This is a genomic window from Brevibacillus sp. FW306-2-1A-C05A (genome assembly GCF_058781555.1).
Genome location: NZ_JBYSWV010000004.1, coordinates 1 through 57,671 on the forward strand (window position 1 = coordinate 1; position 57,671 = coordinate 57,671).

Annotated in this window: 51 protein-coding genes and 3 riboswitches (1 of these 54 running past the window's edge); of the genes, 36 read left to right on the forward strand and 15 right to left on the reverse strand. The window is 55.1% G+C overall.

All coding sequences use genetic code 11. The features are described 5' to 3' along the window. Positions 1–172: 172 nt before the first annotated feature. A riboswitch (purine riboswitch) is annotated at positions 173–272 on the forward strand. Between the two features lie 131 nt (positions 273–403). Beyond that, positions 404–1,837, forward strand: coding sequence for an NAD(P)/FAD-dependent oxidoreductase (locus AC3WJN_RS05050; RefSeq protein ID WP_007777327.1), 1,434 nt, complete (start codon positions 404–406; stop codon positions 1,835–1,837). 101 nt (positions 1,838–1,938) lie between these two features. Here AC3WJN_RS05050 and AC3WJN_RS05055 read toward each other — a convergent pair whose 3' ends face one another. Next, positions 1,939–2,355: a MarR family winged helix-turn-helix transcriptional regulator gene (locus tag AC3WJN_RS05055; protein WP_005827560.1), complete on the reverse strand. Its 417-nt coding sequence runs from the start codon at positions 2,353–2,355 to the stop codon at positions 1,939–1,941. Between the two features lie 201 nt (positions 2,356–2,556). Further along, a complete protein-coding gene (locus AC3WJN_RS05060; protein WP_007777323.1) occupies positions 2,557–3,180 on the reverse strand; it encodes a DUF3298 and DUF4163 domain-containing protein in 624 nt (207 codons plus the stop codon). Between the two features lie 163 nt (positions 3,181–3,343). Between AC3WJN_RS05060 and AC3WJN_RS05065 the strand changes: the two genes are divergently transcribed. The 7 genes from AC3WJN_RS05065 to AC3WJN_RS05095 all read left to right on the forward strand — a co-directional run bounded on the left by AC3WJN_RS05065 (position 3,344) and on the right by AC3WJN_RS05095 (position 11,292). After that, on the forward strand, positions 3,344–4,819 hold the full coding sequence (locus tag AC3WJN_RS05065) for a methyl-accepting chemotaxis protein (RefSeq protein WP_005827563.1): 1,476 nt from the start codon (positions 3,344–3,346) through the stop codon (positions 4,817–4,819). Between the two features lie 99 nt (positions 4,820–4,918). Then, positions 4,919–5,040: riboswitch (SAM riboswitch) on the forward strand. A gap of 194 nt (positions 5,041–5,234) precedes the next feature. Continuing rightward, complete coding sequence (locus AC3WJN_RS05070; protein ID WP_005827564.1) at positions 5,235–6,263, forward strand: BMP family lipoprotein; 1,029 nt, start codon at positions 5,235–5,237, stop codon at positions 6,261–6,263. Positions 6,264–6,384: 121 nt separating this feature from the next. Next, a complete protein-coding gene (locus tag AC3WJN_RS05075; protein ID WP_007777320.1) occupies positions 6,385–7,914 on the forward strand; it encodes an ABC transporter ATP-binding protein in 1,530 nt (509 codons plus the stop codon). Beyond that, positions 7,889–8,959, forward strand: coding sequence for an ABC transporter permease (locus AC3WJN_RS05080; RefSeq protein WP_007777317.1), 1,071 nt, complete (start codon positions 7,889–7,891; stop codon positions 8,957–8,959). The genes AC3WJN_RS05075 and AC3WJN_RS05080 overlap by 26 nt, the downstream gene beginning before the upstream one ends. Continuing rightward, the gene (locus tag AC3WJN_RS05085) at positions 8,946–9,860 is read left to right on the forward strand and encodes an ABC transporter permease (protein ID WP_007777315.1); all 915 of its coding nucleotides are present in this window, start codon (positions 8,946–8,948) and stop codon (positions 9,858–9,860) included. The genes AC3WJN_RS05080 and AC3WJN_RS05085 overlap by 14 nt, the downstream gene beginning before the upstream one ends. A gap of 42 nt (positions 9,861–9,902) precedes the next feature. Further along, on the forward strand, positions 9,903–10,565 hold the full coding sequence (locus AC3WJN_RS05090; RefSeq protein WP_005827568.1) for a sulfite oxidase-like oxidoreductase: 663 nt from the start codon (positions 9,903–9,905) through the stop codon (positions 10,563–10,565). 1 nt (position 10,566) lies between these two features. Beyond that, positions 10,567–11,292: a nucleoside phosphorylase gene (locus AC3WJN_RS05095; RefSeq protein WP_007777312.1), complete on the forward strand. Its 726-nt coding sequence runs from the start codon at positions 10,567–10,569 to the stop codon at positions 11,290–11,292. A 62-nt stretch (positions 11,293–11,354) separates the two neighbouring features. Here AC3WJN_RS05095 and AC3WJN_RS05100 read toward each other — a convergent pair whose 3' ends face one another. From AC3WJN_RS05100 to AC3WJN_RS05110, 3 genes are read right to left on the reverse strand one after another with little or no spacing between them, the layout of a single operon-like run. Next, a complete protein-coding gene (locus AC3WJN_RS05100; RefSeq protein ID WP_005827573.1) occupies positions 11,355–11,681 on the reverse strand; it encodes an ArsR/SmtB family transcription factor in 327 nt (108 codons plus the stop codon). Between the two features lie 24 nt (positions 11,682–11,705). Beyond that, positions 11,706–13,460, reverse strand: a complete 1,755-nt coding sequence (locus AC3WJN_RS05105; protein ID WP_005827575.1) for a SulP family inorganic anion transporter — start codon at positions 13,458–13,460, stop codon at positions 11,706–11,708. A gap of 56 nt (positions 13,461–13,516) precedes the next feature. After that, a complete protein-coding gene (locus AC3WJN_RS05110) occupies positions 13,517–13,657 on the reverse strand; it encodes a hypothetical protein (protein ID WP_155808538.1) in 141 nt (46 codons plus the stop codon). Positions 13,658–13,759: 102 nt separating this feature from the next. On the opposite strand from AC3WJN_RS05110, the gene AC3WJN_RS05115 reads away from it, so the two are divergent. From AC3WJN_RS05115 to AC3WJN_RS05145, 7 genes are read left to right on the forward strand one after another with little or no spacing between them, the layout of a single operon-like run. Next, positions 13,760–14,359 (forward strand): glycerol-3-phosphate responsive antiterminator, encoded by a 600-nt coding sequence (locus AC3WJN_RS05115; RefSeq protein ID WP_005827577.1) that lies wholly within the window; start codon positions 13,760–13,762, stop codon positions 14,357–14,359. Next, on the forward strand, positions 14,337–14,999 hold the full coding sequence (locus tag AC3WJN_RS05120; RefSeq protein ID WP_007777304.1) for an HAD family hydrolase: 663 nt from the start codon (positions 14,337–14,339) through the stop codon (positions 14,997–14,999). Before AC3WJN_RS05115 ends, AC3WJN_RS05120 begins: the two co-directional genes overlap by 23 nt. 4 nt (positions 15,000–15,003) lie before the next feature. After that, a complete protein-coding gene (locus AC3WJN_RS05125) occupies positions 15,004–16,071 on the forward strand; it encodes an ABC transporter ATP-binding protein (protein ID WP_005827580.1) in 1,068 nt (355 codons plus the stop codon). Next, positions 16,071–17,027 carry a carbohydrate ABC transporter permease gene (locus AC3WJN_RS05130; protein WP_007777301.1) on the forward strand — a complete coding sequence of 319 codons (957 nt, stop codon included), beginning with the start codon at positions 16,071–16,073 and terminating at the stop codon, positions 17,025–17,027. Before AC3WJN_RS05125 ends, AC3WJN_RS05130 begins: the two co-directional genes overlap by 1 nt. Positions 17,028–17,054: 27 nt before the next feature. Further along, complete coding sequence (locus AC3WJN_RS05135) at positions 17,055–17,882, forward strand: carbohydrate ABC transporter permease (protein ID WP_005827584.1); 828 nt, start codon at positions 17,055–17,057, stop codon at positions 17,880–17,882. Positions 17,883–17,911: 29 nt separating this feature from the next. Continuing rightward, the gene (locus AC3WJN_RS05140; protein WP_005827586.1) at positions 17,912–19,246 is read left to right on the forward strand and encodes an ABC transporter substrate-binding protein; all 1,335 of its coding nucleotides are present in this window, start codon (positions 17,912–17,914) and stop codon (positions 19,244–19,246) included. A 31-nt stretch (positions 19,247–19,277) separates the two neighbouring features. After that, positions 19,278–19,997, forward strand: coding sequence for a glycerophosphodiester phosphodiesterase (locus AC3WJN_RS05145; RefSeq protein WP_007777298.1), 720 nt, complete (start codon positions 19,278–19,280; stop codon positions 19,995–19,997). A gap of 62 nt (positions 19,998–20,059) precedes the next feature. Here AC3WJN_RS05145 and AC3WJN_RS05150 read toward each other — a convergent pair whose 3' ends face one another. Both AC3WJN_RS05150 and ggt read right to left on the reverse strand, forming a co-directional pair. Beyond that, positions 20,060–22,048: a methyl-accepting chemotaxis protein gene (locus tag AC3WJN_RS05150; RefSeq protein ID WP_007777295.1), complete on the reverse strand. Its 1,989-nt coding sequence runs from the start codon at positions 22,046–22,048 to the stop codon at positions 20,060–20,062. A gap of 119 nt (positions 22,049–22,167) precedes the next feature. Further along, positions 22,168–23,886, reverse strand: coding sequence for a gamma-glutamyltransferase (gene ggt / locus AC3WJN_RS05155; RefSeq protein ID WP_007777292.1), 1,719 nt, complete (start codon positions 23,884–23,886; stop codon positions 22,168–22,170). A 185-nt stretch (positions 23,887–24,071) separates the two neighbouring features. Beyond that, positions 24,072–24,160: riboswitch (cyclic di-GMP riboswitch) on the reverse strand. Positions 24,161–24,382: 222 nt separating this feature from the next. On the opposite strand from ggt, the gene AC3WJN_RS05160 reads away from it, so the two are divergent. From AC3WJN_RS05160 to AC3WJN_RS05175, 4 genes are all read left to right on the forward strand, one after another. Continuing rightward, positions 24,383–25,000 (forward strand): SET domain-containing protein, encoded by a 618-nt coding sequence (locus AC3WJN_RS05160; protein WP_005830323.1) that lies wholly within the window; start codon positions 24,383–24,385, stop codon positions 24,998–25,000. A gap of 84 nt (positions 25,001–25,084) precedes the next feature. After that, positions 25,085–26,752 (forward strand): glutamine--tRNA ligase/YqeY domain fusion protein, encoded by a 1,668-nt coding sequence (locus AC3WJN_RS05165; protein ID WP_035316699.1) that lies wholly within the window; start codon positions 25,085–25,087, stop codon positions 26,750–26,752. A gap of 147 nt (positions 26,753–26,899) precedes the next feature. Continuing rightward, complete coding sequence (locus AC3WJN_RS05170) at positions 26,900–28,234, forward strand: APC family permease (protein WP_005830319.1); 1,335 nt, start codon at positions 26,900–26,902, stop codon at positions 28,232–28,234. A gap of 43 nt (positions 28,235–28,277) precedes the next feature. Further along, entirely contained in the window at positions 28,278–28,571 is a 294-nt protein-coding gene (locus tag AC3WJN_RS05175; protein WP_005830317.1) for an alpha/beta fold hydrolase, read from the forward strand. 105 nt (positions 28,572–28,676) lie between these two features. Here AC3WJN_RS05175 and AC3WJN_RS05180 read toward each other — a convergent pair whose 3' ends face one another. Further along, positions 28,677–29,372 (reverse strand): hypothetical protein, encoded by a 696-nt coding sequence (locus AC3WJN_RS05180; protein WP_283858397.1) that lies wholly within the window; start codon positions 29,370–29,372, stop codon positions 28,677–28,679. Positions 29,373–29,527: 155 nt separating this feature from the next. Between AC3WJN_RS05180 and AC3WJN_RS05185 the strand changes: the two genes are divergently transcribed. From AC3WJN_RS05185 to AC3WJN_RS05200, 4 genes are all read left to right on the forward strand, one after another. Further along, on the forward strand, positions 29,528–30,271 hold the full coding sequence (locus AC3WJN_RS05185; RefSeq protein WP_007777280.1) for a gluconate 2-dehydrogenase subunit 3 family protein: 744 nt from the start codon (positions 29,528–29,530) through the stop codon (positions 30,269–30,271). A gap of 19 nt (positions 30,272–30,290) precedes the next feature. Next, the gene (locus AC3WJN_RS05190; RefSeq protein ID WP_005830310.1) at positions 30,291–32,006 is read left to right on the forward strand and encodes a GMC family oxidoreductase; all 1,716 of its coding nucleotides are present in this window, start codon (positions 30,291–30,293) and stop codon (positions 32,004–32,006) included. Between the two features lie 229 nt (positions 32,007–32,235). Next, entirely contained in the window at positions 32,236–33,447 is a 1,212-nt protein-coding gene (locus tag AC3WJN_RS05195; protein ID WP_492329227.1) for a trans-sulfuration enzyme family protein, read from the forward strand. A gap of 28 nt (positions 33,448–33,475) precedes the next feature. Then, positions 33,476–34,930, forward strand: a complete 1,455-nt coding sequence (locus AC3WJN_RS05200; RefSeq protein WP_005830307.1) for a sigma-54 interaction domain-containing protein — start codon at positions 33,476–33,478, stop codon at positions 34,928–34,930. A gap of 74 nt (positions 34,931–35,004) precedes the next feature. Here AC3WJN_RS05200 and AC3WJN_RS05205 read toward each other — a convergent pair whose 3' ends face one another. Further along, on the reverse strand, positions 35,005–35,334 hold the full coding sequence (locus AC3WJN_RS05205) for an antibiotic biosynthesis monooxygenase family protein (protein ID WP_005830305.1): 330 nt from the start codon (positions 35,332–35,334) through the stop codon (positions 35,005–35,007). 159 nt (positions 35,335–35,493) lie between these two features. Further along, on the reverse strand, positions 35,494–36,009 hold the full coding sequence (locus AC3WJN_RS05210) for a stalk domain-containing protein (protein WP_007777268.1): 516 nt from the start codon (positions 36,007–36,009) through the stop codon (positions 35,494–35,496). Between the two features lie 225 nt (positions 36,010–36,234). On the opposite strand from AC3WJN_RS05210, the gene AC3WJN_RS05215 reads away from it, so the two are divergent. Continuing rightward, on the forward strand, positions 36,235–36,921 hold the full coding sequence (locus AC3WJN_RS05215) for a uracil-DNA glycosylase (RefSeq protein ID WP_007777264.1): 687 nt from the start codon (positions 36,235–36,237) through the stop codon (positions 36,919–36,921). Positions 36,922–36,984: 63 nt separating this feature from the next. On the opposite strand, the gene AC3WJN_RS05220 is transcribed toward AC3WJN_RS05215, so the two are convergent. Then, entirely contained in the window at positions 36,985–37,626 is a 642-nt protein-coding gene (locus tag AC3WJN_RS05220; protein ID WP_007777260.1) for a thiamine diphosphokinase, read from the reverse strand. Between the two features lie 14 nt (positions 37,627–37,640). Continuing rightward, the gene (locus tag AC3WJN_RS05225) at positions 37,641–38,066 is read right to left on the reverse strand and encodes a 2Fe-2S iron-sulfur cluster-binding protein (RefSeq protein WP_007777259.1); all 426 of its coding nucleotides are present in this window, start codon (positions 38,064–38,066) and stop codon (positions 37,641–37,643) included. Between the two features lie 146 nt (positions 38,067–38,212). Here AC3WJN_RS05225 and AC3WJN_RS05230 point away from each other — a divergent pair, with 146 nt between their 5' ends. Further along, positions 38,213–39,121, forward strand: a complete 909-nt coding sequence (locus AC3WJN_RS05230; RefSeq protein ID WP_007777254.1) for a GNAT family N-acetyltransferase — start codon at positions 38,213–38,215, stop codon at positions 39,119–39,121. Positions 39,122–39,138: 17 nt separating this feature from the next. On the opposite strand, the gene AC3WJN_RS05235 is transcribed toward AC3WJN_RS05230, so the two are convergent. Continuing rightward, positions 39,139–39,948, reverse strand: coding sequence for an Fpg/Nei family DNA glycosylase (locus tag AC3WJN_RS05235; RefSeq protein WP_007777251.1), 810 nt, complete (start codon positions 39,946–39,948; stop codon positions 39,139–39,141). Between the two features lie 200 nt (positions 39,949–40,148). Here AC3WJN_RS05235 and AC3WJN_RS05240 point away from each other — a divergent pair, with 200 nt between their 5' ends. Both AC3WJN_RS05240 and AC3WJN_RS05245 read left to right on the forward strand, forming a co-directional pair. After that, positions 40,149–41,306 (forward strand): THUMP domain-containing class I SAM-dependent RNA methyltransferase, encoded by a 1,158-nt coding sequence (locus tag AC3WJN_RS05240; RefSeq protein WP_007777248.1) that lies wholly within the window; start codon positions 40,149–40,151, stop codon positions 41,304–41,306. A 36-nt stretch (positions 41,307–41,342) separates the two neighbouring features. Next, a complete protein-coding gene (locus AC3WJN_RS05245; protein WP_007777245.1) occupies positions 41,343–44,039 on the forward strand; it encodes a DUF4855 domain-containing protein in 2,697 nt (898 codons plus the stop codon). A gap of 153 nt (positions 44,040–44,192) precedes the next feature. Here the strand turns inward: AC3WJN_RS05245 and AC3WJN_RS05250 are convergent, their stop codons facing one another. Together AC3WJN_RS05250 and AC3WJN_RS05255 are read right to left on the reverse strand one after the other, a co-directional pair. Next, complete coding sequence (locus AC3WJN_RS05250; protein WP_005830291.1) at positions 44,193–44,369, reverse strand: hypothetical protein; 177 nt, start codon at positions 44,367–44,369, stop codon at positions 44,193–44,195. 87 nt (positions 44,370–44,456) lie between these two features. Further along, the gene (locus AC3WJN_RS05255) at positions 44,457–45,695 is read right to left on the reverse strand and encodes an MDR family MFS transporter (RefSeq protein WP_005830290.1); all 1,239 of its coding nucleotides are present in this window, start codon (positions 45,693–45,695) and stop codon (positions 44,457–44,459) included. 700 nt (positions 45,696–46,395) lie between these two features. On the opposite strand from AC3WJN_RS05255, the gene AC3WJN_RS05260 reads away from it, so the two are divergent. The 9 genes from AC3WJN_RS05260 to AC3WJN_RS05300 all read left to right on the forward strand — a co-directional run. Continuing rightward, a complete protein-coding gene (locus tag AC3WJN_RS05260; RefSeq protein WP_005830287.1) occupies positions 46,396–47,508 on the forward strand; it encodes an aminopeptidase in 1,113 nt (370 codons plus the stop codon). A gap of 195 nt (positions 47,509–47,703) precedes the next feature. Next, positions 47,704–48,639 carry an RluA family pseudouridine synthase gene (locus tag AC3WJN_RS05265; protein WP_005830285.1) on the forward strand — a complete coding sequence of 312 codons (936 nt, stop codon included), beginning with the start codon at positions 47,704–47,706 and terminating at the stop codon, positions 48,637–48,639. A 221-nt stretch (positions 48,640–48,860) separates the two neighbouring features. Continuing rightward, the gene (locus AC3WJN_RS05270; RefSeq protein WP_007786144.1) at positions 48,861–49,484 is read left to right on the forward strand and encodes a YhbD family protein; all 624 of its coding nucleotides are present in this window, start codon (positions 48,861–48,863) and stop codon (positions 49,482–49,484) included. 18 nt (positions 49,485–49,502) lie between these two features. After that, on the forward strand, positions 49,503–50,228 hold the full coding sequence (locus AC3WJN_RS05275) for a polymer-forming cytoskeletal protein (protein ID WP_007786142.1): 726 nt from the start codon (positions 49,503–49,505) through the stop codon (positions 50,226–50,228). A gap of 329 nt (positions 50,229–50,557) precedes the next feature. After that, positions 50,558–51,184 (forward strand): TetR/AcrR family transcriptional regulator, encoded by a 627-nt coding sequence (locus tag AC3WJN_RS05280; protein ID WP_005830281.1) that lies wholly within the window; start codon positions 50,558–50,560, stop codon positions 51,182–51,184. Between the two features lie 42 nt (positions 51,185–51,226). After that, positions 51,227–52,459, forward strand: a complete 1,233-nt coding sequence (locus tag AC3WJN_RS05285; RefSeq protein ID WP_005830279.1) for an efflux RND transporter periplasmic adaptor subunit — start codon at positions 51,227–51,229, stop codon at positions 52,457–52,459. Further along, positions 52,456–55,566, forward strand: a complete 3,111-nt coding sequence (locus AC3WJN_RS05290; protein WP_007786138.1) for an efflux RND transporter permease subunit — start codon at positions 52,456–52,458, stop codon at positions 55,564–55,566. Before AC3WJN_RS05285 ends, AC3WJN_RS05290 begins: the two co-directional genes overlap by 4 nt. A gap of 590 nt (positions 55,567–56,156) precedes the next feature. After that, on the forward strand, positions 56,157–57,452 hold the full coding sequence (locus tag AC3WJN_RS05295) for an HD domain-containing protein (RefSeq protein WP_005830276.1): 1,296 nt from the start codon (positions 56,157–56,159) through the stop codon (positions 57,450–57,452). Further along, positions 57,445–57,671: the 5' portion of a YwgA family protein gene (locus AC3WJN_RS05300; RefSeq protein ID WP_005830274.1), read on the forward strand. It continues 298 nt past the right edge of the window; 227 of the gene's 525 nt are visible here — the first part of the coding sequence; the start codon lies at positions 57,445–57,447; its stop codon lies off the right edge, out of view. The genes AC3WJN_RS05295 and AC3WJN_RS05300 overlap by 8 nt, the downstream gene beginning before the upstream one ends.

The window sequence follows — 57,671 nt, forward strand, 5'->3', positions numbered from 1 at the left end:
AAGAAAGTGTTTGGGTTGGAAGACCGCCTACGAATCATTCATGGAGGCAGTGTCGCACTTGGCTTGACAATCCGTCATTAAAAAATGTAAACACGAATAAATGGGCTGAAGAATATTGACTTGATTCAGCTTATACGCTACTATACATATTGTTGTTGGCTACAAGACTGGCTTGATGAATACATGACAAATTCGTATATCCTCAAAGATATGGTTTGAGGGTCTCTACAGGGAACCGTAAATTCCCGGCTACGAATGAGGATGTTTTTTGACATACCTTATTCGTCGGCCGGGAATTTTTTGCGTTGTCGTCTGTTGCCGCGGGCAGGGATAGACAGCACAAGAGCCATCTATGCTTGGTGAAAGCCTAGTATTCCAACATGCTTACGGGGAGGAACTGGAAGTGAAGAAATACGATGCGATTGTGGTAGGAGCAGGACCAGCCGGAATTTTTACATGTTATGAGCTGACGCGAAAAGCGCCGAATGCCAAGGTGCTTCTCATTGATAAAGGGCACGACATTTACAGCAGACGCTGTCCGATCCTGGAAGAAAAAATCAAGCTCTGTCCGCCGCCTGCCGGGAAAAAGGACTATGCGGGCTGTCTGCCGGCCTGTTCGATTACCAGCGGTTTTGGTGGAGCAGGCGCTTACAGTGACGGCAAATTCAACATCACGACGGAGTTCGGCGGCTGGATGACGGATTACCTCAGTCCTTCCACTGTGCTTGGTCTAATCAAATACGTCGACGAAATCAACCTGGAGCACGGCGCGACCCGCACGATTACCGATCCGACGACAGAGACGATCAAAAGCATCGAGCAGCGCGGGTACGCGGCAGGGCTCAAGCTGCTGCGCGCACAGGTGCGCCATTTGGGCACAGAGCAAAACCTGGAGATTTTGCAGTCGATTTTTGAATATTTGAAGGAACGGATCGACATGATGTTCAAGACCGAGGTCGAGGACATTTTGACGGTCAAGGAAGACGGCGGCCATCGCGTGAGAGGCGTCGTCCTGAAAAACGGGGGAGAGTACGAGAGTGACTTTGTCGTGATCGGACCTGGCCGGGACGGCTCGGCTTGGCTGACCAACATCCTGAAAAAGCGCCGCCTGAAAATGTACAACAACCAGGTGGACGTCGGGGTGCGCGTAGAGACGTCCGATGTCGTCATGCGCGAAATCAACGAGCATTTGTACGAGGGCAAGTTTATTTTCAAAACATCCGTCGGCACGCGGGTCCGCACGTTTTGCAGCAATCCGTCCGGGCACGTCGTCGTGGAAAACCACAGCGGGGTCATGGCGGCAAACGGGCATTCCTACAAAGACCCGGCGCTCGGCTCGACCAATACGAACTTCGCGCTGCTCGTTTCGCATACGTTCACGGAACCTTTTGACAAGCCGAACGAGTACGCGCGCGAGATATGCAAACGCGCCAACGATTTGTCCAACGGCGGCGTGATCGTGCAAAAGTACGGCGATATTTTGCGGGCGCGCCGCTCTACGGAAGCGCGGATCAAGGAAGGCTTCCTCGAGCCGACCTTGAAGGAAGCCGTGCCGGGCGATCTCGGACTGGTGCTGCCTTACAATACGATGAAAAGCCTCATTGAAATGGTGGAAGCGCTGGACAAGGTCACGCCGGGAATTGCCTCGGAGCACACGCTGTTTTACGGCGTCGAAGCGAAATTTTACTCGGCGCGTCCCAAGCTGACAGAGGAGTTTGAGACGGAAATCAAAGGACTGTTCTGCGGGGGCGACGGGGCAGGGATCACGCGCGGACTGGCGCAGGCGGGTGCGGCAGGCGTCTGGATGGCGCGCAGCATGGTCAAACGGATGATGTAAACAGCAACCCGCAACAGGGAAAAGGGCTTCTGCTTGAGCACGGCTGCTTAGCCGCTCAGGAGTAGAAGCCCTTTTGTCGTGTCGTCGTATCAAAAACAAGCCTACGCTTGCGTATTCAAATTTTCCGTCATCTTTTTCAGCACCCGGTTGAAGACGGCAAGCTCGTTCTCGTCCAGATCGCGCAAGGCAACCGCTTCCAAATCGCGCGCCGCTTGCAGCCACTGGGGAAAACGCTCGATTGCCGCAGGCGAGAGCGACACGTACCGTTCCCGCTTGTCGTCGCCTTCTGAGCGGATGATCCAGCCCATCTCTTCCAGCCGGGTCAATGTCCGGGTAATCGTCGGGGCTTCGACATTCAGGTAGTTGCTCAGTTGCACCTGCGTCAAAGAGTTGCGGTAGTGCAGGCAAAGAATAATGCTCCATTGCGAGCTATATAATCCCATCGGGGACATGATTCCATTCAATGTTTTACTGAAGACTCTGGCAGCTTGGCCGATCTTGTGACCGTAATGTTGCATGATATCAGACCTCCAGGAAAAGCTGGTTCGAAAGACGAAGCGCTTGATTGCTTAAGTAAATATGTACAAATAACATAGTAGCAGTTCAGGACATATAAGTAAATGTTTATTCGAGTGGAAAAGAAGGCGTTTTTCTGACAAAAATAAAGCCGATGCCGTTTCAAGGGCATCAGCTCGGGGAAGAAGGTAAAAGGAGGGCTGTTAATCGGCAGCCAAAATGCCAAGCGGCCCGTTTTCGTCAATGATGGGCTCCAACTCGTAGATGGAGATGGGAAACATCGGGAAGCCGACATAGTACGGGGTGATTTCGTACAGTTGGAAGTAAATGACCAATGATTTGTCGGCAACGTAAAAATCTTGATCGGGCTTGATCGTGGTAAAACCGTTCAGCGTCGGGATTTGCCGCGCCTCGATCTGGCGTTTGATGTTCGCGGACAGGACGTTGACGTAGTCGCTGCCCGGCTTGAACAGCTCGCGCAGCGTATAGAGCTTGCCTGTATGGATGTTTGCCGTCACCGACCCGAGGAAGGTCATGCCGTGGGCCATTTGCGGAGTGTACGCGTAATTGCTCATGGTGACGCTGAAAATGCCGCGCTCGTTCGTTTTGATTTCGTAGCTTCCTTGCATTTGGGTATTTCCCGGTACTTGTACCCGTTGCTGTTCGTGAATCAATCCTTGGACCGTTTGCAAAATGGCGCGGTTGATGTCTTTTTCTGCTTGCTGATTGGCTAGCCCTGCCAGTTGCGGGTAATAAATCATGGTATTCGGACGTTGGATCGTCCGCGTCAGCACGGTGGCTGGCAAAAGATTGCGTTGTTCTTCCACGGTTCTTAGTTCCTTTCCAGATGTCTTAAAATAAGGGGTATGATAGTAGCCTATTCGTCACTGGTTTTGGCTGTTCTCACTTTTTTCACAAATTAGTCAATCTGAGCGCGATATAATGGAAAAAGAATCCGATACATAAGTAGCAGGGAAAAGGGGGGCAACTATGATTCAATTGGTTCGCAACACATTAACGGACAAAGAAGGCTTTATGATTTTTATCCTATGGAACCATCTGTGGATGGCGGGACTCATTGCCTATCAAGTCGACGCTAATTTCTGGAAAGTGACTTCCCTCGGATTGCTGGTCACCCTTATTGTTTCGCCTTTTTACTTCATCAAAAGAGACAGCCATGTCATTCGTTATCTGGTAGCGATCGGACTTATGTTTTACGCGATTTCGTTCGATCATTTCACGACGTATCCAGAAGTTACGTTTCTCGCTTTTGTGGTCATGGGTTTTCTCGCGGCTTACCTGGATTGGAAGCTCGTAGTGACAGCCGGAATTGCGCAAATCATCGTGACGCTGGTCGGATTTTACACAGGATCGTACGAGATTTTCAGCGGCGATTTCACCGAGCTGAATCTGGTGCTACGCATCATGGCGATTCTGATGATGATGGGAGCGGTGACGTACCTCTGTCTGGCGGGACAAGCGTCCTTGCAGAAGGCAAACATCGCCCGCCAGGAAGCGGAAGAAAAAGAGCGTCGCCTGGGAGAGATGCTCGTCCATATCCAACAGATGACCGAGCAGATCGACCGTACGACAGAGCACGTACACGAGCATGCCGAAGGAACGAAACGCAATACGGATGAAATGATGATCGCCTTCAAGGAAGTGGCGACGGGCATGGAGTCGCAGGCGAACTCGACAGTGAAGATCGAGGAAGAGGTGCAGTCGATCGACCAGGAGATCGTGGCGGTCACCACGCAGACGAACGCGATGAAAAGCGAGTCCGACCAGAACAACCGCCGCCTGAAAGAAAGCGTCGACATGATGAAAGAGCTGTCGCAGCAAATGGAACAGATCGTTTCTGCCGTCAACGTGGCAGCGTCGACGATTCACCAGCTCAACCGCCAGGCCAATCGGGTCGAGGAAATCGTAGGAGCCATCAACCAGATTGCGACGCAAACGAACCTGCTTGCGCTCAACGCCGCCATCGAGTCGGCGCGTGCAGGCGAGCACGGCCGCGGCTTCGCCGTGGTGGCAGACGAGGTGCGCAAGCTGGCGGAGCAGAGCGCAACCGCTACACAGGAAATTACCGAGATTCTCAAATCGCTCCATCAGGAAAGCGAGAACGCTGTACAGCAGATCAGCAACGGGGAAGCTTCGGTGGCAAAAGGCCAGGAGCTGGCTGTGAAAACAGTGGCGTCGATCGAGGCGGTGCGCTCCGGCATGATGGCCTTCCTGCAGGCAGCGGAGCAGGTCGGCTCCAGCATGAACCGGGTAAAAATGCGCTCGGGCGAAGTGGCGATGGAAATGTCGACCATTACCGCTGTCACCGAGCAGTCGGTCGCCAATCTGGAGGAGCTTTTCGCCACAGCGGAAAACCAGCATCAAAAGGTGCGGGAAATTACCGAAGAGCTGGGGGAACTGAACAATCTGTCGCATCGGCTGCAGGAAACGTTTCACAGACAATAGGCGCCAAAGTGTAAAATTGGCGAGAACAGTCTGAAAAAACAATTGCTTTTTCAGTTTGTTCTGCTAGAATGAATGCATTGTAACTTGATAGTTTTTATCTCCTTATCGAGAGCGGCGGAGGGACTGGCCCGATGAAGCCCGGCAACCACTGGACATGCGTGACATGGACAGAAAGGTGCCAATTCCTGCAAAACCTGTACCGGGGTTTTGACAGATGAGGAAGAGGACGGCTTCGGACGCAAACTCTTCCTTCGGGAAGAGTTTTTTTGTTGTCAGGAGGGGTAATACACGAACGATAAAATATTTTTATTGCAAAATATTCGTGTTTAGTATTGATTTTTTCGGAAAAAAGCCGTACATTACGTAGTAGGATACAGAAAAAACGTAGAACGTTCGGATGGGAGCGGAAGACACCATGAAGAAGTTGTTGTTAGCATTCACCACTTTTGCTGTTTTGGCTGCGGGCTGTTCGGCTGGCGGAAATGCGCCTGCTGACAAGCCAAAAGAAGAAGCGGCAGGGCAAGAAGGCGCGGCGAAGAAGCGCATTGCGCTGATTTTGCCGGAAAAAATCGGGGTAAACCCGTTCTTCCAGCAAATGGACGAAGGCGCGAAAAAAGCAGGACAGGAATTTGGCGCAGAAGTAAAAAGCATCGAGTCTACTGACCACGGCGCCATCGAAGAAAATTTGCGCGTTGCGGTAGCGGAAAACTACGATCTGATTATCACTTCTTCTTTTGAAGCGGAAGACGCGCTGAAAAAAGTGGCAGCCGAAAATCCTGACCGCAACTTCGCGATTATTGATACCGTAGTAGATTTGCCAAACGTGCGCAGCGTTACCTTCCGCGAGCAGGAAGCGGCTTACCTGATGGGCGCTGCGGCAGGTCTTGCCACGAAGACAAACAAGGTCGGCATGGTTGTCGCCATGGATATTCCGCTGTTGAAAAAATGGACAGGCGGCTTCCAGGAAGGCTTGAAAGCAACCAATCCAAACGCGGAGTTCCTGGTGAACTACGTAGGAAGCTTCTCTGACCCGGCAAAAGCGAAGGAGCTGGCGCTGCTGCAAGCATCCAAAGGCGCCGACTTCATCAACGGAGCGGCAGCAGTAGGCGACCTCGGCGTGTTCGAGGCCGCGAAGGAAAAAGGCTTCTATACATCGGGACAGGACGTTGACCGCACCACGATCGACCCTGAGCACATCGTGTTGTCCCAGCTCAAAGGGACAGATGCCGCTGCGTATGAAACCGTGAAGTCGTTCGTAGAAGGCTCGTTCAAGCCGGGTGTCGTCACTTACGGCTTGAAAGAAAAAGGCGTAGGCGTAACGTATGTGACGCACGAGAGCCAGACGCCTCTGAACGCTTTTATTGGCCAGGAAGTCGTGGACAAAGTAAAAGCGATCAGCGAGGAGATCATCGCTGGTACCCGCAAAGTGCCAGACTCGTTTTAACAGCTAGCGCACAGTGCATGATTGTGACCGACTACAACTGTGTAGTCGGTCTTCCTTATATGCAAGGCAAGGAGCAGAGGCAAGGAAGAGAAAGGCTAGGCGCAAAGAAGGAGGAGCAAGGATGACCGATCGTTTGGAAATGCGGGCCATGACCAAGAAATACGGAGATTTTATTGCAAACGACAAGGTCTCGTTTTCGCTTGCTGCGGGAGAAGTCCACGCCATCGTCGGGGAAAACGGCGCGGGCAAGACGACGCTGATGAGGATGCTGTACGGCATGGAGCAGCCTACGTCCGGCGAGATCGTGCTAGGCGGCAAGCCTGTCGCTTTTCGCGGGCCGCAGGACGCCATTCGCAGCGGGATCGGGATGGTGCACCAGCACTTCATGCTGTTTGGCGAGTTTAGCGTGGCGGAAAATATCGTGATCGGCTACGAGCCGCAGCAGGCCGGATTTTTCCGCCGGAAGGACGCCGTGGAAAAGGTCCGCGCACTAAGCGAGCAGTACCGGATTCCGATAGATGCGCAGGCTAGAGTGTCCAACTGCTCCATCGGCGAGCAGCAGCGTGTGGAAATTCTCAAGGTGCTGTACCAGGGAGCGGACATCATCGTGCTGGACGAGCCGACTGCCGTGCTGACGCCGCTTGAAGTTCGCGAGCTGTTGCAGACGATCCGCAATCTGGCGGAGAGCGGGAAGAGCGTCATTTTGATTACGCACAAGCTGCAGGAAGTGATGGAGGTCGCAGATCGGATCACGGTGTTGCGCGGCGGCAAGGTGACGGGCACGGTAGCGCGCGACGAGACGAATGTGGACGATCTGGCCCGGCTGATGGTCGGACGCGAGCTGCGGGAGCTGAGCGAGCGCGTCGATCTGGAGCGGGGGCCGCTTTTGCAGGTGGAGAACTTGACGGTTCGGGAAAAACAGACGCTGCTCGACCGGGTCAGCTTTACCGTGCATCACGGGGAAATCGTCGGCATCGCGGGCGTATCGGGCAACGGCCAATCCGAGCTGCTGCAAGCGATCAGCGGCTTGCGGACGGTACAGGAGGGAACGATTCGGCTGGGCGGCAAGGACATCACCAACCAGACTGTCGCGACGATTCGCGAGGCGGGCTTGGCGCACATCCCGGAAGATCGCTACTTGTGGGGGACGGCCAAGCTGGAGAGCGTCGAGGAAAACGCGCTGATGGGCTACCAGCGAAAGCCTGCGTTCAATCGGCGCGGCGTCGTGTTGCGCGAAGCTTTTCGCCAGGTCGTCAGAGGCTGGGTAGAAAAGTTCGCGATCAAGACAGGCTCCAGACAGCTTCAGGAGCTGGCCGGGAATTTGTCGGGCGGAAATCTGCAAAAGCTGATCGTGGCGCGCGAGCTGGGACATGAGACTCCGTTTTTGATCGCGGCAGAGCCGACCCGGGGTGTTGATATTGGCGCGATGGAGTACATCCATCAGGCGCTGATCGACAAGCGCAACGCAGGCGACGGGATTTTGCTGGTCTCGTCCGAGCTGTCGGAAATTTTGGCGCTGTCAGACCGGATTTTGGTGATGTACAAAGGGCGGATCGCCGGAGAGCTTTCGCGCAAAGAGGCAACCGAGGAAAAAATCAGCGTGTTAATGGCGGGAGGAAGCGTTCATGGCAGCAATCAAAGAGCTGGGTAAATCACTGGTTCAGCCGCTTTTGGCGGTTGTCATCGGGCTGTTGATCGGGGCGCTCGTCATCGCTTCGGTAGGGGAATCTATCCTGGGCACGTATCAGGAAATGTGGAAAGGGGCCTTCGGCAGCTTCTACTTCTTCACCTCTACCTTGGCGAGAGCGACGCCGATCATGCTGATCGCCTTGGGGCTGTCGCTTGCTTTTCGGGCGGGAGTGTTCAACCTGGGGGCAGAAGGACAGATGGTGCTCGGGGCGATCAGCGCTACGCTCGTGGCGATCTATTTGCCCGCACCGGGAGTCGTGAAGCTGGTGGCGGCGATTTTCACGGGGATGGCGGCAGGCGGTTTGTGGGCGCTGCTGCCGGGCTTTATGGAGGCGAGATTCCGCATACCGCTGCTCATCTCCACCTTGCTGTTCAACTATATCGCCGTTCTGTTCGCAAGCTACCTCGTAACCGAGCCGTTTCGCGACCGCAGCGGTTCGGCGGCGCTGGCGCAGACGGTCATGCTCGATAAAAGCGTCTGGTTGCCCAAGTTGTTTGCGGGGATGAGTGTGCACGCGGGCTTTTTGTTTGCCATCGTCGGTGCCGCGATCCTGTTTTGGGTGATTCGCTTTACGCCGTTTGGCTATGAAGTGAAAATGCTCGGACAAAACCCGCTGTTTGCCCAGTACGGGGGGATCAACGGCATTCGCGTCATGCTGACGGGCATGTTTGCGAGCGGCGGATTGGCCGGCCTGGCAGGAACGGTCGAGGTGCTGGGGGCGCACTATCGTTTTGTCGACGGCGCTTTGACGGTGCCGAACTTCGCCTGGACAGGGCTGATGGCAACGCTTTTGGCGAACTCCCATCCGGTGGGTGTCGTGTTTACCTCGATTCTGCTGGCTGCATTCCAGACGGGAGCGATGGGCGTGGAGCGCAACACAGAGGTACCGCTGGAGCTGGCCAGTGTGATTTCAGCCGTGCTGATCCTGTTTATCTCGGCTAAATTCAGCTACGACTGGTGGAAAAAGCGGAAAGCAAAAGGGGGAGAATCTCATGGAACTGCTTGATTGGTCCCTCGTCAGTTCTACCATTCGGATGGTGACGCCGATTTTGCTCGCGGCATTGGGGGGAGCGCTGTGCGCGCGGGTTGGCATTTTTAATGTAGGGCTGGAAGGCATGGTGCTCGTTGGCGCCTTTTCCGCCATCGTCGGCAATCACTTTACCGGGAATCTGTTCCTCGCGATCTTGATCGCGGCGCTGACGAGCGTTCTTTTTTCCCTGCTGTTTGCCTATATGACGATCAAGCTGAAAGCAAACGAGATCGTCGTCGGGGTGGCGATCAATTTCCTCGCGCTCGGTCTGACGACGTTTGCGTTGCGGGCGATTTTTGGCGTCAAGGGAGCTTTTTACGATAAAGACATGGCAGGCTTGCCGAAGTGGGACATTCCGGGGCTACAGCACATTCCGGTCGTGGGCGAGGTCGTATCGGGGCATTCGCCGCTCGTCTACCTCGCGTTTGTGGCCGCGATTGCGCTCTATTTGTTCTTTTACAAGACGGTTACCGGCTTCCGGGTTCTCGCCGTCGGTTCCAATCCGGTGGCTGCCCGCAGCCTTGGGTTGAAGGTAGCAGGCTTGCAGGTGCTCGCGATCGTCATGTGCGGCGCTTTGTGCGGGATTGCCGGAGCGCAGCTTTCTTTGGGGCAAGTGACGATGTTTTCGGAAGGGATGACCGCGGGTCGCGGCTTTATCGCCCTGGTCGCGATGATGATGGGGCAGTCTCACCCGCTGGGAATTTTGGCGTCGAGCTTTCTGTTCGGCTTGATGGATGCGCTGAGCATTCGTCTGCAAGGCTTCTCGCTTCCGACGCAGTTTACCTCGATGCTGCCGTATTTGCTCACGGTGGTGGCGATGTTCTTCCTGAAGGATCGGATGCAAGCCGGAAGCAATAACCAGCAGAGCACCCGGTAACAAAAGAGGGCGCAGTCAGCAAAGACCAAGGGGGTACGCAACATGAACAAGGCAGATCGGATCAAACGGATGAAGGTGCCGGCGGTCGACCCGGCATTGGCCAAACGGCTTCCGCCAGGACAAGTATTGACAGAGCGCTTTCCTATTTTGCACGAGGGCGAAGTGCCCACCTACGACATGAAGGACTGGACGCTGCGCGTGTTTGGCGAGGTCGACCGGGAAGTTACGCTCAACTACGAACAGCTCATGGCGCTGCCGCAGGTGACGGTGAAAAGCGACATTCACTGCGTGACGCGCTGGTCGCGGTTTGACAATGCATTTACAGGCGTGCGCTTCCGTGATTTTTTGCAGGCAATCGGTGTCGTGCCCGCCGCGTCCTACGTCATGCTGCACGGCGATCACGATTACACGGCGAATGTGCCGCTGGCCGACCTGATGCGCGACGATGTGCTGTTGGCCCATTCCTTTGACGGGGAGCCGCTGACGGACAAGCACGGCTGGCCGCTGCGCCTGGTCGTCCCGCACCTGTATTTCTGGAAAAGCGTGAAGTGGCTGCGCGGCATTGAGTTTATGCGCGAAAACAAGCCTGGCTTCTGGGAGCAAAACGGCTTTCACCTGATCGCAGACCCGTTCCGCGAAGAGCGGTTTTCCGGTGAGGCGTTGCCGATCCCGGAAGACGAATGGGAGAAAAAGGAGTTTGATTGAGATGCTGACCAATCTGAAAGTAGACCCGGAACAACTGCCAAAACGCGCTATCGTCTGCGGCGATCCGAAACGCGCTGCCTTGATCGCCTCCAAGCTGGAAAACACGCGGCAAATTGGGGAAAATCGCGAGTACCACAGCTATGCCGGAAGCTGGAGGGGCACGGAGGTAGCGGTAGTCAGCCACGGCGTCGGTTCGCCTGGAGCGGCTGTATGCTTTGAAGAACTGGCGAAGGGTGGCGTACAGGTCATCATCCGCGTCGGGACGGCCGGATCGTATCAGCAAGAAATCGAGCCGGGCAGCCTCGTCATCAGCTCGGCTGTTGTGCGCCAGGACGGGCTTACAAGCCAGTTGGTTCCGCCCGGTTTCCCGGCTGTCGCCAATCGCCGCGTGGCAGATGCGCTCGTGCAAGCAGCAAAAGCGCACGAATCCGGGCTGCACGTAGCGGAAGGCATCACGCTGACGCTCGATGTTTTTTACAGCGGCGTCCTGGAATTTCCGCACAAGCTGTACCAAAAAGCAGGGGTGTTGGCTGTCGAGATGGAAAACTCCGCGCTGTTCGTCATTGCCGCGCTGCGCGGCATGAAGGCCGGGTCGATCCTCGCGATTGACGGCTACGCCGATGCCGATTTGCTTGCCTCGTACAACCCGCACACAGAGACGATGGCCAAAGCGATTGAAGCCGAGGCGCTGATTGCGCTGGATGCGCTAGTGTCCGTTTCCGCATAAAAATGAAGCAAGCCCGGGACGATGAGAAGTCCCGGGCTTTTTCTTTTGCCATACGACAGCCGCTATTCTTCATTGAAGCGATCCAGCATCGAGATCGTGTCGATCAGGTGGTTGTTGAAAATTTGCCGGGCAACGCTGAGCAGCTCGATAATCATCGGGTCGCGCAAGGAATACGTCACCTTGTTTCCGTCCTTTGTTCCGTACACGATGTTGTTGTTGCGCAAAATAGCGAGTTGCTGGGAAACGGCCGAGCCTTCGCTGCCGATGAGCGTTTGCAGCTCGTTCACGTTTTTGTCTCCCTCCGCCAAGAGCTCCAGAATCCGAATCCGCAGGGGATGACCCAGTGCTTTGAAGAAATTCGCTTTAAATTGCTGTAGCTCCAAATTCAATAGCAGGTTCCTCCGATCTTTTCGTCATACCGATGTTTGGGATGTTTGCTGCACGCAAGCCGTTTGCGAGTGAGGATCAGCCAGGCTCGCGCATTCCCGGAAAGCAAAGTGCTGGCAGCCCAGACATTTGCCGACGTCCAGCCGGCGCAGGGCGTACTCGATTGCCTCTCCGGTGTGGTCGAAAAAGTGTGCTTCGCCGATGAGCGCATAAAGGCCCGTGCGCTCTAAAATTTGTTTCGGGGCGTTTTGGATTCCGGAGACGAGTACCGTTGTTCCCTGACTCATGCATTGTTTCACGATCCGCGACAAATTGGCTTCGCCCGTCATGTCCAGAAACGGTACTTTGCCCATTCGCAGCAGCAACACTTTTGGCTGATGCTGCAACGTGTTCGCAAGCGAGCTTTCGAACAGATCGGCATCCCCGAAAAAGAGCGGTCCCTCGATCGTGTAGATGCTGATTTGCGGGCAATCGTGCTGGGACGTCACCATGTGAGGCGTGACCTTCTCATGCTTCAAGGAAGGGTCGGGCAATACTTTGGCTACTCGCAGGCTTTCGCGCATTCGTTTGATAAACAGCAGCACGGCCAGCACCAGCCCGACCTCGACGGCGGTAGTCAGATTCGTAAAGACAGTCAACAAAAAAGTAATCAGCAGCACGAGAGAGTCGCTCGTCCTTGCTTTCAGGATGTGCGCAAATTCCTTGCGCTCGCTCATGTTCCAGGCGACCAGCATCAGAATCGGCGCCATGCTCGCCAAAGGAATGTGCGAGGCGTAAGGAGCGAGCAGGACGAGAATGAGCAGGACGACGATGCCGTGGACGATTCCGGACACAGGGGAGGTCGCTCCGCTGCGGATATTCGTCGCGGTTCTGGCAATCGCGCCTGTAGCGGGTATTCCCCCGAAAAGCGGCGTCACCATGTTGGCGATGCCTTGCCCGATCAGCTCCTGGTTGCTGTTGTGGCGACTGCGTGTCATGCCATCCGCGACTACCGCAGACAGCAAAGACTCTATCGCTCCTAGTATAGCAATGATTAGAGCGGGACTCAGCAGTTTTTGGACGCGCTCCAGCGTAATTTCAGGAAAATGGAAGCCGGGCAGCGCGCTGGGAATCTCTCCGAAGGTCGAACCGATCGTCGCGACTTTTCCTTCGAAAAAGAGGAAGGCAACGACGCTGGAAATGACCAGGCCGACGAGCGAGCCTGGAATATTTCGCACGAAGCGCGGCGTGATTAAAATAATGGCGAGACTCAAGACTGCCGTCGCTACGCTGTACAAGCTGGTTGTATCGAGGTGAACGGCGACTTCCTTCATGTTGGACAAAAAGTCCTCGTGCCGCTGCACTTGCGACAGACCGAGGAAATTGGCGATCTGCCCCGTAAAAATAATGACGGCAATCCCGGCGGTAAATCCGATGGTGACGGGGCGGGGGATGAATTTGATAAGTCCGCCAAGCTTGAGCAGCCCCATCAGGACGAGAAGAATCCCGGCCATGAAGCCCGCGAGCAGCAAATCCTCATAGCCGTACTGCATGACGATGGCAAACAAAATCGGGATAAAGGCCCCGGTCGGCCCGCCGATCTGGTAGCGGGAGCCGCCAAAGAGCGAGATGAGCGTACCCGCGATGATGGTGGTGTAAATCCCGTACTCCGGTTTGACGCCTGAGGCGATCGCGAACGCCATGCCAAGCGGAATTGCGATAATCCCTACGATTAGTCCTGACACGCAGTCTTTTCTGAATGCTTGCGTATTGTAGCCCTCAAATCTAGCGGCCCACTTCATGGTAGCAACCCTTCTTTTCGTATATTCGAATATTTGATTATTTGAATATAGATGGATCATACTCCTGCTCGGCGATTTTCGTCAATCGCATCCTTACAGGAACTTTGCCCTTTTTTTACAAACGCTTCAAGTTCTCTTAATGCTGGTGCATTACCATTCAAAGTAACAAGTGAATACATCCCTTCGGTTGGAGCCATGGAGAAACCCCCGACAGCCTTTCCAAGCACTTTCATCGAGAGTTCTTTGGCAATTGTCATGTCGCTGTGGGTTTTTTTGTTGTGGGCAAAGGAGGCTTACGAATGAATCAGGAGCAGTTTCATGCCAGGCTGGCCGCGTACAAGCTGATCGCTTCCGTGAAGGAGGCGAAGTACCTGGAAAAAGCGGCCGAGGCGCAGGTGAGTGCCGCGGTGCTCTCGATCGGCAATATCGGTGTGATAAAAGGCTACGTGGACTTTTTCAAAAGCAGGAATATCCCGGTGTTTCTTCACCTGGAAAGAATCGGCGGCATCAGCTACGACCGGGAAGGCATCGCCTTTTTGGCGCATTACGTGAAGCCGGACGGGATTGTGACCACGCGCAATACGCTGGTCAAGCTGGCGAAAAAGCAAGGCTTGTTGACGATCCAGCGGCTGTTTCTCGTCGATAGCGACTCGCTCAAGTCCGGGCTGTCGTCTCTGCAGGAAACGCAGCCTGACGCGGTCGAGCTGATGCCTGCCCTCTTGCCGGAGTACATCGCGGAGTACAAGCGGGTGATTGATATTCCGATTATTGCTGGAGGATTAATCCGCAAGCGGGAACAGATGGAGGAAGTATGGCAGCATGGAGCGACTGCGGTGTCAGTCGGCAGCCCCCTATTGTGGAAGGAGAGTTTTTTGCATGATTCAAGCGTTGCTGTTTGATCTGGATGGCACCCTGCTGGACAGCCGGGATGCGGTCATCGACGCGGTCGCCTATACAGCAGAAGAGTATGCGCCGGGTCACTTCAGCCGGGAAGAGCTGCTCGCGCGCTTTGGCGAGTCGTTTGACGATTTTTTGGCGGCTGTAGCTGCGGCAGCAGGCGTGCCTGACAAGCACGAGGTGCTGGACAAGTACTTTGCCTACGTGCGCGAAAACCATGCCCGGCACGTCCGCCTGTTTCCTTACGTGCGAGAAGGGCTGGAAAAATTGAAGCAGGCGGGCTACCAACTGGCGGTTGTCACCAACAAGCAGCGGGAATTTGCGCTGGCCGGGCTGGAGCAGGCGGGGATTGACAGGCTGTTCGACGTGATCGTCACCGTCGACGACGTGACGAGAGGCAAGCCTGCTGCCGAGCCTGTGCACAAAGCGCTGGCAAGTCTGGGCAGATACCCGGAGCAGGCGATGATGATTGGAGATAGCCGCTACGACGTGCTGGCGGCTGTTGCCGGCGGGGTGTCGGCCGCAGTGCTGGAGTGGTACGGGCAAGAGGAATGGCTCTACGCGGTACCTGATTTCCGCTATGCCGATTTTGAGTCATTTGTCACTGATATGCTGGCCGCCAAGGCGCAAGGAGGGAGATGAAGAAATGGCGCGAGTGGTATTGCAAGGGGTAACGAAAACCTTTCAGAACCAAAAGGTGGTCAAAGGACTGGATCTGGTGATTCCGGACGGCTCCTTTACCGTTCTGGTAGGGCCATCGGGGTGCGGAAAATCGACGACTTTGCGGATGATCGCAGGTCTGGAGACGGTGTCAGGCGGGGATATTCTCATTGGCGATCAGGCGGTGAACGCGTTGCCGCCCGGAAAGCGCGATGTCGCCATGGTGTTTCAAAACTACGCGCTCTACCCGACGATGAACGTGTTCGACAATATCGCCTACGGCTTGCGAAACCGGGGAACTTCCAAAAAAGAATGCAAGGTGCTCGTAGAGGAAATCGCGGAAATCGTCGGGTTGTCCGACTATCTCAAGCGCAAGCCGTCCCAGCTCTCCGGGGGTCAGCGGCAGCGCGTCGCTCTCGCCCGGGCGATGGTGAAAAAGCCAAAAGTATTTTTGATGGACGAGCCGCTGTCCAACCTGGACGCGAAGCTGCGCAACCAGATGCGCGTAGAGCTGACCAGCCTGCACAAACAACTCGGAAGCACCTTCATCTACGTGACGCACGACCAGGTGGAGGCGATGACGATGGGCGACCAGATCGTCGTCATGAGCGACGGACACATCATGCAGGTGGCGGCCCCGATGGATTTGTACCAGGAGCCGGAAAACTTGTTTGTCGCCCAGTTTATCGGCTCGCCCGCGATGAACGTCGTGCCGGCGGAAGGCAGAAGCGAGCAGTTGTGGGGATTTCGCCCGGAAAAAGCGCTGCTTTTGCCTGCAGCGGTCTCCCCGGTTCCGGCCGACGACAGATGGGTGGCAAAAGGCCAGATCGTCTCCCGGGAAATACTCGGCTCGGACACGCTGTTCCATGTGGAGACGGAAAAAGGCAGGGTAATCGTCAAGGCCGACACCGAGGAAGCGGGGCAGCTTGGCGCAGCCGTTACCGTCACAGTCGCAAAGCCGCACATGTACGTGTTTGATCGGGCAAGCGGAAAAAGAGTGGGCCGACTGGGCGGACGCGAGCAAGTATCGACGCTTGCAGGAGGGGTGAGCTGATGCGAAAGGCGGCAACTGCCCACGAGCTGCCGGGTACCGGACAGGTGCAGGCAAAAGCGGCTGTGAAGCCTGCGACATGGCTGGAGCTCGCGACGCGTCTTCGCCCGTACCTCTATCTGGCGCCTGCGATGATCTGCTTTTTGCTGTTCTTTTTTTACCCGATCGGGTCGATCATCTATTTGAGCTTTTTGGACTGGTCGCTGATTAACCTCGAAGAAATGGATTGGGTCGGGCTGCAAAACTACCGCGATTTGCTCGGCGACCAAGATTTTCGGCAAGTGCTGGGCAATACGGCGGTCTTCACCGTCGCGACAGTGGGAATCGGCTTGACGCTCTCCTTTTTGCTCGCGCTGTGGCTGAACAAGAAGGCAAAAGTGTACGGAATCATCCAGGCAACAGTGTTTAGCCCGCACATCATCTCGCTCGTTTCTGTCTCTATGCTCTGGATGTGGCTGATGGACCCGCAGTTCGGGCTGCTGAACGCGGCGCTCGAAGCTGTCGGGCTGCCGGGATACACCTGGCTGACCGATCCGAAAAGCTCGTTGTTGTCTCTCATCATCGTCAGCATCTGGAAAGGCGTCGGGTACAACACGCTCATTTTCATTGCCGGGCTGCAAAGCATTCCGGGAGACATTTACGAGGCGGCCGCGCTCGATCAATCGCCTTGGTGGCGGACGCTTGTGCGGATTACGGTACCGATGCTGTCACCGACGATCTTCTTTTTGCTCATCATCAATACGATCTCGTCGTTTCAGGCATTCGATACGATTGCGATCATGACCCAAGGCGGGCCGATCAACAGCACGAACATGCTCGTCTACTACATTTACGAGCAAGGGATGGATTTTTACAACGGCGGGCTGGCTGCGGCTGCATCCGTCATCCTGTTGATTCTGGTAGGGATTTTAACGGCACTGCACTTCGTGTTCATGTCCAAGCGTGTGCACTATCGTTGACGACATGCGAGAGAAAGGAGGAACAGTATGAAACGAGTGGGTGCAATCTCTTTGAAAACAGCAGAGTGGGTCGGGCTTTTGGTTGTCGCTTTGTTGTTTGTGTTTCCGTTTTTATGGATGGCCTCTACCGCCTTCAAGACGATGCCGGAGGTCAGGCAGTTTCCGCCGACCATGCTGCCTGAATCGTGGGAGTGGAGCAATTTTGCCCACGCCTGGGAGTCTGGGCCGTTTCTCATGTACACGGTGAACAGCATTTTGGTGGCCGTCGGAATTTTGGTGCTGCAGTTTTTGACCGCAGTTCCTGCTGCCTATGCGTTTGCCCGCTATCAGTTTCCCGGCCGCAACTTGTTGTTTGGCCTCGTGCTGATCGTCCTGATGATTCCCGGACAGGTGATCTTTTTGCCGATCTACGTGCAACTGAGTGGCTGGGGGCTGGTCAATACGCTCTGGTCGCTGATTATTCCATACGCGGCGAGCGCATTCGGAATTTTCCTGCTTCGCCAGGCGTTCATGCAGGTGCCGGACGAGGTGATCGAGGCGGCGCGGCTGGACAATGCCTCGGAGTGGAAAATCATGTGGACGATCATGGTGCCGATGGCGAAGCCGGTGCTGGTCACATTCGGGCTGTTCAGCTTCATTTATCACTGGAACGACTACTTCTGGCCGCTGATTATGACCAACAGCGACGAGGTGCGCACACTGCCGATCGGGATTTCGAGTCTGCACATGTCAGACGGCGGCACGCTGTGGAACGTCATGATGGCGGGGAACATGATCCTCATCCTGCCGATTCTCGTCATTTTCTTCGTGGCCCAGCGCCATATCATCAAAGCGTTTGTCTACCAATCCAAATAATCGAAAACGATGTGGGAGGAAACCAAATCATGAAGGCGATGAAAAAGACAGGAACGATTCTATGTGCACTTGCTCTCGGCTTGTCAGGCGTACTGGCTGGCTGCGGCTCGACTGGCAAGGAGCAGGCTGCCGGCACGGGCAACGCGACTACCCAGCCGGCAGCGGAAACAGCGGCAGAAAACGGCCCGGTGGAGATCGACTTCTGGTATGCGCTCGGCGGCGTGCGCGGGAAAACGATTGAAGATATGGTCAAAAAGTTCAACGAGACACATAAGGATATTAAAGTAAAAGCGGCATACCAGGGCGCTTATCAGGAGAACCACTCCAAGGTGCTCGCCTCTGTCGCGGCGGGCAACAATCCCGATGTGACGATGGTAGAGATCGCGTCGATCGCCGCCTTTGCCGATGCGAAAGTACTGGAAGATTTGACGCCGTACTCGCAAGGCGAGGAGAAAAAATACATTCCCGGCCTGATGAAAAACTCCTACTGGAAAGACAAACTGTACGCCGTGCCTTTCAACCGTTCCACACCGCTTCTGTACATCAACCGCGACATGCTCAAGGAAGCGGGGCTCGATCCGAACGGCCCGAAAACATGGGATGAGCTTATCAGCTTTTCGCAAAAGCTGACCAAGAAGGAAGGCGACAAAGTTACCCGCTACGGCTTCTCCACACCTGTTGACATCTGGTTCTACGAGGCGCTTGTATTCCAGGGCGGCGGCAGCATTTTGAGCGAGGACGGCAAGGAGCTGACGCTGAACAACGAGGCGGGCAAGGCACCGCTTGAGCTGTGGTCCAAAATGGTCAAGGAAGGGCTGATGAAAAACCCTCCAGGCGAAAACTACAACGCGTGGGATGTAGCGGAACAGGACTTTTTGAACCAAAAGGTCGGCATGATTTTCACCACGACAGGCTCCTTGACGGAGTTGAAGAAAAATGCCAAATTTGACATGGGGGCAGCTTTCCTGCCAGCGAATAAAAACTACGGTACGCCTACAGGCGGCGCCAACCTGGTGATGCTGGCGAAGTCGTCTGACGCCGAGAAAAAAGCGGCGTGGGAGTTCATGAAGTGGATGACCGACACCGAGCAAACAGTGCCGTGGTCGATCGCTTCCGGATACATGCCTGTGACGACTGACGCTGTAGATTCGCCGGAGATGAAGGCATTCTATGAAAAAGATCCGAACTTCAAGGTCGCGGTCGATCAGTTGCAATACGGCTATCCACGTCCGATGGCCCCTGGCTACAAAGAACTGCAGGATGTCATCCAGAAAGAACTGCAACGCGCCATGCTCGGACAGGCAACGATTGACGAAGCACTGCAAAATGCGACGGACAAAGGCAGCAAGCTGCTGAAAAAATAAGAGCGGCACGATACAGAGAGGAGCTCGCGACATGAACATATGTATGGCCCATCGCGGCTGGTCGGGCAAAGCACCGGAAAATACGATGGCTGCGATTCAACTGGCGCTGGCCGAGCCTGCGATCCAGGCGATGGAGATTGACGTGCAGTTGACGCGTGACGGTGTTCCGGTCCTGATTCACGATTTTACGCTGGAGCGCACGACGAACGGAAGCGGGCTAGTCAAAGACCACACGCTTGAGGAACTGCGCCAGCTCGATGCGGGCAAATGGTTCGACGAGAAGTTTGCAGGCGAAAAAATTCCGACTCTGGCGGAAGCGCTGGCTGCGATCAAGGGCCACTGCACGCTGAACATCGAGCTGAAGGCGACGAGCGACATGTACCCGGGAATTGCGGAAAAGGTGCTGGCGCTGGTGGAGCAGTACGGAATGAAGCAGGAAGTGTATGTGACGTCGTTTGACCACGAACTGATTCGCCACGTGCGCACGCTCGATCAGGAGGTGCAGACGGGGCTGATCGTCTACGGCCGTCCCGTGCTCATGCTGGAGCAGATCGAGGCGGCAGGCGCCAGCATCTTGTCCATGGGCTATCCGTATCTGACGCGGGAGCTGACAGCCGCCGCGATTGAAAAAGGGTTCAAGGTCATAGCCTGGACGCTAGATGAGCCTGCGTACATCCGGGAAGTCATGTCCTGGCATCCCGAGGTGCAAATTTGCACCAACCATCCTGACCGGATGCTGACACTGGGCTAAGCGAGCATGAACAAAAAGCCGTCGGGGAGAATCGGTCCCGACGGCTTTTAAGCATGTTCCCGCTATATTTTGAACCGGCTCACATGAGATTGCAGCTCTTCTGCGATTCTCGCCAGGGAAGCAGCAGAGGAGTTCACTTCCTCCATGGCGGCCAGTTGTTCCTCAGTGGCGGCTGACACGCTCTGGGTTCCGTCTGCCGAGCTTTCAGCGACCTGTTCAATGACGCTGACCAATTCGACGACCTTCTCGGTTCCGGCAGACATTTGTTCGGAATATAGCTTCACTTCCTGGATTTGGCTCGCTACTTGTGCGACTGCATCCTGAATCTGCTCAAACGATTTTCCGGCGTTGTTTACGACCGTCAAGCCAAGCGCGACTTCCTTGGTGCCTTGCTCCATCGACAGCACAGCCTGATTGGATTCCAGTTGAATGGCGGTAATCAGCTCTTTAATCTGCTGCGCCGATTGGGCGGACTGCTCGGCCAATTTGCGTACTTCGTCTGCCACCACCGCGAAACCGCGGCCTTGCTCGCCCGCTCTGGCGGCTTCGATGGCGGCGTTTAGCGCGAGCAGGTTCGTTTGCTCCGCGATCGCCGTGATGACCTGCACGATTTGCCCGATTTCCTGCGAGCTGTTTCCCAGCCGTTTGACGATATCCGCAATGTTGCTGACCGTATTTTCAATGGACTGCATCTGGCTGATGACGACCTGCAGCGCCTCGTTGCCTTCCACGGCGATCCGGGAAGCGCTCATGGCCGATTCGTCCGCGTACTGGGCATTCGCCGCTACTTGCTGCGCCCCTTGTGACACCCCTTGCATGGCGTGCACGCTGTCTTCTACGCTCCTCACCTGTTTTTCCGCGCCGTAGGCCACTTCCTGAATCGTAATCGCAATTTGTTCCGTCGCCTTGCTGGTATGTTCCGCATTCACCGACAGCTCTTCTGCGGAAGAGGCGAGATCGGTAGCTGTGTCGTTGACCTGTTGAATGATCGTGCGCAAGTTGTGCACCATTGTGTTTACCGACTGGGATAGCTGTCCGACCTCATCCTGCGAGCGGATTCGCAGAGGCTGCACGGTGAGTTCGCCTTCGGAAATGCGGTTCGCCACAGAGGCCACATCCACAATCGGACGGGTGATCTGGCGCGAGATCGCATACGCGATGGCGATGACTACAGCAACTACGCCAAAAACGATCAGCATGACGTTGTTGCTGACGGAAGAAACGGCGGCCGTGATAGATTCGACCGGAATGTGCAAGTACAGGCCAAAGTTCGTTTTCGAAATCGGCGAGTATGTGACGACGTATTCCTTGCCTTGGTCGGAGTAGCTGTAGGAGCCTTTCTCGGCTTTGTCCGCTTGCAAAATGTCGACCAAAGGCTGGGGCAGAGCCGATTCCGCAAGCGGCTTTCCGATCAGCTCCTGGTTGGGGTGGTATTGAATCTGGTGCTTGTTGTCCACCAGAATCGGGTAACCGTCGCTGCCGACGTTCAGATTGGCCAGAAACGTCGCGGCGAACTCGTCCACGTTGACAAGCCCGGTCAGGACGCCGAGCGCCTCCTTGTTTTTGCCGGTGACGGGAGCAGCGACGATGATCGAACGGTTGCCCGTTGTTTTGGCGACCAGGACATCGGAGTAGCTCGGTTTGCCCTGCATGCCGTCCTTGAAAAATTGCCGCTCGCCAAGGTCGATCCCGACGCTTTTCGGGAACGTATCGGCGGATACTTTTCCGTCGCTGCCGATAAACGTATTGCCGTCGTACAGCTTCATTTCTTCGGTAAACTTGCGGATGAACTCGTTTTTCGCCGCCGCGTCAGCCGATTGAATATCAGAGGTGCGGGCCAACACCTGAATTTCGGTCATGCGCCGGTCCAAATATTGATCCATCGCCATCGCGGTACTGGAGGTCAGGTCGACATACGACGCTTTTTGCTTGTCGATCAGGATGGATGAAAAGCTGTTCGTAATAAACAGCGAAACGACGGCCAGAGGAATGACTGCAACGGTGAGAAACCAGAGAATCATTTTGTTCCTCAGCTTTTTGAACAAAAACATAGGCTTTTCCACTCCTAAATTCGTGCTTGGCAATTTCTTTCTGTCTTGCGTAGAACGCTGCCTGCCCGAAAGAAATGCACAGTCAGACTGCCGAGAAGACTCAGCAGCCTGACGAGCGATTAATATCCCATTGCCGCGCCTTCCCCGCGAGGGTCAGCGCCGCCAAACTTCACATTCGTTTGCGGATCAATCAAGATCGCGCCGGACTGGCCCATCGCATCGGTGTAGGCTGCTTCCAGCTTTTCGACCGGATGGCCGCGCTTCACCAGCTCGTCCAGAACGTCCTGCGGAATCCGGCTTTCGACTTTCAGGTTGTTGGAGGCAGAGCCCCAGTTGCGGCCGTGCAGCCATCTTGGCGCTTCAATCGCGTCCTGCACGCTGAAGCCGAAGTCGACGATGCGCGTGACGAGCGCCGCCTGCGTTTGCGGCTGGCCTTCGCCGCCTTGTGTTCCGTAGAGCAGGTAAGGCTTGTCTCCTTTAAAGAGCATCGCCGGGTTGATCGTGTGGAAGGTGCGTTTGCCCGGTTCCAGGTGATTGATGTGTTTCGGGTCCAGAGAGAAGTAGCTGCCGCGGTTTTGCAACAGGACGCCCGTGTCTTTCGCGACGATGCCGGAACCCCAGTCAAAGTAGTGGCTCTGGATGATCGACACGGCATTGCCGTCCTTGTCCACGACGCCAAACCACGTAGTATCGCCTTTTGGATCGAGCGGCTCGACCGCTTTTGCCGCTTGCTTCATGTCAATGCGCGCTGCCAGTTCTTTTCCGTGCTGCTTGGACAACAGCTCGTCCACAGGAATATCCACGAATGCCGGGTCAGTCAGCCATTTGTCACGGTCGGCAAAAGCTTGTTTGGTCGCTTCGACGATCGTGTGGTAGTAATCCGGCGTACCTTCGCCCATGCTCTTGAGGTCAAAGTTGTTCAGCACGTTCAAAATCGAGAGCGAGGCCATGCCCTGGGAGTTGGGCGGCACGTTGTACGCCTTGTAGCCGCGATAGTCTACCGTAATCGGCTCCGCCCAGGTGGAGGTATGCTTCTCGAAGTCTTTCAGCGTGAGCAGCCCGCCGTTTTTTTGCAGGTCGGCGACGATTTTTTGCGCGACTTCGCCTTTGTAAAATCCGTCGGCGCCTTTTTGGGCAATGATTCGCAACGTTTTGGCAAGGTCCTTTTGCTTGAGAATTTCGCCTGCGGCATACGGCTCTCCGTTCGGCTTCAGGAACGTTTTGCGGAAGCCCTCGAAGCGCTGGAGATTTTTCAGCTCGTTGTCAGTCGGGTCTGTTGCGTACTTGGTCCAGTAAACCTGGTTGGGCGAGACGGGATAGCCGTTTTCGGCGTACCCGATCGCAGGCTCCAGCAGCTTGTGCCAAGGCAGCTTGCTGTTGCCCATGCTTTTGTGCGCATAGTTGTAGGCTTCCCACCAGCCGGAAACAACGCCGGGAACCGTGTTGGCAGACTCATAGCCGCGGGAAGGAATTTTGTCGTAGCCTTTGCTTTTGTAGTATTCGATGGTTGCCTTTTCGCCAGCTCGTCCGCTGCCGTTCAATGCTTTCAGCTCTTTTGTTTTGGCGTTGTAAATGAGCCAGAAGTTATCCCCGCCAATGGTCGTGTAGTGCGGATAGACGACGGCGAGGGTAGAGGCGGCGGTAATCGCGGCGTCTACTGCGTTTCCGCCGTCTTCCAACGTTTTCAGGGCTGCGGCTGTAGCCAGATAGTGAGGTGTTGTGACCATGGCATTTGGCGACATTGATGTTGGACGATTGGCAGCTTGGACCGGAGCGAATGTTGTCAGGCCGATAGCGGCGGTCAATGCGACGGCAGAAAGTTTTTTCCAAAGTGACATCTCATGAAGCCTCCTTGTATTTTCGTGAAAAGGTTCCAACAATCCGACAGCTTTTCGCAGCCTCACCTCCTTGACCGGGACAGACAGAAAATTCCTCATACCTACAAAAATGGACAAAAACAGACAATGAGTGCGCAAAAAAAGACCAATGATATAGGATCATTGGTCTTGTCCTACATCAATATTTCGGTAGCTGGCTGGCATGCCCGCTCGTGCGGAGGTAGCCCCTCTAGCTTTGCGTCGCCGGATTTCCCCGGGTTTGCCGTTTCGATATCAATGAAAAATTAATGCAAATGTTGCAGGTAAAATTTCCTAAACCTGTTTGTCAATAATATAGACGATTTGTCGATTGGGGTAAATAAGGAAATTTCTTTTTATCTAGAAAAAAGGAAGCATCAGGGAAATACGCGTTTTTCACCGACATTCACACACCTCTGTTGGCCGAACTGCTTATGATGATAAAAAGGCACATTTGCCAAGGAGTGAAACAACGACCATGATGCATCCCGATACAGAGCTTCGCTATATCAACGACGAGATCGGGTACGGTGTGTTTGCGACAAAGCTCATTCCCAAAGGCACGATTGTCTGGGTCCAGGATGATCTCGATCAGGTATTAGACCCGGCATTTGTGGAAAAACTGGATCCATTAAGAAAACAGGACGTGCAAAAATATTCGTTCAAAAATCAGTTCGGCAAATACATCTTGTGCTGGGATAAGGCCCGGTTTGTCAACCACAGCTTCCATGCGACCTGTGTGGCGACGATGTACGATCTGGAACTGGCGGCGCGGGACATTTTGCCGGGCGAGGAACTGACCGATGATTACGGAACGCTGAACTTGGATGAACCGTTTGACTGCTTGCCGGAGCCGGGCACGAGCCGTTCAAGGGTGATGCCTGACGACTTGCTGCGCTACTATCGCCAATGGGATGAGATCGCAGCCGCCGCCTTCGAGCGGTTCAATCAGGTTGAACAGCCGCTGCTCCACCTCGTAAGACCTAAGCATTTGCAAACCATTCGCGGCATTACCGAACAGCAGCGGTCGCTCGACTCGATCATTTCGCTGTACTGCCAGCCGCAATCGCGATGGCCAAAAGAGCAGGAGTGGTAGACGCAGCGGGCCGGACAACGGCCCGATTTTGTTGAACTCTGGGAAGAGAATCAGTATTATGGAATGTAAAGGTGAAGTGAAAGGTTGATTTCATTGGAAAACAAGGTAGCGTCATCCAATTTTATCCGCAATATCGTGATTGACGACCTGCAAGCAGGCAAGGTCAAGGAAGTCATTACCCGCTTTCCGCCGGAGCCGAACGGGTATCTTCATATTGGACATGCAAAAGCCATCTGCCTGAATTTTGAACTGGCAAGCGAATTTAATGGCAAGGCTCACCTCCGTTTTGACGATACCAATCCGGTGAAAGAAGACACTGAGTACGTGGAAGCGATCAAAACAGACGTCAAATGGCTTGGCTTTGAATGGGACGGGCTGTTTTTTGCATCGGATTACTTTGAAGAGATGTACAAGCGTGCGGTGCTGTTGATTCAAAAAGGCAAAGCCTACGTGGACGATCTGTCTGCCGAAGAGATGCGCAAGCTGCGCGGAACGTTGACGGAGCCGGGCGTAGACAGTCCGTACCGCAACCGTTCTGTGGAGGAAAACCTCGACCTGTTCGAGCGCATGCGCAACGGAGAGTTCAAGGACGGGGAAAAAGTGCTGCGTGCCAAAATCGACATGTCCTCCCCGAACATCAACATGCGCGATCCGGTTTTGTACCGCATTTCCCATACGACCCACCACAACACGGGAGACAAATGGTGCATTTACCCGATGTACGACTACGCGCACCCGCTGGAGGATGCGATTGAAGGCGTGACCCACTCGCTCTGCTCGCTCGAATTTGAAGACCATCGTCCGCTGTACGACTGGGTCATCAGCGAGTGCGAGATGGAGCACGTTCCGCGCCAGTACGAGTTTGCCCGCCTGAACCTGACCAACACGGTCATGAGCAAGCGCAAGCTGAAACAGCTCGTAGACGAAAACGTCGTCGATGGCTGGGACGATCCGCGCATGCCGACCATTGCAGGCTTCCGCCGTCGCGGCTTTACGCCGGAAGCGATTCGCACGTTTGCCCGTGAAGTCGGGGTAGCGCGCAGCAATAGTACAGTCGACGCGAAAATGCTGGAGCATTTCATCCGCGAGGACTTGAAGCTGAAAGCACCGCGCACGATGGCTGTTTTGAATCCGCTGAAAGTCGTCATCACGAACTATCCGGAAGGCCAGGTCGAGATGCTCGAAGCGGAAATCAACCCGGAAAATCCGGAGATGGGCAATCGTCAAATTCCGTTCTCCCGCGAAATCTACATCGAGCAGGACGACTTCATGGAAAACCCGCCAAGCAAGTATTTCCGCCTGTTCCCGGGAAATGAAGTCCGTCTCAAGCACGCCTACTTCATCAAATGCAACGACGTGGTGAAGGACGCGGATGGCAATGTCATCGAGCTGCACTGCACCTACGACCCGGAGACGAAGAGCGGAAGCGGGTTTACAGGACGCAAGGTAAAAGGGACCATCCACTGGGTAGATGCGAGCCAGGCAGTACCTGCCGAGTTCCGTTTGTACGAGCCGCTGATTCTCGACGATGAGGACACGGAAGGAAGCTTCCTGGACAACATCAACCCGAACTCGCTGGAAGTGTTGAACGGATTCGTCGAGCCGAACATGAAAGACACGAAGGCGCAGGACAAATACCAGTTTTTCCGCCACGGATACTTCAACGTCGATCCGAAGCATACGACGCCGGACAAGCTGGTCTTTAACCGGATCGTTTCGCTGAAAAGCTCGTTCGAACTGCCAAAAGCGTAGTACAGGCGCAGGCTGTGACAAACACAAAAACGCTGTTGCGGCATGGGAAAACCGTGTGCAACAGCGTTTTTTCATCAGGCAAGGCGTGGAACTTTTCTCATTCGCGTGTATAATTATTCGTGGTGCACCAGAGAAGGAGGACAGGCAGTGAATGGGGGAGCAGAGCTTACACGCAGCTTGAAGCTGTGGCATATCGTCGTAATTGGCCTGGGGTACATGGCTCCGATGGCCGTCTTTGACACTTTTGGCATTGTGGCCGAGGAAACCGGTGGACACGTTCCTGCTGCCTACGCAGTGACGCTGCTCGCCATCCTGTTTACCGCCGCGAGCTACGGGAAAATGGTCCGCGCGTTCCCGTCGGCAGGGACCGCGTACACGTACACGCAGCAAACGATCCATCCGTATGCGGGATTTTTGGTCGGATGGGCGTCGCTGCTCGATTATTTGTTTTTGCCCATGATTAACGCCCTGCTGACAGGGGTGTATTTATCGTCCGTCTTCCCCGAGGTGCCGACCAGGTGGTGGATTATCGGATTTATCGCACTGATTACATTATTGAATGTGTTCCGGGTCACCGTGACGGCTTCTGTCAACTCGTTTCTCGTGCTGTTTCAAATCGCCTTTGTCATTTTGTTCGCGGGGTTGTCCATTCGCAGTCTGGTTCAGGGAGAGGGGCTTGGGCACGTATTCAACATCCAGCCGTTCTTCTCGCCCGATCTGTCCGTAGTCGCGTTACTGTCGGGCGCCTCGATTCTTTGCTTTTCCTTTTTGGGCTTCGATGCCGTGACCACGCTGACCGAGGAAACGGTCGAGGCCAAAAAGACGATTCCCCGGGGGATTTTGCTGGTCGCGCTGGCAGGGGGAGCGCTGTTCATTACCGCTTCGTACTTTATGCAATCGTTGTTTCCTGATGTTTCTGTATTGTCTGACCCCGAAGCGGCCTCCGCGGAAATCGCGCTGTTTATCGGCGGCTCCGTGTTTCAGCTACTGTTTTTGGCGGCAGCGCTGTCTTCTACGCTCGCCTCCGGGCTTGTGTCGGTGACCAGCGTCACGCGGCTTTTGTACGCGATGGGGCGGGACGGCTATTTGCCGCGAAAATGGTTTGGCTATGTGCATCCGAAGCTGAAAACGCCTTTGCTCAACGTCCTTTTGGTCGGGACGCTGATGCTGTCCGCGCTCTACCTGGACCTGTTGACCGCGACGTCGTTCATCAACTTCGGGGCGCTGATCGCCTTCAGCTTTGTCAACCTGAGTGTCATCGCCTACTATCTCAGGCTCAAGCAGGAAAGGCGCATGGCCGATTGGTGGGGCTATCTGCTGGCGCCGCTGATCGGGACCGCTTTTATCGCGTTTTTATGGATCAGTCTTGATATCAAGTCGATGATGCTCGGACTGTTGTGGACGTTTGTCGGCCTTGTTTATTTGTTTTATTTGGTCAAAATCAAGGGAGCCAGGCTGGAGCTGGTGAAATTCGATGAGTAGCAGCTTCACAGACGAAAGCGGGGATGAAAGGAGCGCGGGCAAAATGAAGAGGGGAACCGGAGCGAGTGTAGTGCGGACAAGCCGCATCCCGATCGCGGGAGGGGAGCTGGAATACAGCGTAACAGGCAGAGCGGATGCCCCTGTGCTGTTGCTGCTCGCCGATGAAACGAAGCTGCCTGATGAAGCGCAGCGGACCTTTTGCCGGGAAGCCGCTGTCCGTTATCAGCATGCCGTACCGCAGGCAAAAGTGAGGACGATACCGGATTCGCTTCATTTGCTGATGGTGACTCATCCACAGGAGACGGTGAAGGCCATCGATGAATTTTTGCATAGCTAAAGGGAAAGGGACAAGCGCGCGCTGCTTGTCCCTTTTTGTCTTGACCAATGGCTTGACGCAGCCATGTTTTCTCATGAACTGGCCGGTCAGCGCTTGCCGGTCTGTCTATCGCTTCGCCTCGCGGAAGAGCCTGTCCAGCTCGTCCGCCATTTTTTTGTCCCGGTTGTTGTCTCGCAAATGTTTTTTCACTTTTTCCAGCGAGTCGATCCCTTTTTTCGAGTTGACCGTCCAGACTTTCGCATCGGTGCCGTACAGGCGCTCTACGACGGTGCGCGCTTGCGTAAACAAAGCGTTCCGATCGCTGGTGCCCAGCACGCCTGTCGTGTTGGTTCTCGCCTTCGCCCCTGCGATGCCGTTCGCCGTATCGTTGCCTCTGCTGCTGCTGCCCGCATAGCTGCTCAGCAGGTGGGACTGCATCGGGTCCATCGAATTGATCGAAGCCTGGTTGGCGGTCGTCGGCGCAAGAAAAATAGCATCGCCGACGATCAATGCCTGGATGCCGTGAACTCCGGCTGCGCCGAGCTGTGCTTCCAGCTTGGTCGAGGGGCCGCCGCTGTGCAGATGCGAGCTGCCGATGGAGCTGTACACGCCGTTGCCCATTCCGCTGAAAGTCGTGCCGTGAGAGTTGGTTGTCAGCTTTTTGTCGCGGTCTACGCTGGGAATGACCGTCTCGTCCGCTCTGTCCGGATGTACGGTATGTGTCCGGGCCGGTTCTTGCGGCGCAGCCTGGTTGTTGCAGGCCGAAAGCAGAAGCGCGATGCCCAATCCGGTGCTGCCCACCCATGTTCCTAAGCGTTTCATCGTAATCCCTCCAACTGTTGCTATATAGGTAACCATATCCTTTGTTTGCCTCTGGAAACTATGTGTGGAGCATGTTGGGAAAATTTCCGGGAAATGCGTTTAGCCTGTCGAAAAAATGCGCAAACCAAGGGAAGAGACAACTGGAGGTGGTAGATTTGGCAGAATCAAACAACAGGCATGAGCAGCCAGTGTCGCGTCGGCACTTTTTGAAAAACACTGGTCTGGTGCTCGGTGGTCTGGTTGTCGGGGGAGTGGCAGGAAGCCTGCTCCGCAAGCCGGAAGCACCACCGCAACCGGGAGCGACACCGGCTCCTGCTGCCGATTATAATCAGGCGCTGATGTATTTCAGTCCGGAGCAGTTCAAGGTAGTGGACGCCGCATGCGAGCGAATTTTCCCCGAAGACGAGCTAGGCCCGGGGGCAAAAGCGTTGGGCGCGGCTTACTTCATCGACCACCAGTTGGCGGGCGATTGGGGGTTCAACTCGCGCGAATACATGCAAGGTCCGTTTTATCCGGGGGAAGTGACCCAGGGCTATCAGGGCAGGCTGAAGCGGCGGGAAATATTCGACATCGGAATTCAGGAGCTGAACAACTACAGCCAGTCTACACATGGCAAACGCTTTTACGAGATCACGCCTGAGCAGCAGGACGCCGTGCTGAAGGCGTTTGAGACAGACGAGGTGAAGCTGACCACGATCTCGGCCAGCGCTTTCTTCAAAATGCTGCGCGCCAGCACAATCGAAGGGATCTACGCTGACCCGCTGTACGGCGGCAATAAAAATATGGATGGCTGGAGATTAAAAAATTACCCAGGTAATCAGATGACCTATACACAGGTGATCGAGCAAGACAAATTCGTGAAGATGGAGCCCTTGAGTTTGCGGGATCATCAACACTGACAACACGGGGTGAAACAACATGGCCAAAAAATTGCCCAAAGTGGATGTCGTCATCGTGGGTGTAGGCTGGGGCGGAGGGATTATCGCCTCGGAGCTGACGAGGCAGGGGCTGACAGTCGTTGGACTGGAGCGAGGCAAAGAGCGGAAAACAGAAGATTACTTCATGGTACACGACGAACTGCGCTACGCGCTCCGCTATGAAATGATGCAGGACTTGTCCAAGGAAACGATCACCTTCCGCAGCAACACCAACGTTCGCGCGCTCCCCATGCGCTCGTACGGCTCTTTTTTGCTGGGAACGGGGCTGGGCGGATCGGGCGTTCACTGGAATGGCCACACGTTCCGGTTTTTGCCGTACGATTTTGAGATACGCAGCAAGACGGTCGAACGCTATGGCGAAAAGAAAATTCCCGAGGGCATGACGATTCAGGACTGGGGCATCACGTACGATCAACTGGAACCTTACTTTGACAAATTCGAGCGAATGGCGGGCATTTCGGGAGCAGAAAATCCGCTCGGGGGCAAACGTTCCCAGCCGTACCCGACGCCGCCGATGAAAACGACGCCGAGCATGAAGCTGTTTGAGGAAGCGGCGAAAAAGCTGAATTTGCATCCGTATCCGCTCCCGTCCGCGAACCTGTCGGAAGCGTACACCAATCCAGACGGTATTTCCCGGGCCGCCTGTCAATATTGCGGCTTTTGCGAGCGGTTTGGTTGTGAATACGGCGCGAAGGCAGACCCGGTTGTCACGGTCATTCCCGTGGCGAAGAAGACCGGGAAGTTCGAAATCCGCACGCATTCCCACGTGCGCCGCATTTTACATACGGGCAACAAAGCGACAGGCGTGCTGTACACGGATGTGACGACGGGCGAGGAAATCGAGCAGCCAGCCGATATCGTGGTGCTGACCAGCTACGTATTCAACAATGCCCGCTTGCTGCTGATGTCCAAGCTGGGCAGACCGTACGACCCGAATACAGGCAAGGGCGTCATCGGGAAAAACTACTGCTATCAGGTCATGCGCGGCGGAGCGACAGGCTTTTTCGAGGACAAAGAGTTCAACAACTACGCTGGCGCCGGCTCGCTCGGTATGGTGCTCGACGATTACAACGGCGACAATTTTGACCATTCCAGCCTGAACTTCATTCACGGTGCCAACATCAGCGTCTCCCAGTACGGCCAGCGCCCGATCGCCAACAACACGGTTCCGGAAGGCACGCCGAGCTGGGGCAAGGAGTTCAAGGCCGCTTCAATCAAATACGCGAACCGCACGGTCAACGTCGGGGCGCAGGGAGCTTCCATGCCGTTCCGCCATCATTTCCTCGATCTCGACCCGACGTACAAAGACGCCTTTGGCGATCCGCTGATGCGGATTACATTTGACTTCGAGGAACAGGACAGGCAGTTGGCCGCCTTTTTGTCCGAGAAATGCGGGGAAATTGCCAGGGAAATGGGCGCCAGCAAAGTGGAGGTGCGCGGCAAACTGGGGCCTTACGATATTACCCCGTACCAATCGACGCACAATACAGGCGGGGTCATCATGGGGGCATCGCCGGAAACTTCTGCGGTCAACAACTACTTGCAAATGTGGGACGCGGAAAACGTGTTCGTCGTCGGCGCTTCCGCCTTTGCGCACAACAGCGGCTACAACCCGACAGGCACGATGGGGGCGCTCTCGTACCGCGCTGCAGAAGGAATTTTGAAGTACCACAAGAGCGGCGGCATCCTCGTCTAAGCCGTTTTTTTGCCCGTGCAAAACTTCATTGTCAGCTTTGCAAAAAGCCGTTAGTGTATCTGACGGCTTTTTCTCGTTCGAGGCCAAACTTTTTTTGCGAAAATGCGAAAACACCCCGCCGTGAGCAGCGGAAAAGGGCGGTTTGATGCGCTTTTTTCGTTGGCACGCTCCTTGCTACTACCATTCGCCAAAGGATGATCGAGAGGATCGCGAAAAAGGAGAGACGATGATGAAGACAAACGACTGGAAGCTAGACACCGCGATTATTCACACTGCTCAGGAGCCTTGCCGAAAGACTGGGGCGGTCGCGGCTGCTGTCGTGCCTGCGGTAGCCTACGCGTTTCCGGACGCGGATTCCGCTGCTGCCTGCGTGGCCGGAGAGCGGGCAGGGACGTACTACGGTCGGTACGGCAACCCGACGATTGAGACGCTGGAGCAAAAAATCGCCGCGTTGGAAAACGGCGAGGCCGCTTTGGGCGTATCGAGCGGCATGGCGGCCATTTCCGGGGCGCTGCTCGCTTTTTTGCAGCAGGGCGACCATGTGGTGTGTACACGGGACGTTTACGGCGGGAGCTACAAATTTCTGACGACGATGGCCCCGCGCTACGGGATCGCCGCCGATTTCGTCGATTGCACCGATTTGCAGGCGGTAGAGCGTTCGCTGCGCCCGAATACCCGCGTGCTCTACATCGAAACGCCATCCAATCCGTGCCTGACCGTGCTGGATATCGCCGCGCTGTCCCGTCTGGCCCACGCGCGGGGGATTGTCGTGATCGTGGACAATACGTTCATGACCCCGTACCTTCAGCGGCCTCTGGAATTGGGCGCTGACGTCGTCGTGCACAGCGCGACCAAATATTTGAACGGACACGGGGACGTCATTGCCGGGTTTATCGTCGGGAAACAAGAGCAGATTCAGTTCATGCGCAAACACATTATGGGCGACCTGGGACAAAACTTGAACGCCTGGGATGCTTTTCTGATTTTGCGCGGCTTGAAGACGCTCGGCTTGCGCGTTCGCCAGCATTGCCACAACGCCCAGGCTGTCGCGGAATATTTGGCGCAGCACCCGGCGATTTCCCGCGTCTACTACCCCGGCCTTGCGTCTCATCCGCAACACGAGCTGGCGCAACGCCAGATGGCGGGAATGGGCGGAATCGTCTCGTTTGAGGTCAAGGGAGGGTACGACGCGGCCAAATCTTTCATTAACGCGCTGCGTCTGGGTATGATATCGTTTAGCTTAGGAGATCCCGAAACGCTTGTCCAGCATCCCGCCTCGATGACGCATGCTTCTGTTCCCGTTGCGGACCGTCTTGCCTTCAACATCACGGACGGTTTGATTCGCCTGTCTACCGGGTTGGAGGATGCGCGCGACATTATTGCTGATCTAAAGCAGGCGCTTTCCCGCGTGCCTGCGGCGGATGCTGCGGGCAGAGGGTAAGGAACGCAACTTGGCAGGAGGGCCGCTCATGACCGAATTTTCCCGGATAGAGGAGTTCATTCAATCATACGCAGACAATATCGCCAAAGTGCTCGGGCTGGATGTCACGATCCTCGACGAGCAGGGGATACGGGTGAGCGGCACGGGCTACTATTCGGATCTGATTGGCTTGCCTGCGCCGGAAGGATCGTTTTTCCGGATGATTTTGCAGACCGGACAGCCGGGCATGATTTTTGACATGAAAAAGAACGACTCGCAGTGTATGAACTGCAAGTTTTTGCCGCAATGCCGGGAGCTGGCGACAATCGGTTTTCCGGTACACAAGCGGGAAAAGACGGTCGGCGTGATCGGCATTATCGGGTTTTCCCCCGAGCAAAAGGAAAAGATGCTGCACCATTCGGAAAAATGGATGCCTTTTTTGCAGCATACGAGCGCACTGATCGAGCACAAGCTGCTGGAACTGGACGCGGAGCGGGAAAAGGGCTGCAACATTCAGGAGGAAATGCCCCAGGCAGCGGTCAGCCCGGTGTACTTCGCCCAGCTCATCGGCGCTGATACGGGGTTGCGCGATGTGATCGCCAAGGCGAAAAAAGTGGCAAACAGCATCTCTACGGTGTTGCTCAGAGGGGAGAGCGGAACGGGGAAAGAGTTGCTGGCAAAGGCGATCCACAGCGAGAGCCAGCGAGCCAGACAGCCGTTTGTCGCCATCAACTGCGCGGCGATTCCCGAGACGTTGCTGGAAAGCGAGCTGTTCGGCTACGAAGGCGGGGCGTTCACAGGCTCGCGGCGCGAAGGCAAGCCGGGCAAATTCGAGTTGGCGCACAAAGGCACGATTTTTCTCGATGAAGTAGGCGATATCCCGTTGTCGTTGCAGCCGAAGCTGCTGCGCGTCCTCCAGGAAAAAACGGTCGACCGGGTCGGCGGCGTCAAGACGCTGGAGGTGGACGTCCGGGTCATTGCGGCTACGCACAAAGATTTGGAGAGCATGGTCAGAGAGGGGACGTTCCGCGAAGATTTGTACTACCGGCTGAACGTCATTCCGCTTCGCCTGAAGCCGCTGCGCGAACGGCGCGAGGACATCCCGCTTTACTTGCAGCATTTTTTGTATCGGTACGGGACGATTTTGCAAAAAGGCAGGCTGGAACTGGACGCCGGACTTGCCAGGCGGCTTGTCGCGTACGATTGGCCGGGAAACATCCGCCAGTTGGAAAATGCCGTGGAATACATGGTCAACATGGCAGAGGGGCCGACGATTGGCGATGCGGAGTTGCCGGAGTACTTGCTCACAGGCGAGGAGACGGTGGACGCTGAAAAGGCGGGAGCGGGGCTGGAGCAGTTGCTGGCTGATTACGAGCGCGCCATTTTGCAAAAGCATCTGGCGGACGAAAGGCATAGCAAGGACAAGGCGGCAATCGCCAGCGAGCTGCAAATCAGCCTCTCTACGTTGTATCGGAAAATGGAAAAGTACGGCCTTGAATTGTAAAAAACCAGCCGCTGTTTCGAACGGGCTTGAACTGCGCCGCGAAACAGGGCTGGTTTTGTGCGATCAGGCAAAAGCTAGACTTGCGGTTGGCGAGGGTGTTTGCTTGCTTTCAGCTCATAATGACCGCTTTTGGAGCTGATGATGTACTCTGGCCGTTTTTGTTCCCGCGCTTTGCGGTGGCCTTCGAGATGAGGCTCGCTCAGCTCCCACTGCTTCCACGCTTCTTTCGATTCCCAGCGGATCATGACGACCACTTCTTCTTCGCCTTTGCGCGGCTTTTGCACGAAAATGCTCAAATCTACAAAGCCCGGAGCTTCTTCCACCACGCCTGGCTCTCCGAAGCCTTTTACGATTGCATCGGCGTACCCTTCCTGAACAACGATCGTCTTGATTTCGACCATCATGAGCAAAAACACCCTTCCCCTATTGAATGTTGTCTTTTCTCATCGTAGGGAGATGGATTCTCAAAGTCAATCGGAAGTTGTCCAGTTACTGGAAGTAAAAGAGGACAGCGGCTCCCCTAAATGCCGCTGTCCTCTTGGGTATATAGGAATAAGTGCTGCTTACAGCAAAGACTTCACTTCTCCAGTGTTCGGGTTGACCACGAACCAGCCGTATGTGCTGGTGTAGCTGTCTCCGGACTGGAAGTTGTTCACGACGGTTTGGTACACCTGAATGACGTAGTGTCCTTTTTCGTCATCGTGGTCATATTCGACTACGTGTGTAGGAGTGAGGCTGGCGGCGTATTTCTTTTTGACCAGCTCGACTGCTTCCATTTTCGAATACATTTTCGCAACCGGCAGCTTGCCGATGAAAATCGACTTGGTTTTGGCATCGTAAATGACTGGCTTGTTCAGGTTTTCTGCTACGAAGCGGATTGGCACGTACACGGAGTTTTTGTACATGATGCCCTGGACATCGCTGTTTGGCGATTTTGGCACGCCTTCAAAGTAGTAGGTAAACGGCGTTTTTGTGTCTCCTGCCACATCCGGATAGTTCGGAGCCGCAATGGCGATTCCCGAAAAGAGTGCTGAACCGACAATAATTCCCCCAAAAAATGATTTCAAGTCCCATTTCATGTCGAAAAACCTCTCCCTTTGTCTAAATCTTCCCAGAAAACATTATGTCAAAGATCATGGGAGAAAAGCTATCAAACGAGGGTAATAGGAAACATAGACTAAGAACGGGGGGAAAGATAGGACTGGCAGAGCCAGGTCCCGGGTGGGGGCAGGACGAAACGATGGTTCAGAGATTCGCCAGTCTGTGGTAAGGTAATAGAAAGAATAGCGGACAAGGTGAGGAAAATGGCAATATTGCAAAACGACTGGGCGCCGATATTGGCGGGGGAATTTGAGAAGCCGTACTATTTGAAGCTCCGCCAGATTTTGAAGGAAGAGTACCAGACGCGAACGATTTACCCGGACATGTATCATATTTTTACCGCGCTCCACCTGACGAGCTACGAGCAGGCCAAAGTAGTCATTTTGGGACAGGACCCGTACCACGGTCCGGGACAGGCACATGGTCTGAGCTTTTCCGTCAGGCCGGGCATCAAGCCGCCGCCGTCGCTCGTCAACATTTACAAGGAGCTGCAAAGCGATCTGAATTGCACCATTCCCGAGCACGGTTACTTGAGCCACTGGGCAAAGCAGGGCGTCATGATGCTGAATGCCGTGCTTACCGTGCGGGCAGGCAATCCTAATTCGCACAAGGGCATCGGCTGGGAGCAGTTTACCGATCAGATTATCCATCTGTTGAACGAGCGCGAGAAGCCGCTTGTGTTCATCCTGTGGGGAAGGCATGCGCAGGAGAAGGCCGCTTTTATTGATAAAACGAGACATTGCATCATCGCTTCGCCTCATCCAAGCCCGTTCTCGGCCAATCGCGGCTTTTTCGGCAGCCGCCCGTTTTCCCGAGCGAATGCGTTTTTGCGCTCGCAAGGAATGGAAGAGATCGATTGGCAACTGCCGCTGCACGTCGAAGAAGAATAGTCGCAAAAAAAGGATCTGCACCGTTTGGTTGTAACGGCGCAGATCCTTTTTTTCCTGTGCGGCTCAATCCTTGCTTTTGATGACGAGCAGTTGGCCTGTAGCGACGTCAATCGTTCCTGTCTGTTCCGTGAGCACGTTGCTGATGCCGAGCGTGTCGCCGATGCGCAGCGTGGCGTTTTCCAGCGGATACATGAAGCCGCGCAAAGTAATGCCGCTGACTTCCGCCGTCAAAGGCAGCAGGGAGACGTGGGCAAAATGGTCCTGCTCGATGCGGCAGTGGCTGTCGACCAGGCGAATTTCATTTCGCTCATCGACAATGCGGCAGGAAGCTTTCGCCTGCAATGCTTTGTGCAGCAGTTGGACGTTGGCGAGCGTATGATCGAAGCGCGAGCCAAGCACACCGAGCAGCACAATTTCCGCGGGCTTTTGCTGAATCGCCCAGGCGAGCGCCATTTCGGTATCGGTCAAATCCTTCATCACGGGGTCGCATGAAGAGACGTGTAGGCTGTGGCGCTCGATTTCCGCCATTTCTTCGGCTGTGACAGAGTCGAAATCGCCAATCGACAGGCGTGGCGCGAAGCCGTGGCGAACGAGGAACATTGCGCCCCGGTCGACGCCGACGAGCCAGTCGTCTGCGCGAATGTGGCGGATGGCCCAGTCACCCAGCTTCCCTCCTGCGAAAAGTAGGATGCGTGTTGGTTTCATGCTGCTGCCACCTTTTAATCCAATATCGTAGAGCGAAAAGTGCTTTGACAAGCGAGGCGATAGCCGGAGGCAAGCTTTTGGTCCAGCTTTTCCGATTCCTGCTTGGTCGGGGCATCGAGCAGAGAGGTTCCTGATACGACCAGGACACGGCACTTCCCGCAATAGCCCTGCCGGCATTTGTAGGAAAGCGGCTGCCCCTGTGCCAGTGCGGCTTGCAGCAGCGTCTGACAGGGGGCCTGTTCAACCGAAATCGTTTGGTCGTGCTGCTTGACCGTCACCTGTTTGCGCTTGATGGTAGTCTGGGGCTTGGTCTGAAGTCTGGAAAAGCTGCCAGCTCGCCTGGTTGTCTCCGGCATGTTACCGGACACAGGAGTAGGGGCTGGCGTCTGCACGGGAGAGCGTCCGGCGATAAGAGAGCCTACGGTGAGCTGTTTGCGCATAGGAACCTCCCGGGTACGTGATTTTTTCTATCTTACCACGCGAAAAGCAGGCGTGACAAAGAAAGCAAATGGCCAAACAGAAAAGATTGAATTTTTCGACCTCTTCAATTAAAATAATTTTATCGAAAAGAATGGAAGGTGATGGGATGATTACCATCAAGCGGATGAGTGACTGTACGTTTGCTGAAGTGACGAAAGCGTGGAACAGAGGATTTGAAGGCTATTTTATTCCGATCGTCATGACGGAGGAAATGCTGGTGCAGCGCCTGGGCAGCGAGGGCTATGCACTGTCGTTGTCTGTCGTCGCTTTTGACGGAACCGAGCCGATTGGACTTGTCGCAAGCGGACTGCGGACGATTGGCGGCCAAAAAGTCGCGTGGAACGGGGGGACAGGTGTCGCCACCGAATACCGCAGGCAAGGAATGGGCCGTCAATTGATTGACGCTACGCTTGCGCTGTACCAAGAAGCGGGCGTGGAGGTTGCCACTCTGGAAGCGATGAGCCAAAACAGCAAAGCGATTGCCTTGTACGAGCAAAAAGGCTACGAAGTGGTAGACCGCCTCTTGTTCTGGCAACGAAGCGGTCCGCTGCCAGAGCACGCTTTTCACGCGCCGACCCAGTCTGACTACCGGATCAGAGGCGTGCTGGCCCAGGAAGTGGCGGCTCTGCCGTTTTACGCGGGGGATGTGGCCTGGCAAAACCAGTGGCAGAGCTTGCGCGACGCACAGGCGCTGGTGGTGGAGGACCGTCGCGGACAGGCAGTCGGGTATGCGATGTACAAAACGATGGTCAATGAAGCCGGACAGGTGAACGCCGTCGTTTTGCGGCAATGCGTGGCACAGCCGGACCATGAAGATGCCCTCGGCATTTTGAACGTCGCCCTTGCCCATGTGTTTGCCCCGTATGAGCGCGATTGCCGCAGGGCCACATTCAATTTGCGGGCAACGGAAGGGCTGCTGCTCGATGCGCTTGAGGCAGCGGGCTTCGGACCGTCGGAAACCGAGCAGGTGTACATGGTCAAACAGATGAAGGCGGCAGAACAAGTCGGGCAGTGACCGGGCAATTTGCCCCTTCAATGCTGGCAGTTGGTGCAGGCAAATACTTTGCGGGACGAAAGCTCGCCTTTTTCAATCGGCTGTCCGCAGCGCGGGCAAGGCTCTCCACTCCGGTCGTACACTTGGCAGCGCTCGTCGAATCCACCCGTCAAGCGGTCGCCGCGATACAGCGGCTGGTCCATGTAGCCGCCGAAGCGGATCGCTTCCGTAAGCACCGTCTGCATGGAATGGTACAGTCTCGCTCGCTCCCCGGCAGTCAGCTCGGGAATGCGCCGCGTCGGCAAAATTCCCGCGTGAAAGCAGATTTCGTCGGAGTAGCAGTTGCCGATGCCTGCGATCCAATGCTGGTCGACCAAGGTTGTTTTCAGCACGCCGCGTTTTTCTGCGAGCAGCTCAAGAAAACGATCGAGCGTAAAGCCCGGCTCCAGCGGCTCGGGGCCGAGCGAGGCCATCCTCTCGTCGATCTGGTCGGGGGTCAAAAGGTGCAAATAGCCAAGGCGCAGCCCGTGAAAATAAAGGATACGCTCGCCAAAGGACAGCGTCACCTGGGCTGTTCGCGCCAGCTTGTCTTCCGCTGTGCCCAAGTAGAGGAAGCCGCCCAGCATGAGGTGCAGCAGCAGGACGTGCCCGCTCTGCAAATGAAACAAAAGGTGCTTCGCGCGCCGTTCGATGAGCGTCAGGCGGTTGCCCTGTACAGTCTGAACAAACTGCGCCGGGGGTACGTTAATCGTCTTTTCCCGCTGGACAGTGGCAGCGGTAATGGCAGCGCCGCAGATTTGCTGATGAAGCAGCCCGCGATACGTTTCCATCTCTGGCAATTCCGGCATTGGCGATTCTCCCCTTCCTGGAAGTGAATGTATTTTCATAGGATTCCCAGTATGGGCAGTCAGCATGCCAGACCCGTTCTCTTTTTGGTGGCGGGTCTTTTGGTATTGTTTTTGCACAAGATTACCAACCCCATTCGTAAATCGGGTAATATAGTATAAGGGTAAGCCCCGAAGCAATTTGGACGGACAGGAGATTACATATGCAAAAAGTAGAATTGATCGCTACGGCGACTTTTGGATTGGAATCGGTGGTGGCGGAGGAAGTAAAAGCGCTCGGCTACGGCCCGGTTCAGGTGGAAAACGGCAAAGTGACGTTTTCCGCCGATATTTCTGCGATTCCTCGCACAAATTTGTGGTTACGAACGGCCGACCGCGTGCGTCTAAAGATAGGGGAATTCAAAGCGACGACGTTTGACGAGCTGTTTGAACAGACAAAGGCCCTGCCTTGGGCCGATTGGATTACGGAAGACGCCGCGTTTCCGGTCGAAGGAAAATCGGTCAAATCCACCTTGTTCAGCGTGCCGGACTGCCAGGCCATCGTGAAAAAAGCGGTGGTGGAGAGTCTGAAAAAAACGTACAAGCGCGACTGGTTTGAGGAAAAAGGGCCGCTGTACAAAATCGAGGTAGCGCTGCTCAAGGATGTGGCGACGCTGACGATTGACACTTCGGGACCGGGGCTGCACAAGCGCGGCTACCGCGAGCTGATCGGTACGGCTCCATTGAAGGAAACGATGGCGGCGGCGATGATTTTGCTGTCCCGCTGGAAACCGGATCGCGTCTTCATGGACCCGTTTTGCGGCTCCGGCACGATTCCGATTGAGGCAGCGCTGATCGGACAAAACATCGCACCGGGAATGAACCGGGAATTTGTGTCCGAAGCGTGGCCCGTCATTCCGAAGACAGCCTGGAGAGGGGCGCGCGCCGAGACGCACGATTTGGCCCGCTACGACCAGAAGCTGGAGATTATCGGAACTGACCTGGATGACGAAATCCTCAAAGTCGCGCGCCGCAATGCCGCCGAAGCGGGCGTGGACGAGCTGATTCATTTCCAGCGCATGGACGTGCGCGATGTGCGGACCAAGCGCAAGTACGGCTATCTGATTTGCAATCCGCCGTACGGGGAGCGCCTGGGCGAGTGGAAGCAGGTCAGCAGGCTGTACGGCGAAATGGGGAAAACGTTTGCTGCCATGGACACGTGGTCTTTTTACATCATCACTTCGGACGAGCAGTTTGAGGAGCATTTCGGGCGGACGGCGAGCAAGAAGCGCAAGCTCTACAACGGCAACATCAAGGTGGACTACTATCAGTTTTTCGGCCCCAAGCCGCCTCGTCAGCCCATGGTTTCCCCGACCGAATAAACGCAGCAGAGGGGCATATTGGAGGAGAAGTTTGCAATGAGAAAGAGAACATTTGGGAGCAAGATGCTTACTGCCTGTCTGGCGCTGTCTGCCTTGCTGGTTCAGGTGGCTCCGCCATCGTATGCGGCAAATGAGCCACAGCAGAAGGCAGAGACCGGAAAAGCAGCGCAGGAGACTGTGGAATTTACCGATTTGGGGAACAGCTATGCACGTAACGCCGTCAATCGGCTGGCCGGGCTGCACCTCATCAGCGGTCAGGGCGATGGCCGCTTCAATCCGCAAAACACCATGTCGCGCCAGGATATCGCGGTGCTGCTGACAAAGGTAGTGGGCTTGCAGCCGAGCCAGATTGAACAGGCTGTGTTTGCCGACGTGCCGAAGGAAAGCCCGTATGCTCCGTTTGTTTACGGACTCGCCGACCTTGGCGTGATGACTGGCAGAGGCAATCAGACACTCGGCGGCTCCGATCCGCTTACCCGGCAGGAGCTGGCCGTCATCCTGTCTCGCTTGATGAAGGCGAGCGGCGTCACAAAAGCGCCGGCACAAAGTACGGTCGCCTACAGCGACGAAGCGGAAATCGCCGACTACGCCAAAGCGGCGGTCGAGGAAGTGACCAACCAGCGCTGGATGCAGGGCGCGGCTGGCAAATTCAACCCGGGCGGAACCGTGACCCGCGCGGAGGCGGCAGTCATCGCGGAGCGCGTGCTCGATGCCCGCTACCAGCAGGCGGAGCAGGTGGATTTTACGTTAGACACGCCGCGTCTGAGCGTGCTTGCAGGTACGAGCGAGCGGCTGGCGGTAAAAAGCGCCAAAGGGGACGAGCTGCCTTTTACCCCGATCTTCGCCTTTGATCGCCCTGAGCTGGGTACGGTGTTGGCAGACGGAACCTTCGTCGCAGGCCCGACTCCGGGAAAAGGAAACTTGACCGTAACAGTGGGCTATAAAACCGTGACGGTCCCGGTGGAGATCAAGGACGCTGGCAAACCGCCTGTCGCAGAGGCGGGAGAGTCTGGCTCAACTGGCACAACCGCCCCGACTGTCACTGCTCCTGCCGATAGACCGCAAGCTGGCGAGAGCAAGCCAGCGACAGAGAGCGAGAAAACGGAAACTGACCCGGCAACGGCTGCCGACGATGCGCAGCAACCAGCAGAAGAGAAAGAAGCGGTCGAGCCTGCCGAGCAGGACGAGCTGGTCAACATCGCTCCGGGCAGCTTCACCTCGGTCGCTACTTTTGGACCGCCGGACTCGTATTTCCAGCAGGTGGAAAAGCAGTATCCAGGCCCTGTAGGCGGACTGGTCACGCCTTCCGAGGAATGGACCGGGTACAACCGTCAGTTCGGCCGCAAGGTGACGGTTGCGCTCAACGAAGCAAAGCCGCTGGAGCGGGTCGCGTTGACGTTCAAGCAGCAAAAAACGTCCGGGATCACGCTGCCGGAATACATGGAAGTCGAAGTGTCCCGCGACGGTAAAGCGTGGTCGTACGCCGGACGCGCTGTCCACGACGTTCCTGCTAGCGAGAATCAGGTGGTCGTGCGCACGCTCGCCGTCACGCTGCCTGATGTACAAACGCGTTACGTCCGGGTATCGTTCCCGGTGAAGGTGTTTGCTTTTGCCCGCCAATTGGAGGTCTGGGCGAAAAACGAGAGCGACTGGCAAGGCGGAGCTGTCCTCTTGCCGCCGCCAAGCCCGGCGAAAGCGACGCAGGACCAAAAAGCGACGCGCCGCGTGGAAAACATGCTGCTCGCTTACTCGGGAGCGTATGGAGAGCGCGGAACGTGGACGAAGGAAGATTTTCTGCCGATGGTCGGCTATCGCACTGCGGACGGCTACATGCGCGACCAGATGTTCGACACGATCCTTTTCCTGCCGTACCAGAACATGCCTGTCACCAAAGACGGCTGGCGCGGCTACATGAATGACTTGTTCGGTACTGGCAAGCAGCTCGATGCGTTGAACCAGGCGATGCGGGAGTACAATCGCCTGCGCGGCACGCTGTACACGACGCCGACCCAGGAAAATGTCGTGCTGGCCTTGCCGTATCCAAACGCTGCTCAAACCAACTTCGGCCAGATTGCGGACAACAAGCCGTCCTTGTCGTTCAATCCTGCGGGAATCGGGGAGGAACAGGCTTACCTGAACCGCAAGGCGGCGCTGGAATGGTACTTCCAGGAGCTGCAAAAGCGCTGGAACAAGGAAGGGTACGCCTATCTGAAGCTGGAAGGCATCTACTGGTTCCACGAGCTGATCGAGGACAGCGCCCCGAAAGAGCGCACCCTCATTCGCGACATGGCCAGCATGGTGCATAACGAAGCGCTGCGTTTTTACTGGATTCCTTACTACGGGGCGCCGGGCGTGGCCGAGTGGAAGTCGTTGTCCTTCGATTACGCGTTCCTGCAGCCTAACTACTACAGCGACAAGCCTGTGCAGCTCGACCGGATCGAAGGCGTGCTGGACGTCGTCAGCAAGTACGGGATGGGCGTAGAGATCGAAGGGGACGAGCGGATGTACCGCGATCCGAAGTTCTACCAGACTTACTACAACCAGCTCGTAGCTGCCCACAAGCTGGGGATGGACAAAAACAACATCCACGCTTACTACTACGGCTCCAAGACGCTGATCGAGTCGGCGAACAGCAAGGACCCGGTCATGCGCGCCATTTACGACGATACGTACAAATGGATGCGCGGACGTTTTGACCGGGAAGAATATTTTGAGGCGACCGAGCTGCCTTAGGGCGTGAAAAAAAGAGTCTGTTTCCCCGCGTGTGGTGGGAGACAGGCTCTTTTTTGGTGCGTGGGCGGATTAGAGGTCAGGGCGGACTTCGCTCGTGTAGCATCGGACAGAGTCAGGCCCCTTCAAGCTTGCTTGCAGCAGCAGCGCTGTTCGCTACACGGGAGAAGACGGCATTTTTCCGAGCGTCTGCCCACGGATTGCTACCAGATCGCGCAAGATCGCCGCTCGCATCGAAACGAGCCGCGGACACGGGTGATAGTAGTCTTGGCCGTTGGAGCATTTTTTGCCGAAAACAGGGACACCGGACAAGGCAATTTGCTTTTTCCACAAGCTTTTCAGCGCAGAAAAGTGCCGCCATGACCTTCGTTGCAAGCACCTTTTATTACGTACAGGCTGCCACTCGTCCCTGACCTGTGCCTAGTCTGCCTGTTTGGCCGGGATCATGCGGAACAAGACGATATACAGATAGGCGCTGAGCAAGGTAATCCCGAGAATCACGCTGAACACTCCCAGCGGAGAGAGCCATTGGGACAGCCCGATCGTCAGCGGGGCAATGAAGCGTCCGATGGAAAACTGCAGCGAAGAAGCCCCCATATACTGCCCGCGCGCGTCTTCTGGCGAGTATTTGCTGATGAAGCTTTGCGCGACCGGCGTGCGGATCAGCTCGCCCAAGGTCAGTACGCCCATACAGGCGAACAGCAGCCAAATATTTGTGGTAAAGGCCATGAAAAACATGCCGAATCCGTACAGGACAGACGAAATCACGAGGCTGTTGCGGTCGTTCCAGCTTTCAAACCAGCGCGTGACAGGCAGGGTGAACAGGACGACGAGCAGGCCGTTTAGTCCCATCAGCCAGCCGAATGCGCTCGTGCCCCCCACAGACAGCTTCCAGTCGCCCCAGGACAGCAGCGTCTGGTCAAAGACGTGCTCTTTGATGTACAAAGCCATGTACATATCGAGCTGCATGAAGGCGAAAGCGATCAGGATGCCCGCGACGATGTAGAGGGCGAAAGCCTTGTCGCGGAAAATAATCGCGTAGCTTTTGAATTGCTGGGTCAGGGAAAAACGTTCCTTGGCCTTTTCCTGGCGAATGTGATCGGGCAGCGTCTCTTTTATCAGGAAAAAGAGGGCGAGCGCAAACAAAAACTCGATGATTGTACAGACGAGCAACAGCTCTGAGCGGTAGTGGACGAAAAAGAACGAGCCGAGAACAGGGCCAGCCACGACCCCGATGTTCATCGCGGTGTAAAATGTGGCGAAGACGATCCGGCGGTCTTCCTCCGTCGTCAGGTCGGCGACCATGGCAGAGCTGGCAGGCCAGTAAAGCGCCCCGCCAATCCCGATCCCGATAAACGCGATATAGTCAATCCACGGCGATGGGGAGAAAGCAAACAGGGCAAACATCGCCGTCGACGTACAGAGCGAGAGCAGCATCGTAAATCGCCGCCCTACCCGGTCAGCCAAATAGCCCCCGAACAGATTGAACAGCATGCCGAGCAGCGGCGGCACCATCAGGAGCAGCCCGGCTACGTCCTTGCCGAACGTATCGCTGAAGTAAAGCGCCATAAACGGAAAGTACATCCAGAAAAAAGTATGGGTAATCAGTTCGCCAAAAAGACGCACCTTTAAGTTCAAATCCCACGAACGCCATTGCATGACACAAATTCCTCCATTTCTTTTTACGTTCAAATAATCAGCAGGTGCCGTGACCGCGCTTTTTTCCGAAAGAGGACAAGGCGGCTGCTCTTTTTGGGCCAAACATCTCGATGCACGGCTCTTCGCGGGTTTTTCCACAACAAAAAGCGCAAACGGCTGGAGAGACAATGCTCTTTTCCGCTTGCGCTTGATCGGACGATACAAGGGTGGCAGGAAAATCCGAAAAATCGGGGAGCAAAGAAGGCTTTGTGCCCACGAAAAAAGGGTACAAAAAGCCAACTGCTCACACCGCGTATCGGCACCCACCAGTCATATCGGGAAAAAGACGGAAGCGGTTCAGGCATCCTGCAGTATCAAACGATAGATAGGGTTGGTAAGAGGCGGGGCCTCTCAGCAAAAGGCCCTACCTAAGCAGTGATAACTACAGAAAACACCATGAACTCAGCACTCCCGTCTTTCAAAATATTTGAACAGGTAAACTCTTGTTGATTAGAATACTCTACGGAAATGATTTTAGGCAAGAGAAATTTTCGCTTTTTTTGGAATTGTACCAAGCGCTGTCAGCTTCCGCCCCGTTGCGCGCTCGCAGGTGGTATGATAGTCAGGACGAGGCGGACAGAGTCGGAGCCTGATTGAAAAAGCGCCGCCCATTCGGTAAAATATTTTTTATTAAGTTCATGATGAAAACGGGGGAGATTGAATGTTGGACACTCGAATTGTCAAGCTGGCAGAAAATCTGCTCAGTCATTCCGTGCGGTTGCAGGAAAAGGAAACGCTGTTGATTGAAGTGCGCGGGGAAGGCCACGCGCTGGCAAAAGAGCTGGTCAAGCAAGCGTACGCCAAGGGAGCCTATCCGTTTGTGCGGGTTCTGGACATGCAAATCCAGCGGGAGCTGATGATGGGAACAAGCGCAGAGCGGGCGACCCATCTGGCCAAGTGGGAAGAGCCGATGTTCAAGGATCTCGATACGTATATCGTTATCAACGGCCCGTCCAATGACAGCGAAATGTCAGATGTGCCGGTAGACCGTCGCCGCGCCCACCAGAGCGTGATGCAAGAGCTGAACGATTACCTCGTATCGAATGTGCGCTGGACGCTGCTCAACTACCCGACAACGGCGATGGCCCAGAGTGCCAACATGTCTACAGAGGCGTTCGAAGACTTTTACTTCGATGTCTGCTCCCTGGACTACAAAAAGATGCACGAGGCATTCCTCCCGTTGAAACAATTGATGGACCGCACAGACAAAGTGCGTCTGGTCGGGCCGGGAACCGACCTGCGCTTCTCGATCAAGGACATCCCGAACGTCATCTGCTCCGGACTGCGCAATATCCCGGACGGCGAAATCTTCACCGCACCTGTGCGCGATTCGGTGAACGGCAAGATTACGTTCAACACAGCGACCAGCTATATGGGCACCCGGTTTGAAAATGTCAGCCTGACGTTTGAAAACGGCAAAATCGTAGAAGCGACCGCCAACAACACCGAGAAGCTCAACCAAATTTTCGACACGGACGAAGGCGCGCGGTACATCGGCGAGTTTGCGATCGGCGTGCACCCGTACATTTTGCATCCGATGAACGACATCCTGTTCGACGAGAAGATTGCGGGCAGCTTCCACTTCACGCCAGGCCGCGCGTATGAAAACGCAGACAACGGCAACCGCAGCCAGATCCACTGGGACATGGTGAATATCCAGCGCCCTGAGTACGGCGGCGGCGAAATCTGGTTTGACGACGTCCTGATTCGCAAGGACGGCCTGTTTGTCCTGCCTGAGCTGCAAGGGCTGAACCCGGAAAACCTGAAAGGGTAACCACGAGAAAAACAAGCCATCATGCTACGAGCATGGTGGTTTTTTTGGCAACGATAGTTTCCGCCAAAGGCTTGGCGCAGCCGAGATTGCTGTGGCCTGCAGGCAGCTTGCGGGAGCGCGGGCAATTTGGGAGGCGGGCATGTCAGGCGTCCTTTTGCTACAATAGGGAAAAAGCATGGAACAGAGGGATCAGACGTGAGCCGCAAAGACTGGATGGAATACACCGTCAAGGAAGAAGACACCGGAATGAACGTGGAACAAATTGTCCGGCAAAAGCTGAGCGTATCCGGGCGCATGATGCAGCGGCTGACGAGAAGCAAAGGGATTTTGCTCAACCGCAAGCCGCCTTTTTTGCAGCGGCAGGTGAAGGCGGGAGATGTGATCGCTGTGCGCGTAGCCGATCGGCAGGAGCAGCTTCAACCGCCGCCGCAGCTTGCTGCCCAACCGTTGACCACGGACAGCAAGGTTGTTCCGGTGGACATTTTGTATGAGGACGATCATTTGCTGGTCGCAAACAAACCGGCAGGCTTGATGGTGCATCCCGTCAAGCAGGAGCATAATGAAACATTGTTGCACTCGTTGGCTGATCTGTTCGCCAAAAGGGGAGAGAGCGTCAGCATCCATCCCGTGCATCGACTCGATAAAGACACCTCCGGGGCCATCCTCGTGGCAAAGAGCAGCTACGGCCATCAGTTGGCTGACCGGGTCCTGCGCGAAGGAGGCCTGCACCGCGAATATTTGGCCGTAGTCAGCGGACGGCTGGCAGATGGCACGGGGACGATTGAAGCGCCCATCGGCAAAGACCCGCGCCATCCGACGAAAAGGCGGGTGACAGACGGCGGAGATCACGCTGTCACGCATTACGAGGTGAAACAGACTTCGGAAGGGATGTCTCTCGTCCGCGTCTGGCTGGAGACGGGGCGAACGCACCAAATACGCGTACACTTCGCCCATATCGGCCACCCGCTCGCAGGAGACACGCTGTACGGCGGAGCGAGAGGGCTGTTGCGCAGGCAGGCATTGCATGCCGCCAGCTTGCGCTTTGTGCATCCGCTGCTCGAAAAGGAGCTGGCGGTAGAAGCTCCGGTGCCAGCAGACATGAGGCGGTTGCTGCAGGCTGAATTTGCATAGGTGTGAGGAAAAGAAAAGGACTTTGCCAGAAGTCCTTTTTTTCGTATAGAGCCGATGTTTATCCGGCATGCGTGCAAGATGGCGAGACTGGGGACGAAGGGAGAAGCAAGACTCAAGGCCGCGTCAATGGCCTGGCTCAGCCAAATTTTCTAATGGGCAAAACGAAAGGGAGTTGAATAACGTAACAGTGTTATGTTACATTGTTTTTGGAGGTGCTTTACATGGACCCTAACCTGATCTCAAAAAAGGAGTTGCTGGAGCTGACGGGGATATCGTACGGCCAACTGTACCGCTGGAAGCGCAAAAACCTGATTCCAGAGGACTGGTTTATTCGGCGGGCGACTTTTACCGGACAGGAAACCTTTTTCCCGCGAGAACAGATCATGAACAGGATCGAAAAGATCGTTCACATGAAAGACGACTTGTCTCTCGATGAGCTGGCCGACATGTTTTCCCCCAATTTGGCTAGTACGCAACTGACCTCCGACGAGCTGCTTGCGCGAAACATTGTTTCTGTGCATTCCCTGGAGCTGTTTGCAAAGTACTACGGCAAGCCGGAGGTGTACTCGTTCGAGCAGATGCTGTACGTCTACGTCCTGGATCGGCTGTTGAAAACGGGGGAAATGAGCGTCGACGAGAGCGGCGGGCTGTTGCAGGTGCTGGTCGATCACTATCCGAGCTTTGAGGGCAAGGCTTGCGAACTGATTTTTGTGCGGAAAATGGGGATTTCCACGTTTGCGCTGGTGCAAGGCTCCGCTGATCTGCATTTTGACAGCGGGACGAAATGGGTGGTTCGGCTGAACTTGGCCGCATGCATAGAAGAGTTGAAAGCAAAAATCTTGTAGGCATAGGAGATGAGGGCGATGAGCGAAAACAAGCCAGACCTCGTCATTCACGGCTCGGTGAATGCTTCGGGAGGCACGTATAACAAAGTAGATGTGCAGGGCTTTGGCAAAATCAAAGGGGATGTGGAGTGCGAGACGCTGCATTGCGCGGGCCATCTCGGCATCGCCGGGAATGTGCGGGGAGCATCGGCAAAGGTGGAGGGAAATTCGTCCATCAGCGGCAACGCCGAGCTGGAAACGATCGAAGTGTACGGCCAGCTCGATGTGGATGGTGACTTGTCTTTTACCAAAATGAGAGTAGACGGCAGCACGAAGGTGCGCGGCAGCCTGACAGGCGAAGAAGTGAAGGTGCGCGGCATGCTGAAGACGACAGGGGATTGCGAAGCAGAAGTGTTCTCTGCAAAAGGCGCGTTTACCGTTGGCGGCCTGCTGAATGCAGGGCGGATCGAAGTCTATCTGCACGCCGGCTGCGAGGCAAAGGAAATGGGCGGAGAGTACATCGAGGTCCGCAAGGGAGGCAGCAGCACGCTCAACAAGCTGTTGAAGCATATTTTTAACAACGCCTTCATCCTCTCGGTAGACACGATTGAAGGCGATGACATTTATTTGGAATATACACACGCCAAGGTCGTTCGCGGCAAAAACGTCGAGATTGGACCGGGCTGCGAGATTGAGCTGGTCGAGTCTTCGGAAGAGTTTCGTCTCGATCCCGACTCCCAGGTCAAGCAGCATGTAAAGCGGTGAGGCCGACAGGTTGAAACCTTCGGCTTGGCATTTGGATATCCGGCTGCCATATGCCGTGGTGTACATCTCTGGGAAAAGAGCAGTTGCAAAAAAAGCATGCGAAAACTCATTCTGGCAAAGCAACAAACGGCCTAGAGTAGCGGGTGGATGCTATGCAGCCGGACAAAAAACAAGCTGAGGGAGAGCTTGTTTTTTTGTTAGGGGAGATGAAGTGAATTTTTTCGTTTGCGAACGCATGCAAGTATTTACATGCATGCATCGCCGGGATATAATGTGCATGGAAATTTATGAAAATGAAAGCAATTGCTTGCATGGTTCGGAGGTGCATTATGGATCACCCACATATAGATCAGGCTTCTGGAGGGAGGGGAGAGGAGCAGGAGACGCGGGAGAAAATTTTGTCTGCGGCCCGCCAGTTGATGGCGCAAAAAGGCTACAAGGGAGCGACGACCCGCAAAATTTCCGAACTGGCCGGAGTTAATGAGGTGACGATTTTTCGCCATTTCAAAACGAAGGTGGCAATTCTCGAAGAGCTGCTCAAAGACGTTCTCGACGTGCGGGAGCAGTTGGAGCAAGGGCTGCAGGGCGAGTTCGCCAACGTCAAAGAGATGCTTATTACGTATGCAAGGACGTATTACCACTTGCTGGTGGAGCGCAAAGAAATTTTGATGATTTGCATTGTCGAGGCAGACAATTACCCGGAGGTCGTCAAGCTGTTCAGCAGTTTGCCGATGACCGCCGTAGACGTGCTGAGCGCAAAGCTCGCCGAATTTCAGGAGCAGGGACACCTGCCCAAATCTGATCCTTGCACAGCGGCTTTGATGTTCATTTCGACGTTCTTTTATGCGTTCATGGCCAAGTACCGCGTCAGCCTTGATGCCCCGATCATCAATGACGAGGAACAACTGTATGAGCATGCGTCAGAAATTTTGCTGGAAGGAATCAAACGGGCGTAAAAAAACAAAATCGTGTGATGGTACATAGGAGCGGGGGAAGTCATGAAGAGAAAATGGCTTGTGTCTGTAATGATGATGGGATTGTTGACAACAACGGCATGCAGTGAGCAGCAGCCTGCCGCAGCCCCGGAAAAGGAAGTCAAGCAGGTCGTCGTGGCCGCAGTCAAAAAGGAACAGGCGGAAACGGTGTCAGAGCTGTCTGGAACGCTGGAGCCGCTGGAAGAGGCTGTCGTCTCTTTTGAAGTGGGCGGCCAGCTCGTGGAGATGGCAAAAAACGAGGGCGACAAGGTCAAGGCGGGGGATGTGCTGGCTCGGCTCAACGCGCAGGACTATTCGCTGCAGGTCGCTTCCTCGGACGCAGCGGTTCAACAGAGCGCTGCCAATCTGAGCAAGGTCAACAACGGAGCGCGGGAGCAGGAGATCGCCCAGGCGCGGCTGCTGGTCGAAAAGGCAACGGTTGCTCTGCAAAAAATGCAGGATGATTTCAAACGGATTGAACAGCTTTATCAGCAAAAGGCGATTTCGCAAAGCGAGTTCGAGACGGCGCAGAACGGGCTGACGCTTGCGCAAAAAGATTTGCAAAATGCACAACAGGCGTACTCGCTGGTGACCCAGGGGGCGCGTCCAGAAGACAAGGAGCTGAGCCGGGCCACCTACAACCAGGCTGTGATCGCAAAACAAGTGGCGGCAAGCACCCTGGCAAAAACACAGCTTCGCTCTCCCATCAATGGCACCATCATCGCCAAGCTCACATCTGCGGGCAATCTGGTCGGATCCGGGACTCCTGTGTACAAGGTCGGCAATATCGACACGCTAAAAGTCGTGCTGCCAGTACCTGACCGCGAGATTTCCGTCTGGAAGGAAGGCGAGACGATTTCGCTCGATCTGTACGGCCAGAAGCGCGACGGCAAGGTCACCAAAATATACCCGGCGACCAACCAGAGCACAGGGACGATCGGTGTGGAAGTGCAGGTGGCCAACTCCGCGCACGACTGGTTTGCCGGGCAAGTCGTCAAGGCGACCAAGACGATCAAAGGGCAGGCTGGCGTCTATGTTCCGGTTGAGGCCGTTATCAGCCGAGGAAAAGACGACGCCCATGTGTTTCTCAATGCGGGCGGCAAGGCTGTAAAAACAAAGGTAGAGATCGGACAGATTTCCAATGACAAACTGGAAATTAAAAGCGGGCTGAAAGAGGGGGACCAACTGATCGTCAAAGGTGTCGACCGTTTGTTTGACGGCGACCCGATTGAGTCGGCAGGAGGGAACCAGCCGTGATTACGTACATCGTCAAGAAACGCAAGATCACACTGCTGTTTTTTGTCATGGTCGTGCTGGTCGGCTTCCTTAGCTTTTTTCAGCTACCGAAGCAGGAGTCGCCTGACATCATCGTCAACCTGGCGACCGTGACAACCATTTACCCGGGAGCTTCGCCAGAGAAGGTCGAGCAGACGGTGACGAAGAAGCTGGAGGAAAAAATCAACGAGTTGCAAGGACTGAGCTATATTTCCTCCACCTCTTCGCTAGGCGTCTCCTCGATCATCGTGGAAGCGAAAAGCGATGTGGACCCGAAGCAAAAATGGGATGAGCTGCGCAAAAAGGTAAAAGACGCAGAGGCCGAGCTTCCGGCAGATGCAAAGCAGCCGATCATCAACGACGACCTGAACCGCACGTTTGTCCAGACGTTTGCGGTGACGGCAGATTCGCGGGAGCAACTGTACAGCATGCGCGACATGCTGAAGTCGTGGAAAGAGCAACTGCGCACGATTCCCAATGTGGCGGACGTCCAGGTAGAAGGCTTGCCGAAGCAGGAAGTTCACATCGAGGTGGATACGCAAAAGCTGAGCCAATACGGCATAACGTGGAGCCAGGTAATGATGGCGGTCAAACGGGAAAATGAAAAAATCCCGCTGGGCGATTTGACGACCGACAAACGCACTTATCAATTGAAGCTGGCGGAAAACGTGAATGTGGAAGAGCTGAACAACGTATTGATCTCCCGCACACAAGCGGGCTTCCCGATCTATTTGAAGGACATCGGGCAGGCGAAGCTGACGACGGAGACAGTCAAATCGGTCTCTTATTACAACGGCAAGCCTTCGATCTCGGTCAGCATCAATGCGGAGACAGGAAGCGACGTGCCATCGCTGCAAAAGCGCGTGGACGAAATGATGCTGACGCTGGACAAATCGCTGCCAGTCTGGGCGGAAAGACATTCGATCTACAGCCAAAACGAGCGCGTGGATGAGCTGTTCAGCGATCTTACCCGGGAAATGATTATTGCCGTCATCGCGGTTTTGCTCGTCTGCACGCTGGGCTTGAACCTGATTACTTCGTTTGTCGTGGCTTTGGCGATCCCGATTTCGCTTGCGGTGGGGCTCTTGTTCTTGCCGTCGCTTGGCATCACGATGAACATGATTTCGATTGTCTCGCTCATTATCGTGTTGGGAATTTTGGTCGATGACGCCGTGGTAGTGAACGACAACATTGAGCGGCGCTTGTCCGTGCTGGGCGAAAAGCCGCTGGCGGCAGCAGTCAACGGCGCCAGGGAAGTGTCCATTTCGATTGTGACCGCGACATTGGCGACGATTGCCTCGTTTGCCCCGCTGATGTTTTTGAACGGAAACGCAGGCCAGTTCATTCGCCCCGTCCCGGCGATCATTTCGTTGACGATGCTGGCGTCCATGATTATGTCGCTGACGATCATTCCGATTTTCCGGCAATGGTATGAAGAGCGGCGCAAAGCAGGCGCGGAAGGGTACCGCAAGCCTGCGGGGCTGCTGGGCAAACAACTGACGCAGTTGACGAACTGGTACGCAGGCAAGCTGATGCCGAAAATTCTCAAGCGTCCGCTGTTGGCCGGGATGATTGGCGTTTTGATCGGGACGGCCGCATACGGCTTGATTCCGCTCACTCCCGTGCAGTTGTTCCCGAACGATGACCGCCCGCAGTTTCTCGTAGATATTCGCGTGCCAGTAGGGAGCAGTCTGGAGGAGACAGATCGGGTCGTGCGGGGTGTATCCGACTGGATCATGAAGCAGCATGGAATCGAATCGGTCGCTTCCTACGCCGGGGGCAGCGCTCCGAAAATGTTTGGCGGCGACACAGAGGCGGGAAGCGGCATCACCGTCGGGCAGCTCGTCGTGCGTTTTAATGAAAAGGAAACGAAGATCGAAAACATGCTGGAGCCTTGGACGGAAGAGTTCAAGAAAATGTACCCGGAAGCGACTGTTTTGCCTAAGCAGTTGGAGGCGGGACCACCTGTCGGCAAGCCGGTTGTCATCCGCGTGTACGGGGAAGACATCGAGACGCTCCGCTCGCTTGCGGCGCAAATCAAAGACAAGGTGGCGGGGATTGCAGGCACCTACGACGTGCAGGATAATTTCGGCCTAGAGCGCTACACGCTTGAATTTGTCGTCAACAAAGAGCTGATGGAGCAAAAGCTGGTCAACTACACGGACCTGTCGACGACGCTCAGGTTGGTCAGCGAAGGGATCAGCGTCAGCGAGTTCGACACCGGCGACGAATTGATCGACATGAAGCTGTTCCTGCAAAAAGGCGAAGAAGACCCTGCTCTGTTGTTTCAGCGTCTGAGCATCGCCAACGCCCGTGGCGAGCTGATTCCGCTGTCGCAACTGGCGGAAGTAAAGCCGACTTTCAGCACGCAGGCGATTCCGCATCGCGATTTGTCGCGGAGCGTAACGGTATCGGCTGATGTCAAAAACCGCACGGCAACAGAAGTGATGACGGAAATTCAGCCGATGCTCGACAGCATGTCTTTGCCCGAAGGCTATCGCATTGACATCGGCGGGGAAACGTCAGAGCAGACGGATATTTTTATCGACATGGGCAAACTGTCCATTCTCGTCGTGTTCCTGATCTTGATTTTGATTGCGATGCAATTTTACTCGCTGTCCATCCCGGTGCTGGTCATGAGCACCGTCTACTTGGCGGTAGCGGGCAGTCTGATCGGACTGTTCGTGACCCAGACCCCGCTTGGCTTCATGACGATGATGGGAGTCATCTCGCTGTCGGGAATCGTCGTGCGCAACGGAATTGTGTTCATCGAGTTCATCGAAGAGGCGCGGCATGCAGGGGCAGAGCTGAAGCAAGCTGTCATTTCGGCAGGCGAGGCGCGCTTGCGGCCGATTTTGCTGACCTCGTTTACTGCGGTGGCGGGTCTCATGCCGCTCGCGATTTCCGGCGACGTCCTGTTCAAGCCGCTCGCCGTCACGATCATTTCCGGCCTGCTGTTCTCGACGCTGTTGACGTTGATAGTCGTGCCGTCCTTCTACACGGTGCTGACCCAGCGCAAGCTGAAAAAGCAGGCGAAAAAAGCGGCAAAGCGTCCGGACTTGTACGGGCCGGAGGCAGAGATGATGTAAGGAAAATACAGCAGCGGCAGTCTCTCGCGCAATTTGCGACAGGGACGCCGCTGTTTCGTTTTGGTTGCTGGCTGTGAAGGGGGAGGCGAGCACGAGCGGCAGCAGGACATTGCTTACCGATTGGGCATGTGCCATTTTCGCCCTGCGCCACCCGATGAACTACAGCAAGGGAAGCGAGACGACCAGCAAGAGCGGGCTGCCCACGAAAAAAAACAGCTTCTGCCACAAAAGGTTGTGCCAGAGCGCGACAGGGACGTTTTTTTCCAGAAGCTGGACGCGATGAATTGTCCCTAGGAGACAATCAGCGGCAGCAGGAGCATTGCCATTAATAAGCTGTCCGGAAATGCAGGTGGACATAAAGTGGAGTGATTCTCTGTGACTAGGTATTATTTCGTGATTTTTCGAGGTTTTTTTCCTTTTTTCCTCCTATTTATACGACTATTAATCTATACTAAAGGTACATTTTTCAAATTTTTGCAAGAGTTTGCTTGCCGCAAGAAACACACCCAGACGTGTGTTATGATAGAATCAACGATACTGTACTCATAGAAAATAGAGAGAGAACGCAAAACAGGAAGGGAGTGTCCAGGATGCAACAGCCCCAGCTTCTACATGAAGAAAAGGTATTCAAAGACCCCGTTCACCGCTACGTCCACGTGCGGGACAAATTCATTTGGGACTTAATCAACTCGCCAGAATTTCAACGTCTGCGCCGGGTCAAGCAACTGGGCACCAGCTTTTTTACCTTTCACGGTGGAGAGCACAGCCGTTTTAACCATTCGCTTGGCGTGTACGAGCTGATGCGGAGAATTTTGGAGACATTTGAAGGCCGGATTCAATTGACGTATGAGGAAAAGTTGCTGTGTCTGTGCGCAGCCCTGCTCCACGATGTCGGGCATGGGCCGTTTTCCCATTCGTTTGAAAAGGTGTTCAAATACCATCACGAGGATTGGACGCGGGCGATCTTGCTGGGAGACACGCAGATCAACCGGATTTTGCGCCGTTTGGATGAAGAGTTCCCGAAGAAGCTGGCGGAAGTCATCAACAAAACATACGACAACAAGTTGATTGTCAGCCTGATCTCCAGTCAGTTGGACGCGGATCGGATGGATTACTTGCTGCGGGATGCCTACTACACAGGCGTCAACTACGGCAATTTCGAGATCGAGCGCATTTTGCGCGTCATGCGGCCGCAGGAGGACGGGATCGTCTTCAAGTTCAGCGGAATGCATGCGGTCGAGGACTACATCATGTCGCGCTACCAAATGTACTGGCAAGTTTATTTCCACCCGGTGACGCGCAGCGCGGAAGTCGTGCTTTGCAAAATTTTTCAGCGGGCCAAGTGGCTGTTTGCGAACGGCTACGCGTTTTCCCAGGAGCCGGTCATGCTGCTGCCGTTTTTGCAGGAAAAAGTGGAGCTGGCCGATTATTTGGCGTTGGACGAGTCGGTCATTTTGTTTTACATGCAGCTTTGGCGCAAGGAAGACGACCCGATTTTGAAAGATTTATGCGCCCGTTTTCTGGACAGGAATCTCTTCAAATACGTCGAATATAATCCAAGAGATTTCCGCTTGCTGGCAGAACTGAAAAAGCAGTTCCAACAGGCGGGCATCGACCCGATGTATTATTTGGAGGTAGACACGACCTCCGATCTTCCGTATGATTTTTACCGTGCCGGAGAAGAAGAGGAGCGGATTCCGATTATGCTCCAGATGCCTTCCGGCGAGCTGGTAGAACTGTCGCAGAAGTCTGAGATTGTACAGGCCATTAGCGGAAAGCGGCGATTTGACTACAAATTGTACTTTCCATTGGATAAAGTCATGGCTTTGCCGGGGGAGCTCTCCCGGAAGATTCGAGAACGTCTGGGAGTGATGGAGGATGCTTAATCGTCACGCCAAGATCATTCGTCTGATCGAAATTGTCGGCGAAGTGAGCGGGCGAAAAAAATTGCAGAAAATGGTGTACATAGGAAAACATCTGGAGATGGATTTCGATGAGCGCTACGAGTTTCACATGTATGGCCCGTATTCGGAGGAACTGACGCTCAGGGTGGACGAGCTGTGCAACATGGGGCTTTTGGACGAGCAGGTGGAGAGCAAGGGCGC

Coding starts and splice junctions, on each gene's coding strand:
- AC3WJN_RS05055 (WP_005827560.1), bottom strand. CDS start 2,355: ATGCAACATTACGGTCACAAGATCGGCCAAGCTGCCAGAGTCTTCAGT.
- AC3WJN_RS05065 (WP_005827563.1), top strand. CDS start 3,344: ATGATTCAATTGGTTCGCAACACATTAACGGACAAAGAAGGCTTTATG.
- AC3WJN_RS05070 (WP_005827564.1), top strand. CDS start 5,235: ATGAAGAAGTTGTTGTTAGCATTCACCACTTTTGCTGTTTTGGCTGCG.
- AC3WJN_RS05075 (WP_007777320.1), top strand. CDS start 6,385: ATGACCGATCGTTTGGAAATGCGGGCCATGACCAAGAAATACGGAGAT.
- AC3WJN_RS05080 (WP_007777317.1), top strand. CDS start 7,889: ATGGCAGCAATCAAAGAGCTGGGTAAATCACTGGTTCAGCCGCTTTTG.
- AC3WJN_RS05085 (WP_007777315.1), top strand. CDS start 8,946: ATGGAACTGCTTGATTGGTCCCTCGTCAGTTCTACCATTCGGATGGTG.
- AC3WJN_RS05090 (WP_005827568.1), top strand. CDS start 9,903: ATGAACAAGGCAGATCGGATCAAACGGATGAAGGTGCCGGCGGTCGAC.
- AC3WJN_RS05095 (WP_007777312.1), top strand. CDS start 10,567: ATGCTGACCAATCTGAAAGTAGACCCGGAACAACTGCCAAAACGCGCT.
- AC3WJN_RS05105 (WP_005827575.1), bottom strand. CDS start 13,460: ATGAAGTGGGCCGCTAGATTTGAGGGCTACAATACGCAAGCATTCAGA.
- AC3WJN_RS05110 (WP_155808538.1), bottom strand. CDS start 13,657: ATGGCTCCAACCGAAGGGATGTATTCACTTGTTACTTTGAATGGTAAT.
- AC3WJN_RS05115 (WP_005827577.1), top strand. CDS start 13,760: ATGAATCAGGAGCAGTTTCATGCCAGGCTGGCCGCGTACAAGCTGATC.
- AC3WJN_RS05120 (WP_007777304.1), top strand. CDS start 14,337: ATGATTCAAGCGTTGCTGTTTGATCTGGATGGCACCCTGCTGGACAGC.
- AC3WJN_RS05125 (WP_005827580.1), top strand. CDS start 15,004: ATGGCGCGAGTGGTATTGCAAGGGGTAACGAAAACCTTTCAGAACCAA.
- AC3WJN_RS05130 (WP_007777301.1), top strand. CDS start 16,071: ATGCGAAAGGCGGCAACTGCCCACGAGCTGCCGGGTACCGGACAGGTG.
- AC3WJN_RS05135 (WP_005827584.1), top strand. CDS start 17,055: ATGAAACGAGTGGGTGCAATCTCTTTGAAAACAGCAGAGTGGGTCGGG.
- AC3WJN_RS05140 (WP_005827586.1), top strand. CDS start 17,912: ATGAAGGCGATGAAAAAGACAGGAACGATTCTATGTGCACTTGCTCTC.
- AC3WJN_RS05145 (WP_007777298.1), top strand. CDS start 19,278: ATGAACATATGTATGGCCCATCGCGGCTGGTCGGGCAAAGCACCGGAA.
- AC3WJN_RS05150 (WP_007777295.1), bottom strand. CDS start 22,048: ATGTTTTTGTTCAAAAAGCTGAGGAACAAAATGATTCTCTGGTTTCTC.
- ggt (WP_007777292.1), bottom strand. CDS start 23,886: ATGTCACTTTGGAAAAAACTTTCTGCCGTCGCATTGACCGCCGCTATC.
- AC3WJN_RS05160 (WP_005830323.1), top strand. CDS start 24,383: ATGATGCATCCCGATACAGAGCTTCGCTATATCAACGACGAGATCGGG.
- AC3WJN_RS05175 (WP_005830317.1), top strand. CDS start 28,278: ATGAAGAGGGGAACCGGAGCGAGTGTAGTGCGGACAAGCCGCATCCCG.
- AC3WJN_RS05180 (WP_283858397.1), bottom strand. CDS start 29,372: ATGAAACGCTTAGGAACATGGGTGGGCAGCACCGGATTGGGCATCGCG.
- AC3WJN_RS05190 (WP_005830310.1), top strand. CDS start 30,291: ATGGCCAAAAAATTGCCCAAAGTGGATGTCGTCATCGTGGGTGTAGGC.
- AC3WJN_RS05195 (WP_492329227.1), top strand. CDS start 32,236: ATGAAGACAAACGACTGGAAGCTAGACACCGCGATTATTCACACTGCT.
- AC3WJN_RS05200 (WP_005830307.1), top strand. CDS start 33,476: ATGACCGAATTTTCCCGGATAGAGGAGTTCATTCAATCATACGCAGAC.
- AC3WJN_RS05205 (WP_005830305.1), bottom strand. CDS start 35,334: ATGATGGTCGAAATCAAGACGATCGTTGTTCAGGAAGGGTACGCCGAT.
- AC3WJN_RS05210 (WP_007777268.1), bottom strand. CDS start 36,009: ATGAAATGGGACTTGAAATCATTTTTTGGGGGAATTATTGTCGGTTCA.
- AC3WJN_RS05215 (WP_007777264.1), top strand. CDS start 36,235: ATGGCAATATTGCAAAACGACTGGGCGCCGATATTGGCGGGGGAATTT.
- AC3WJN_RS05220 (WP_007777260.1), bottom strand. CDS start 37,626: ATGAAACCAACACGCATCCTACTTTTCGCAGGAGGGAAGCTGGGTGAC.
- AC3WJN_RS05225 (WP_007777259.1), bottom strand. CDS start 38,066: ATGCGCAAACAGCTCACCGTAGGCTCTCTTATCGCCGGACGCTCTCCC.
- AC3WJN_RS05230 (WP_007777254.1), top strand. CDS start 38,213: ATGATTACCATCAAGCGGATGAGTGACTGTACGTTTGCTGAAGTGACG.
- AC3WJN_RS05235 (WP_007777251.1), bottom strand. CDS start 39,948: ATGCCGGAATTGCCAGAGATGGAAACGTATCGCGGGCTGCTTCATCAG.
- AC3WJN_RS05240 (WP_007777248.1), top strand. CDS start 40,149: ATGCAAAAAGTAGAATTGATCGCTACGGCGACTTTTGGATTGGAATCG.
- AC3WJN_RS05245 (WP_007777245.1), top strand. CDS start 41,343: ATGAGAAAGAGAACATTTGGGAGCAAGATGCTTACTGCCTGTCTGGCG.
- AC3WJN_RS05255 (WP_005830290.1), bottom strand. CDS start 45,695: ATGCAATGGCGTTCGTGGGATTTGAACTTAAAGGTGCGTCTTTTTGGC.
- AC3WJN_RS05260 (WP_005830287.1), top strand. CDS start 46,396: ATGTTGGACACTCGAATTGTCAAGCTGGCAGAAAATCTGCTCAGTCAT.
- AC3WJN_RS05270 (WP_007786144.1), top strand. CDS start 48,861: ATGGACCCTAACCTGATCTCAAAAAAGGAGTTGCTGGAGCTGACGGGG.
- AC3WJN_RS05275 (WP_007786142.1), top strand. CDS start 49,503: ATGAGCGAAAACAAGCCAGACCTCGTCATTCACGGCTCGGTGAATGCT.
- AC3WJN_RS05280 (WP_005830281.1), top strand. CDS start 50,558: ATGGATCACCCACATATAGATCAGGCTTCTGGAGGGAGGGGAGAGGAG.
- AC3WJN_RS05285 (WP_005830279.1), top strand. CDS start 51,227: ATGAAGAGAAAATGGCTTGTGTCTGTAATGATGATGGGATTGTTGACA.
- AC3WJN_RS05295 (WP_005830276.1), top strand. CDS start 56,157: ATGCAACAGCCCCAGCTTCTACATGAAGAAAAGGTATTCAAAGACCCC.